The sequence below is a fragment of the Truepera radiovictrix DSM 17093 genome, from assembly GCF_000092425.1.
In the GTDB taxonomy this organism is placed as follows: domain Bacteria; phylum Deinococcota; class Deinococci; order Deinococcales; family Trueperaceae; genus Truepera; species Truepera radiovictrix.
Genome location: NC_014221.1, coordinates 146,437 through 203,509 on the forward strand (window position 1 = coordinate 146,437; position 57,073 = coordinate 203,509).

50 protein-coding genes, 1 tRNA gene and 1 pseudogene (1 of these 52 cut by a window edge) are annotated in these 57,073 nt (G+C 67.7%); 29 read left to right on the forward strand and 23 right to left on the reverse strand.

Annotation, left to right across the window (positions count from 1 at the left end):
* Window positions 1-201, forward strand: the 3' portion of a protein-coding gene (locus tag TRAD_RS00660) for a tripartite tricarboxylate transporter permease (protein ID WP_013176650.1). Its footprint begins 1,320 nt before the window's first position; only the last 201 of its 1,521 coding nucleotides appear in the window; the start codon falls outside the window, past its left edge; the stop codon is at window positions 199-201.
* 3 nt (window positions 202-204) lie between these two features.
* Here TRAD_RS00660 and TRAD_RS00665 read toward each other — a convergent pair whose 3' ends face one another.
* Window positions 205-1,128: a diacylglycerol/lipid kinase family protein gene (locus tag TRAD_RS00665; protein ID WP_013176651.1), complete on the reverse strand. Its 924-nt coding sequence runs from the start codon at window positions 1,126-1,128 to the stop codon at window positions 205-207.
* A gap of 176 nt (window positions 1,129-1,304) precedes the next feature.
* Here TRAD_RS00665 and glyA point away from each other — a divergent pair, with 176 nt between their 5' ends.
* From glyA to TRAD_RS00690, 5 genes are all read left to right on the forward strand, one after another.
* Window positions 1,305-2,549 (forward strand): serine hydroxymethyltransferase, encoded by a 1,245-nt coding sequence (gene glyA, locus TRAD_RS00670; RefSeq protein WP_013176652.1) that lies wholly within the window; start codon window positions 1,305-1,307, stop codon window positions 2,547-2,549.
* Between the two features lie 68 nt (window positions 2,550-2,617).
* Window positions 2,618-2,694: transfer RNA gene (locus tag TRAD_RS00675), tRNA-Met, on the forward strand.
* 146 nt (window positions 2,695-2,840) lie between these two features.
* The gene (locus tag TRAD_RS00680; RefSeq protein WP_013176653.1) at window positions 2,841-3,137 is read left to right on the forward strand and encodes a hypothetical protein; all 297 of its coding nucleotides are present in this window, start codon (window positions 2,841-2,843) and stop codon (window positions 3,135-3,137) included.
* 332 nt (window positions 3,138-3,469) lie between these two features.
* Complete coding sequence (locus TRAD_RS00685) at window positions 3,470-6,781, forward strand: alpha-amylase family glycosyl hydrolase (protein ID WP_013176654.1); 3,312 nt, start codon at window positions 3,470-3,472, stop codon at window positions 6,779-6,781.
* Between the two features lie 55 nt (window positions 6,782-6,836).
* Entirely contained in the window at window positions 6,837-8,288 is a 1,452-nt protein-coding gene (locus TRAD_RS00690) for a TrkH family potassium uptake protein (protein WP_013176655.1), read from the forward strand.
* A gap of 99 nt (window positions 8,289-8,387) precedes the next feature.
* On the opposite strand, the gene lysA is transcribed toward TRAD_RS00690, so the two are convergent.
* The gene (gene lysA / locus TRAD_RS00695) at window positions 8,388-9,545 is read right to left on the reverse strand and encodes a diaminopimelate decarboxylase (RefSeq protein ID WP_013176656.1); all 1,158 of its coding nucleotides are present in this window, start codon (window positions 9,543-9,545) and stop codon (window positions 8,388-8,390) included.
* A 39-nt stretch (window positions 9,546-9,584) separates the two neighbouring features.
* On the opposite strand from lysA, the gene TRAD_RS00700 reads away from it, so the two are divergent.
* From TRAD_RS00700 to TRAD_RS14920, 4 genes are all read left to right on the forward strand, one after another.
* Entirely contained in the window at window positions 9,585-10,922 is a 1,338-nt protein-coding gene (locus TRAD_RS00700; RefSeq protein ID WP_013176657.1) for an FAD-dependent oxidoreductase, read from the forward strand.
* Between the two features lie 50 nt (window positions 10,923-10,972).
* Window positions 10,973-11,479, forward strand: a complete 507-nt coding sequence (locus TRAD_RS00705; protein ID WP_013176658.1) for a hypothetical protein — start codon at window positions 10,973-10,975, stop codon at window positions 11,477-11,479.
* Between the two features lie 227 nt (window positions 11,480-11,706).
* Window positions 11,707-13,074, forward strand: coding sequence for an NAD-dependent succinate-semialdehyde dehydrogenase (locus TRAD_RS00710; RefSeq protein ID WP_013176659.1), 1,368 nt, complete (start codon window positions 11,707-11,709; stop codon window positions 13,072-13,074).
* A gap of 289 nt (window positions 13,075-13,363) precedes the next feature.
* A complete protein-coding gene (locus TRAD_RS14920) occupies window positions 13,364-14,068 on the forward strand; it encodes an SRPBCC family protein (protein ID WP_221401623.1) in 705 nt (234 codons plus the stop codon).
* A gap of 74 nt (window positions 14,069-14,142) precedes the next feature.
* On the opposite strand, the gene mfd is transcribed toward TRAD_RS14920, so the two are convergent.
* The 6 genes from mfd to TRAD_RS00745 all read right to left on the reverse strand — a co-directional run bounded on the left by mfd (window position 14,143) and on the right by TRAD_RS00745 (window position 20,421).
* Window positions 14,143-17,163: a transcription-repair coupling factor gene (gene mfd / locus TRAD_RS00720; RefSeq protein WP_013176661.1), complete on the reverse strand. Its 3,021-nt coding sequence runs from the start codon at window positions 17,161-17,163 to the stop codon at window positions 14,143-14,145.
* Window positions 17,164-17,286: 123 nt separating this feature from the next.
* Complete coding sequence (locus tag TRAD_RS00725) at window positions 17,287-17,976, reverse strand: HAD family hydrolase (protein ID WP_013176662.1); 690 nt, start codon at window positions 17,974-17,976, stop codon at window positions 17,287-17,289.
* A gap of 564 nt (window positions 17,977-18,540) precedes the next feature.
* Window positions 18,541-19,368, reverse strand: a complete 828-nt coding sequence (gene rsmI / locus TRAD_RS00730; RefSeq protein ID WP_013176663.1) for a 16S rRNA (cytidine(1402)-2'-O)-methyltransferase — start codon at window positions 19,366-19,368, stop codon at window positions 18,541-18,543.
* Between the two features lie 13 nt (window positions 19,369-19,381).
* Window positions 19,382-19,579 carry a hypothetical protein gene (locus TRAD_RS00735; RefSeq protein WP_013176664.1) on the reverse strand — a complete coding sequence of 66 codons (198 nt, stop codon included), beginning with the start codon at window positions 19,577-19,579 and terminating at the stop codon, window positions 19,382-19,384.
* Window positions 19,566-20,012, reverse strand: a complete 447-nt coding sequence (locus tag TRAD_RS00740) for a hypothetical protein (protein ID WP_013176665.1) — start codon at window positions 20,010-20,012, stop codon at window positions 19,566-19,568. Before TRAD_RS00740 ends, TRAD_RS00735 begins: the two co-directional genes overlap by 14 nt.
* Window positions 20,013-20,172: 160 nt before the next feature.
* Window positions 20,173-20,421: a hypothetical protein gene (locus TRAD_RS00745; RefSeq protein WP_013176666.1), complete on the reverse strand. Its 249-nt coding sequence runs from the start codon at window positions 20,419-20,421 to the stop codon at window positions 20,173-20,175.
* Between the two features lie 260 nt (window positions 20,422-20,681).
* On the opposite strand from TRAD_RS00745, the gene TRAD_RS00750 reads away from it, so the two are divergent.
* Complete coding sequence (locus TRAD_RS00750) at window positions 20,682-21,566, forward strand: SDR family oxidoreductase (RefSeq protein ID WP_013176667.1); 885 nt, start codon at window positions 20,682-20,684, stop codon at window positions 21,564-21,566.
* Here TRAD_RS00750 and TRAD_RS14925 read toward each other — a convergent pair.
* Together TRAD_RS14925 and acnA are read right to left on the reverse strand one after the other, a co-directional pair.
* Entirely contained in the window at window positions 21,563-23,350 is a 1,788-nt protein-coding gene (locus TRAD_RS14925; RefSeq protein WP_013176668.1) for a nucleoside hydrolase, read from the reverse strand. The genes TRAD_RS00750 and TRAD_RS14925 overlap by 4 nt on opposite strands.
* Window positions 23,351-23,559: 209 nt before the next feature.
* Entirely contained in the window at window positions 23,560-26,292 is a 2,733-nt protein-coding gene (acnA, locus tag TRAD_RS00760; RefSeq protein ID WP_013176669.1) for an aconitate hydratase AcnA, read from the reverse strand.
* A 155-nt stretch (window positions 26,293-26,447) separates the two neighbouring features.
* On the opposite strand from acnA, the gene TRAD_RS00765 reads away from it, so the two are divergent.
* Both TRAD_RS00765 and TRAD_RS00770 read left to right on the forward strand, forming a co-directional pair.
* Window positions 26,448-27,128 (forward strand): ArsR family transcriptional regulator, encoded by a 681-nt coding sequence (locus TRAD_RS00765; RefSeq protein WP_148221147.1) that lies wholly within the window; start codon window positions 26,448-26,450, stop codon window positions 27,126-27,128.
* 76 nt (window positions 27,129-27,204) lie between these two features.
* Complete coding sequence (locus TRAD_RS00770; protein ID WP_013176671.1) at window positions 27,205-27,657, forward strand: hypothetical protein; 453 nt, start codon at window positions 27,205-27,207, stop codon at window positions 27,655-27,657.
* Between the two features lie 324 nt (window positions 27,658-27,981).
* On the opposite strand, the gene trxA is transcribed toward TRAD_RS00770, so the two are convergent.
* The 6 genes from trxA to mqnC all read right to left on the reverse strand — a co-directional run bounded on the left by trxA (window position 27,982) and on the right by mqnC (window position 31,870).
* Window positions 27,982-28,314 carry a thioredoxin gene (trxA, locus tag TRAD_RS00775; protein WP_013176672.1) on the reverse strand — a complete coding sequence of 111 codons (333 nt, stop codon included), beginning with the start codon at window positions 28,312-28,314 and terminating at the stop codon, window positions 27,982-27,984.
* Window positions 28,315-28,379: 65 nt separating this feature from the next.
* Entirely contained in the window at window positions 28,380-29,516 is a 1,137-nt protein-coding gene (locus TRAD_RS00780) for an amidohydrolase family protein (RefSeq protein WP_013176673.1), read from the reverse strand.
* 18 nt (window positions 29,517-29,534) lie between these two features.
* Window positions 29,535-29,804 carry a hypothetical protein gene (locus TRAD_RS00785; protein ID WP_013176674.1) on the reverse strand — a complete coding sequence of 90 codons (270 nt, stop codon included), beginning with the start codon at window positions 29,802-29,804 and terminating at the stop codon, window positions 29,535-29,537.
* A 20-nt stretch (window positions 29,805-29,824) separates the two neighbouring features.
* Entirely contained in the window at window positions 29,825-30,130 is a 306-nt protein-coding gene (locus tag TRAD_RS00790; RefSeq protein ID WP_013176675.1) for a hypothetical protein, read from the reverse strand.
* Window positions 30,131-30,139: 9 nt separating this feature from the next.
* A complete protein-coding gene (locus TRAD_RS00795) occupies window positions 30,140-30,706 on the reverse strand; it encodes a Uma2 family endonuclease (RefSeq protein WP_013176676.1) in 567 nt (188 codons plus the stop codon).
* Window positions 30,707-30,721: 15 nt separating this feature from the next.
* Window positions 30,722-31,870 carry a cyclic dehypoxanthinyl futalosine synthase gene (gene mqnC, locus TRAD_RS00800; RefSeq protein ID WP_013176677.1) on the reverse strand — a complete coding sequence of 383 codons (1,149 nt, stop codon included), beginning with the start codon at window positions 31,868-31,870 and terminating at the stop codon, window positions 30,722-30,724.
* 386 nt (window positions 31,871-32,256) lie between these two features.
* Between mqnC and TRAD_RS00805 the strand changes: the two genes are divergently transcribed.
* The 9 genes from TRAD_RS00805 (at window position 32,257) to TRAD_RS00845 (ending at window position 42,970) form a co-directional block, all read left to right on the forward strand.
* Window positions 32,257-34,158: an ABC transporter substrate-binding protein gene (locus TRAD_RS00805; RefSeq protein WP_013176678.1), complete on the forward strand. Its 1,902-nt coding sequence runs from the start codon at window positions 32,257-32,259 to the stop codon at window positions 34,156-34,158.
* A gap of 216 nt (window positions 34,159-34,374) precedes the next feature.
* Window positions 34,375-35,379 carry an ABC transporter permease gene (locus tag TRAD_RS00810; RefSeq protein WP_013176679.1) on the forward strand — a complete coding sequence of 335 codons (1,005 nt, stop codon included), beginning with the start codon at window positions 34,375-34,377 and terminating at the stop codon, window positions 35,377-35,379.
* A gap of 5 nt (window positions 35,380-35,384) precedes the next feature.
* Complete coding sequence (locus TRAD_RS00815; RefSeq protein ID WP_013176680.1) at window positions 35,385-36,245, forward strand: ABC transporter permease; 861 nt, start codon at window positions 35,385-35,387, stop codon at window positions 36,243-36,245.
* 1 nt (window position 36,246) lies between these two features.
* Window positions 36,247-37,278 carry an ABC transporter ATP-binding protein gene (locus TRAD_RS00820; protein ID WP_013176681.1) on the forward strand — a complete coding sequence of 344 codons (1,032 nt, stop codon included), beginning with the start codon at window positions 36,247-36,249 and terminating at the stop codon, window positions 37,276-37,278.
* Window positions 37,279-37,319: 41 nt separating this feature from the next.
* A complete protein-coding gene (locus TRAD_RS00825; RefSeq protein WP_049772890.1) occupies window positions 37,320-38,189 on the forward strand; it encodes an ABC transporter ATP-binding protein in 870 nt (289 codons plus the stop codon).
* Window positions 38,190-38,223: 34 nt separating this feature from the next.
* The gene (locus tag TRAD_RS00830) at window positions 38,224-39,696 is read left to right on the forward strand and encodes an alpha-N-arabinofuranosidase (RefSeq protein ID WP_013176683.1); all 1,473 of its coding nucleotides are present in this window, start codon (window positions 38,224-38,226) and stop codon (window positions 39,694-39,696) included.
* Window positions 39,697-39,786: 90 nt separating this feature from the next.
* Window positions 39,787-41,475, forward strand: coding sequence for a ribulokinase (locus tag TRAD_RS00835; RefSeq protein ID WP_013176684.1), 1,689 nt, complete (start codon window positions 39,787-39,789; stop codon window positions 41,473-41,475).
* Entirely contained in the window at window positions 41,472-42,338 is an 867-nt protein-coding gene (locus tag TRAD_RS00840) for an NAD-dependent epimerase/dehydratase family protein (RefSeq protein ID WP_013176685.1), read from the forward strand. The genes TRAD_RS00835 and TRAD_RS00840 overlap by 4 nt, the downstream gene beginning before the upstream one ends.
* The gene (locus TRAD_RS00845; RefSeq protein ID WP_013176686.1) at window positions 42,338-42,970 is read left to right on the forward strand and encodes a GNAT family N-acetyltransferase; all 633 of its coding nucleotides are present in this window, start codon (window positions 42,338-42,340) and stop codon (window positions 42,968-42,970) included. The genes TRAD_RS00840 and TRAD_RS00845 overlap by 1 nt, the downstream gene beginning before the upstream one ends.
* Window positions 42,971-43,060: 90 nt before the next feature.
* Here the strand turns inward: TRAD_RS00845 and gpmI are convergent, their stop codons facing one another.
* The 4 genes from gpmI to recF form a co-directional block, all read right to left on the reverse strand.
* On the reverse strand, window positions 43,061-44,593 hold the full coding sequence (gpmI, locus tag TRAD_RS00850; protein ID WP_013176687.1) for a 2,3-bisphosphoglycerate-independent phosphoglycerate mutase: 1,533 nt from the start codon (window positions 44,591-44,593) through the stop codon (window positions 43,061-43,063).
* Between the two features lie 113 nt (window positions 44,594-44,706).
* Window positions 44,707-45,204 carry a hypothetical protein gene (locus tag TRAD_RS00855; protein ID WP_013176688.1) on the reverse strand — a complete coding sequence of 166 codons (498 nt, stop codon included), beginning with the start codon at window positions 45,202-45,204 and terminating at the stop codon, window positions 44,707-44,709.
* A 65-nt stretch (window positions 45,205-45,269) separates the two neighbouring features.
* Window positions 45,270-46,118 (reverse strand): DciA family protein, encoded by an 849-nt coding sequence (locus TRAD_RS14930; protein WP_013176689.1) that lies wholly within the window; start codon window positions 46,116-46,118, stop codon window positions 45,270-45,272.
* Between the two features lie 12 nt (window positions 46,119-46,130).
* The gene (recF, locus tag TRAD_RS00865; protein ID WP_013176690.1) at window positions 46,131-47,189 is read right to left on the reverse strand and encodes a DNA replication/repair protein RecF; all 1,059 of its coding nucleotides are present in this window, start codon (window positions 47,187-47,189) and stop codon (window positions 46,131-46,133) included.
* Window positions 47,190-47,381: 192 nt separating this feature from the next.
* Between recF and TRAD_RS00870 the strand changes: the two genes are divergently transcribed.
* The 5 genes and pseudogenes from TRAD_RS00870 (at window position 47,382) to TRAD_RS00885 (ending at window position 50,505) form a co-directional block, all read left to right on the forward strand.
* A complete protein-coding gene (locus TRAD_RS00870; RefSeq protein ID WP_013176691.1) occupies window positions 47,382-47,615 on the forward strand; it encodes a hypothetical protein in 234 nt (77 codons plus the stop codon).
* Window positions 47,616-47,638: 23 nt separating this feature from the next.
* The gene (locus TRAD_RS00875; RefSeq protein ID WP_013176692.1) at window positions 47,639-48,838 is read left to right on the forward strand and encodes an RNA-guided endonuclease InsQ/TnpB family protein; all 1,200 of its coding nucleotides are present in this window, start codon (window positions 47,639-47,641) and stop codon (window positions 48,836-48,838) included.
* Window positions 48,839-48,840: 2 nt separating this feature from the next.
* Window positions 48,841-49,365 carry a bacteriorhodopsin gene (locus TRAD_RS00880; protein WP_013176693.1) on the forward strand — a complete coding sequence of 175 codons (525 nt, stop codon included), beginning with the start codon at window positions 48,841-48,843 and terminating at the stop codon, window positions 49,363-49,365.
* A gap of 320 nt (window positions 49,366-49,685) precedes the next feature.
* A pseudogene (locus TRAD_RS16755) lies at window positions 49,686-49,754 on the forward strand (hypothetical protein); the annotation flags it as partial.
* Window positions 49,755-49,803: 49 nt separating this feature from the next.
* The gene (locus tag TRAD_RS00885) at window positions 49,804-50,505 is read left to right on the forward strand and encodes a beta-carotene 15,15'-dioxygenase, Brp/Blh family (protein ID WP_049772893.1); all 702 of its coding nucleotides are present in this window, start codon (window positions 49,804-49,806) and stop codon (window positions 50,503-50,505) included.
* 117 nt (window positions 50,506-50,622) lie between these two features.
* Here TRAD_RS00885 and acpS read toward each other — a convergent pair whose 3' ends face one another.
* Complete coding sequence (gene acpS, locus TRAD_RS00890; RefSeq protein WP_013176694.1) at window positions 50,623-50,994, reverse strand: holo-ACP synthase; 372 nt, start codon at window positions 50,992-50,994, stop codon at window positions 50,623-50,625.
* An 8-nt stretch (window positions 50,995-51,002) separates the two neighbouring features.
* Window positions 51,003-51,686 (reverse strand): ribose-5-phosphate isomerase RpiA, encoded by a 684-nt coding sequence (gene rpiA / locus TRAD_RS00895; protein ID WP_013176695.1) that lies wholly within the window; start codon window positions 51,684-51,686, stop codon window positions 51,003-51,005.
* Window positions 51,687-51,821: 135 nt separating this feature from the next.
* On the opposite strand from rpiA, the gene TRAD_RS00900 reads away from it, so the two are divergent.
* Both TRAD_RS00900 and clpB read left to right on the forward strand, forming a co-directional pair.
* Complete coding sequence (locus tag TRAD_RS00900) at window positions 51,822-52,295, forward strand: peroxiredoxin (RefSeq protein ID WP_013176696.1); 474 nt, start codon at window positions 51,822-51,824, stop codon at window positions 52,293-52,295.
* A gap of 105 nt (window positions 52,296-52,400) precedes the next feature.
* Window positions 52,401-54,980, forward strand: a complete 2,580-nt coding sequence (gene clpB / locus TRAD_RS00905; RefSeq protein ID WP_041947083.1) for an ATP-dependent chaperone ClpB — start codon at window positions 52,401-52,403, stop codon at window positions 54,978-54,980.
* 84 nt (window positions 54,981-55,064) lie between these two features.
* Here the strand turns inward: clpB and TRAD_RS00910 are convergent, their stop codons facing one another.
* Complete coding sequence (locus TRAD_RS00910) at window positions 55,065-56,738, reverse strand: glycerol-3-phosphate dehydrogenase/oxidase (protein ID WP_013176698.1); 1,674 nt, start codon at window positions 56,736-56,738, stop codon at window positions 55,065-55,067.
* Between the last annotated feature and the right edge of the window lie 335 nt (window positions 56,739-57,073).

Below are 57,073 nucleotides of genomic sequence, written 5' to 3' on the forward strand. Positions count from 1 at the left end.
GCACTCGTCTTAGGGCCGCTGATGGAAGTTAATTTGCGCCGCGCGCTGTCGCTCTCGGGCGGCGATTGGGGAGCGCTCTTCGGGACACCTTTGGCCGTCGGGCTGTGGGTGTTGGTCGCACTGTCACTCGTGCTGCCACTCGTCACCAACCGTCGTCGCGCTGTTGGGCTCGAGGCAGGCGTCGACGCCAGCAAGGAGTAACGTCTACGCCCCGAGCACCCGGACGCTCTTCGGCACCACCTCGACCTGCACGTCGCCGGTAGCCGGGTGGAGGTCGCCGTCTAGGTGCAGCTTGACGGGGACCGCCCAGTGCAGTGAGGCGCGCTGCCCCCGCGCGTAGACGACCCGCGGATGCTTGAGGTGCTGCCCGAAGAGGAGCCGCGCGATCAGCGGGACGAGGCCGGCGCGCCCAACCGCCCGGCCGACGATGAGTTCAAGCCGGCCGTCGGTGAGCTCCCCTTCGGGCGAGATGTGAAAACCGCCGCCGTAGCGCCGACCGTTCATCACCGCGCCTAAAAAGCTGAGGCCAGAGAACACCTCGGCGCCGTCGACCGTGACCGTCAGCGCCTGCTGGCGCAGGTCGCGAAAGGCGAGCACCACGCCGGCCGCGTAGCTGCCAAACCCCCCCAACGAGCGCGGCATCTCGGCGGCGTAGGCGGCGACCTGCGCGTCAAAGCCCATGCCGAAGCCGTTCAAGCTGTAACGGGTGCGGCCCCCTAGGGTGACGCGCAGCACGTCGAGCGCCCTCGTCTCCCGCTGGAGCCGTTCGGCGATCCTCTCGGGTGTCCACCTGCGCCAGCCGAGCGCGTAGGCGAAGTCGTTGCCCCGACCTGCGGGGACGAGGCCGAAGGGGCGCCCCGTACAGACGGCCGCCGGTAAGAGCGCGCTCACGGTGCCGTCGCCGCCGACCGGGACGATGGCGGTGCCCTGAGGGAGCGTTTGGGCGTGGGCGAGCGCCGCCTCGGGGCTCGGGTGCAGGGCGACGTCGCAGTGGCGTCCGGCGGCCCGTAAAACGCGGGCCACAGCCTCGGCGAGGCGAGGGGCGCCGCCGCGACCCGCGCGCGGGTTGACGAAGAGGGTGTAGTCGGTCGTGGTCTGGCCTGTAGCGGTATTGTTCGTAGCGGTCACGTTCTGAAGAGCATACGCCGCGCCGCGCTCGGCGTGGAATAGTCAGCGCTGTTAGACCCGGTTTGAGTCCCTGACACGTGCGTACGGGCTAGGTTGTGTCGGCCTCGTCGCCGGTAGCTTAGGCCACACCTCGCCGCCAAAACCCTCTGCGCGGCGCGGGGTGGGTATACTTCGGCATGACGACGAGCACCCCCCCCAAGATGAACACCGACCGGCGCGACGAGGCGCTCTTTGCGCTTCTCGAGCGCGAGTTCGAGCGGCAGCGGGACGGTCTGGAGCTGATCGCCTCGGAGAACTTTACCTCCCAAGCGGTGATGGCCGCGGTCGGCAGCGTGTTGACCAACAAGTACGCCGAAGGCTACCCCGGCAAACGCTACTACGGCGGCTGCGAGGTCGTCGACGAGGTCGAGCAGCTCGCCATCGCGCGCGCCAAGGAGCTCTTCGGCGCGGCTTGGGCGAACGTGCAGCCGCACTCGGGGAGCAGCGCCAATTTGGCCGTCTACTACGCGCTCCTCGAGCCCGGTGACACCGTCTTGGGGATGGACCTCGCCCACGGCGGGCACCTGACGCACGGTTCACCCGTGAACTTCTCGGGGATGAACTACCGCGTCGTCGGGTACCCCGTCGACCGGGAAACCGAGCGGATCGACCTAGGGACTGTGCGGCAACTCGCCCTCGAGCACCGCCCGAAACTCATCATCGCGGGCGCTTCGGCGTACAGCCGCGTGATCGACTTTGCGGGCTTTCGCGCCGTCGCCGACGAGGTGGGCGCGTACCTGATGGCGGACATCGCCCACATCGCGGGGCTGGTTGCCGCCGGCGTGCACCCCAGCCCCGTCCCGCACGCGCACGTGGTGACGACCACGACGCACAAGACGCTCCGCGGGCCGCGCGGCGGCCTCATCCTGAGCCGCGACCCGGAGCTCGGCAAACGCTTTGACAAGATGATCTTCCCGGGCACCCAAGGGGGGCCCTTGGAGCACGTCATCGCCGGTAAGGCGGTCGCCTTTTTCGAGGCGCTGCAACCCGAATTCAAGACCTACAGCGAGCAGATCGTCCGCAACGCTAGGGCTCTCGCGGGGGCGCTCGCCGGGCGCGGCTACCGCATCGTCTCGGGGGGGACCGACAACCACTGCTTCGTCGTCGACCTGCGCCCACAGGGGCTGACGGGGAACAAGGCGAGCAAGCTGCTCGACGAGGCGCGCATCACGGTCAGCAAGAGCATGATCCCCTTCGACCCGGAAAAACCGTGGGTCACCTCCGGCATCCGCCTGGGCACCCCCGCCCTGACGACGCGGGGCTTTACGGAAAGGGAGATGGTGGCGGTTGCCGACGCTATCGACCGCACGCTGCGGGGCGAAGACCCCCGCGTAGTCGGCGCCGAGGTGGCCGCGCTGGCGCAGCGCTTCCCCATGCCGTGACCCCGAGCCGCCGGTGACAAGGGCTTGACATAGCGCAGCCGGGGAGGCTATACTTACTTTTGCTGCGCCGCGGGGTGGAGCAGTCTGGTAGCTCGTCGGGCTCATAACCCGAAGGTCATTGGTTCAAATCCAATCCCCGCAACCAAACCGCCCACTGGGCCAAGGGATCCTCGAACGTTCGGGGATCCCTCTTTTTGTCCCCTCTAGGAGCGCGGCCTGTCGGTGCTATTTGTGGGATCTGCTGTGCTCTTCTCGGTGCCCCCCTCTGTAGACTCTGGGGAGGGAGGGTCTATGCATCAGCTCATCGCACGCCTGCTGCTAAGTGTCGCGCTCCTCTTGCCGCTGAGTCAGGCGCAGCTCGCTCTAGCGGGGTCGCCCGCACCGCAAGGGGCGACGGCCCCCGCCGCACCGGCGCCCGCCGACCCGGCTGCGAGCCCGGCTTTGGAGGCGACGCCGGAACCGGTCATCGAACCGGCCGGCGACGCGGAGGCGACGACCGCCATCGGCCTCGGCGTCATTCTGCTCGCGGCCTTCGTCTTTATCGCCGCTATCGTCGTCGTCGTGAACCTGTTGAGGCGGCGCAGGTAACGCCTCTCGCGCCGCTACCCGCGCGCCCTGTGCACGGCCGGAGCTGGGTTGGTCCCAAGCTCCGGCTTTTGCAGTTCACGGCGGCTGACTGCACGCAAGGGCCCTGGGACCGGCAGCGCCACGAGCCTCGCCCTCAAGCGCGCTGTTACGGGCAACTCGTAGGGCTCGAGCGAGGACGCGCCAAGACGCCGCTGCCCAGCGCTCGGGCACGGGGTGTTTACGCACCGCATGAGATTTGTTAAGCTGCCCTGGCAACAACGATGTAACCCGAACGGCAGCCTTCCGCAGCGCTCTTAAGAGCGCCTCGGTCGGGCCGTGCAAGGAGGGGGAGTATGGGGAAGCTTAGGCGATTGGTCCTGGGTGCGCTGCTCGCGGCGCTGCTGGGCGCGTGCGCGCAGCAGGAGGCGCCGCAGGTCGAACCGGCTCGGCAGCCGCTGGGGGCGCTCGAGCTGAGCGTGACGGGGCTGCCCGAGGGGACGCCCGCAGCGGTCACCGTTACGGGGCCCGCGCGCTACCGTCAGGTGCTCACGCGCAGCACGACGCTGCGGGACCTGCAGCCGGGGGCCTACACGACGCGCGCCGAGGGCGTCAGCTTTTTGGGGGTGACCTACACCCCGACGGTCGACCCGCAGCGCGCGGTCGTCACCAAAGGGCAGACCGCCAGGGTGGGGGTTCGCTACGCGCGCCCGGCGCCGCAGAGCGCGGAGCTCGTCGTGAGCGTCACGGGGTTGCCCGACGGGGTCGCCAGCGACGTGACGGTGCTCGGTCCGGAGGGTTTCGAGGTCACCCTGACCGAGAGCGCGCGTCTACGCGACCTGACGCCCGGCAGCTACACGGTCACGCGCCTCAGCGTCTGGACCGGCAGCGAGGTCTTCGTCCCCGACGCCCCCGCCGAGACGGTGACGGTCGCGGCCGCCGCCGAGACGGTCGCCGCGGTGACGTACGGCCGACCGGAGCCCGTGGCGCGCCCCGAGCCCACCGATTGGCGGCGCGAGGTCATCTACTTCGCCATGACCGACCGGTTTAGAAACGGCGACCCCACCAACGACAGCGGCGCGCGGCGCCCCGGCGCTGCCGACGAGGTCACCACCGAGGCCGAGAACCCGCTCGGTTGGCACGGCGGCGACTTCGCGGGGCTCACCCAAGCGATCCGCAGCGGCTACTTCCAGGAGATGGGTTTTACCGCCCTCTGGCTCACCCCGGTCTACCTGCAGGTGCCGGCGATCACCGTCACCGACGGGGGTAGCCCGAACGACGGCAAGCGCTTCGCGGGCTATCACGGCTACTGGGCCGAGGACTTTTTCCAGGTCGACCCGCACCTAGGGACCAAAGAGGAGTACCGCGAGCTCGTCGCGACGGCGCAAGCGCACGGTATCCGGGTGATCCAGGACATGGTCGTCAACCACACCGGTTACGGGGCGACGCTGACCGAAACCCGCCCCGAGTGGTTCCACGATGAGGCCGACTGCGCCGCCGGCGACCCCGTGGTCGCCTGCCCGCTCGCGGGGCTCCCCGACTTCGACCAGCGCCGCGCCGACGTCACGGCCTTCTTAAACGCCACCGTCGACTACTGGGTCGAGCACTTCGGCATCGACGGCATCCGCATGGACACCGTCAAGCACGTCTACGACGACTACTGGCGGCAGTTCTTCGCGCCCGGCGGGGTGGGCGACCCCGCGCGCGTGTGGACCGTGGGCGAGCTCTTCGACGGCAACCCCGGCTTTATCGCGCGCTACTTAGACGACTTGGGGCTCCCCGCCGCCTTCGACTTCCCGCTCTACTTCCGCATCAAAGACCACCTCTCAAGCCCCGCGGGCAACTTAGACGACGTCGCGGTCATCTTCGACCAAGACGGCGCGTACGAGGACCCGACGCGGCTCGTGACCTTCGTCGACAACCACGACGTACCGCGCTTTATGTCCGAGGCGCTGAGCCGCGGCGTCAGCGAAGCGCACGCGCGCGAACGCCTCGACGCGGCGCTGTCACTTATCTACACCGTGCGCGGCACCCCGTCGGTCTACTACGGCACCGAAAACGCCGCGACCGGCCGCGGCGACCCCTACAGCTACGGGCCTTTCGAGGGCAACCGCGTGAAGCTCGCGCCGGACGCCCCCGCGCCGCTCGCCCCGCGCCTCCGCGCGCTCGCCGCTGCCCGCGCGGCCTACCCCGCCCTGACCCACGGCGCGCAGCGCGAGCTGTGGCGCCCCAACGGGCGCGAACCCGTGATGGCCTTCCGCCGCACCTTGGCGGGCGAGAGGACGGTCGTCGCGGTGCTCAACAACGGCGACGCGCCCATCGACCTCACCACCCTCTCGGCGGGCGGGATCCCGCTGCGCGGCACCTTCGCGCTCTCTACCACGCTCACCGAGGTGACGGGTCGGGCGCATAACCTCTCGATCACCGATACCGGGCTCCTGGTCGGCACCGTCCCGCCGCGCACGCTGCTCGCCGTCGCGGGCGACCCCGGCGAGGACGAGGAGACGGGTACGACGACGGTGACCCTGACGGTCGACGCGCGCTCGCAGGGGGAGGCGCAGATCGAGCTCCGCCGCTTCGACACGGGCCGTGAGGAGCGGCTGCCGATGACGCCCGTAGCGGGGCAGCCCGGTTTCTGGACGATCACCCTCTCCGACCTCGAGCGCTTCCGCTCGCTCGCGTTCAAGTTCGGCAACGCCGCGCCGGGGGCGAAGAACGCGGGGTACGAGGGCTTCGGTCAAGGTGACCGCACCCTCTACCTAGACGCCGCCGAGATGACCTACGAAGGGGTCTACAACTTCATCAGCGTCCCGGCTCCCGAAACGGCGTTTACGGGTACGGTGACCCTCGACGGCGCCCCGGCGACGCGCGCCCTCGTCGAGGCGAGCGACACGCCGGCGCGCTTTTACGCCTTTACCTTCGCCGACGGGTCGTTCTACCTGCCCTACAGCGGGACGACGGACCTCACGGCGAGTAAAGACGGCCAGTCGCAGACCTTGAGCGGTGTGAGCGCGCCCGCTTCGGGGCTCACCTTCACCCTGGGCGGCAGCGGGCTGCGCTACGCCATCGACGGCGACCTCGGCGACTGGACGCAGCCCCGCGCGCGGCTCATCAACCCGCCCTATGACGGCGGGTTCGGCCCCGACAACCTCTTTTCGGAGCTTTTAGTCGACTGGGACGCGACCTACCTCTACCTGGGCTACCGCTACCGCGCGGCGGGCAACTCGGCCATCATCCACCTCGACGTGCGTGACGGCGGGGTGACGAGCGTGGCGAACCTCAACGCTTGGCCGCGCTTAGCGAGCTTCGCGAACCCCATCGACGCCTTTGTCGCGCAGTACCAGGGGGACCCGGCGCAGCTCTGGGAGGTGCGCTCGAGCACCCAAGCCGCCCGTATCGACGACGGGGTGATCACCGCGACCGCGGGCAGCGGCCCGGCGTACACCATCGAGGTAGCGCTGCCGTGGCGCGCTCTTGGTTTCGCGAGCCGCCCCACGGCGACGCTCAACCTCCACGCCGGCATCTACGGCGGTGACGGCTACGGCGCCGGCGACATCGCGCCGCACGCGGGTTCGACGCCCCCGGCGAGCGGCAACACGGTCGCGGGGTTTGACGCGAGCCGCCGCGTCGACTTCCAGACGCCCTTCTCGGTGCCGCTCGGCGACTAGCGCGGCGGCCAGGATGAAAGGCGTGAGGGCGGTGTAAAGCGGTAGAGTGGGCGGCGTGCGCGGCCGCTTTACGATCTACGTTCAGGGGGTTGGGCTCCTCGGGCTCGCTGGCCTCGGCCTCGTCTTCGCGACGTACGCGTGGCTGAGCGCCGAACCCACCGACGGGTTTCTCGCCATGGCCCTCCTCAGCGGCGCGCTGGGGGGGGCGCTTCTTGGCTTGGGGCGCTCGGACGCCGACCCCGGGCGCCGCGAGTCGCTCATCGGCGTGCTCTTGCTGTGGCTTTTGCTGCCGCTTTTGGGCGGCGTGCCGTTCGCCGTGACGCTCGAGCTGAGCGTGCTCGACGCGGTCTTCGAGTCGATGAGCGGCTTTACGACGACCGGCGCGACGATGCTGGTGTCGTTCGCCGAGGTCCCCGCGAGCCTCTTTATGTGGCGCGCGCTGACGCAGTGGTTGGGCGGCGTCGGCATCATCGTGATCTTTATCGCGGTGTTTCCGCCTTTTGGCGTGGCCGGACGGCAGCTCTTCTTCGCGGAGGTGCCGGGGCCGACCGAAGAGCGCCTGACCCCGCGCCTACGCAACACGGCCGCCGCCGTGCTGCTCGTCTACCTCCTGCTGACGCTCCTCTGCGGCCTCTCGTATGCGGTCGCGGGGATGAGCCGCTACGACGCCCTCTTGCACGCCCTGACCACGATCGCCTCGGGGGGCTTTAGCTCGCACCCGCTCTCGTTTGAGGGCTTCTCCCCCGCGCAGAACTGGGTGGCGGTGCTCTTCATGGTCTTCGCGGGGGCCAACTTCGCCCTGCAGTATCAGCTCGTGGTGGGGCGTCCCCTAGCGCTCCTACGCGACCGGGAGTTTCAGACCTACCTGGCGATCGTCGGGGTGGGGGGGCTTCTGCTCACGCTGACGTTGTGGGAGCTCTACACCCCCATCGAGGCGCTGCGCCACGGGATGTTTCAGTCGCTCACGATGGTCACCACGACGGGCTACGCCTCGGCGGATTTCGTGCGTTGGCCCCTGCCGGCGCAGGCGACCTTGGTGCTCTTGATGTTCGTGGGGGGTAGCGCGGGGTCGGCGGCGGGGGGGATCAAGGTGATCCGCTGGCTGATTCTGGTCAAGGCCACGGCGGTCGAGCTGCGCCGCACACTGCACCCGCGCGTGGTCAAACCGGTGATGGTCGGCCGCCGCGTGGTGCGCGAGGAGGTCATCCGGGCGGTCGCCGCCTTTATCACCCTCTACCTCCTCCTGTTTGCCGCCACGACCTGGACCGTGACGGTCCTGGGTGAGGACTTTACGACGGCACTCACCGCCGCGGTGGCGTGCATCGGCAACATCGGGCCGGGTCTGGGGGCGGTGGGGCCGATGGCCAACTTTGCCGAGCTGCACCCCGTGAGCAAGGGCCTCTTGACTTTCGGGATGTACGCGGGGCGGCTCGAGGTCGTGACGGTGTTCGTGCTCTTAAACCGCGACTTCTGGTACTTGCCGCGGAAAAAAGGAGCGCGCTACTAGCGCGGCGCTGGTCTCGCAGGTGGTGTGTGGCTCGTGGCGTGTGGGACACGCACCCCGGCGAAAACGCGCGGGGCCAAAGCGAGGTCAGCGAACCCGGGGTCAAAGCTCGAGCTGCACGAGGTCGTCGGGCGTCTCGCGGCGCCGCGCGAGGCGCACCTCACCGCCAGCGACGACCACCTCGGCGGGGCGGAGCGACGAGGCGTAGTTCGACGCCATCGCAAACCCGTACGCCCCCGCCTGTTCGACCGCTAGGAGCGTTCCCGGTGTGAGCGCGGGGAGCGCGACGCCCCGCGCGAGGCGGTCGGCGTTTTCGCAGAGCGGGCCGTCGAGGTCGGCGCTGCCGCTCGCCCCATCGGCCGCGCCGAGCACGCGCACGGGGTGCTGCGCGCCGTAGAGGGCGGGGCGGAGCAGGTCCGCCATGCCCGCGTCGGCGATCACGTGGCGCACCGGCCCCTCTTTGACGTGGAGCACGCGCGTCAGCAGCACGCCGCTCTCGGCGACCAAGAAGCGGCCGGGCTCGAGCAGCAGGCGCCTAAAGGGCACCTGCGCCAGAAACGCGCGCACCCGCGCGGAGAACTCGGGCAGCGCAAACCCCGGCACCGCGAAGCCGCCGCCTAAGTCGAGCGTGTCGGCGTGTGGGAAGCGCGTGAGCAGCGCCCCTAGCTGCGCGAACACCGGCTCGTAGGCGCCCAGCTCGGTGATCTGCGAACCGATGTGGACGTGAAACCCCGCGAGGTGCTCACCGAGCGCCGCGCCGAGCGCGGCGAGTTCGCCAAAGGGCATCCCGAACTTTGACCGAGCGGCGCCCGTGGCGAGGTGCTCGTGCGTGCGCGGGTCCAGACCGGGGTTGAGGCGCAGCAGAAAGCGCGGCGCCCCCTCGCGAGCAGCGAACCGTTGCCACCCCCGCCACTGCGACGGGTTGTCGAGGCTCACCCAACCGACCCCCCACGCCGCCGCGACGAGGGGGGGGTCCTGGCGCGGCCCCCCGAGCAGGATGCGCCCCTCCGGGAAGCCCGCGCGGCGCGCCCGCGCGAGCTCGCCCACGCTGATCACCTCGGCGCCGAGCCCCGCCGCCGCGAGGTGCCGCAGCACCGCGCCGCAGGGGTTGGCCTTGACGGCGTAGAGGAGCTCGGCCGTCGGCAAGGCCGCGCGCAGGCGCGCGACCCTGTCGCCGATGGCGTCAAGGTCGTAGACGTAGGTCGGGGTGCTGTAGCGTTCGGCGATGCGGTGCAGCAGCGCGGCGCGGCCCGGGTCCATGACGGGAGCCTAGCACGCCGTGTGGGCTAGACTGGGCGGGTGAGACCGCAGCGGTTAGTCGTCGTCGGCGGCGTCGCGGGTGGGATGAGCGCGGCGGCGAAGGCCAAACGCCAAAACCCCGCGCTCGAGGTCACCGTCTTCGAGCGGAACGCCTACATCTCCTACGGGGCGTGCGGGCTCCCCTATGCGACCTCCGGCGTCGTCCCCAACCTTCAGCGCCTCATCGCCCGGACGCCGGCGGCGATGCGCGCGCGCGGCGTCGACGTGCGCGTGCGCCACGAGGTCACCGAGGTCGACGGTGAAAGGCGCTGCGTCAAGGGGCGCAACCTCGAGACGGGCGAGGCTTTCTGCGCCCCCTATGACGCGCTGGTGCTCGCGACGGGGGCGCTGCCGGTGTGCCCGCAGGTGCCGGGGCGGGCGCTACCGGGGGTGCACGTGATGCGGCGCCTCGAGGACGCCGCGGCGCTGCGTGAGGCGATCGCCGCGGGGGCGACGCGCGCGGTGGTGGTGGGCGGCGGGTATATCGGCCTCGAGATGGTCGAGGCGCTCGTCACCGCGGGGCTCGACGTGCGGGTGCTCGAGCGCCAGGCGGGGTTGCTGCTGCCGTTTGGCCCCAAACCCGCGGAGCTGGCCCTAGAGGAGGTCACCGCGCGCGCCGAGGTGGTGTTGGCGGCGGAGCTGCTGGGCTTCGAGGGGCGCGGCCGGCTCGAGCGCGTGGTGACGAGCGCGGGCACCTTTCCGGCGGACGTGGCGCTCGTCGCGGTGGGGGTGCGCCCCAACAACGCCTTGGCGCGCGCGCTCGGGTTGCGCCTCGGCCCCGCCGAAGCGGTGTTGACCGACGCGCAGCTGCGCACCGACCGCGACGGCGTGTTCGCCGTGGGCGACCTGACCGCCGCGCATCACCGCGTCACGGGGCGCCCCGCTTGGATCCCGCTCGGCGACACCGCCAACCGCCAGGGCCGCGTCGCCGGCACCGTCATCGGCGGCGGCGACGCGCGCTTTCGGGGGATCGTCGGCACCGCCATCACCAAGGTCTTTGAGCGGGCGTTCGCGACCACCGGGCTGACCCTCGCCGAGGCGCAGCGGCACGGCTTGAGCGCCCGGGAGACCCAGATCACCACCACCGACCACGCGAGCTACTACCCGGGCCACCGCCCGCTCCACGTCACGCTCGTCTGGGAGGAGGGCACGGGGCGGCTTTTGGGGGGGCAGCTCGTCGGTTACGGCGACGCGGTCAAGCGCATCGACGTCCTCGCCGCCCTGCTCTTTCGCCAAGGTACGCTCCAGGACCTCGCCGACCTCGACTTCGCCTACGCCCCGCCCTTTAGCAACGTGTGGGACCCCTTGGCGGTGGCGGCCAACGCGGCGCTCGGTTAGCGCCGGGGCGCCCGACCCCTCGTCAAGGCAAAAGGGTATAAGGTAGAGGGGTGAATAGGCAACTCCGCAGAGCCAACGAACGCTCCGACAAGCGCCGCGAGCGCGAGCAGGAGCGCCGCAAAGAGGCGCGCCGCGCCGCGCGGGTCGTCCCCGCCCCCCGCAAAAACGCCGCCACGCCGGAAGCGGCGCCCAAAACCCGCCCCGCCCCCGGCACCCTCCGCCAAGGGCTCAGCCTGGCGTACCTGGTGCTGGTCGTCGGCATCCTCCTGGCGCAAGCCTTCGTGCCGCAGCGGACCGACCCCTTTTCGCTCTTTGTCCACGCGCTCTTTTACGTGATCTTCGGCTACTTCCTCGCCCTGCAGCTCTTCCGGCGCGGTGTCGCGCGCGCGGGGCCCGTGACGGTCGTCGCGGGGCTGCTGCTCGCAGCGCTCGTCGAGGCGGCGAAGCTCTTAACGGGCGCGGGGGCGCCCGAAGCGGTTCTCGTCGCCCTCGCGCTGCCAGGGCTGCTGCTCGGCGCGTGGTTGGGCGGGTTCGTCCACCGTCAGGAGGGCCGTTAGCCGCGTTTGGGGCCCCTTGCGGGCGTTTTGGGCGCCGCCGAGGCGTCCTATCGTGCATCCCCTTGACGAATGCCGCATACGGGTGTAAGATGATTTTATCAGCGCTCGAAAGAGCGCCTTTTTTCTTTCCCCAGAGCAACCCAACCCTGGTGACCGAGGGTGCTACGGCGGCGCGCCGCTGGGGCCGACGCGCCACCGCCGCTTACAATGGGCGGCGGAGGTTACCGATGGCGCTCGTTTCAACAAATCCGGCGACGGGGGAGACCCTGGCGCACTACCCGGTGATGTCGGCAGCGGAGGTGCAAGAGGCGATCGCGGAGGCGCACGCGGCCTTCGAGGTGTGGCGGACGTGGCCCGTGAGGCGCCGCGCCGAGCCGATGCGCCGTGCCGCCCTCCTGCTGCGAGACGAGGTCGCGGCGCAGGCGCGCCTTATCAGCGAGGAGATGGGCAAACCCATCAAGCAGGCTCGAGCCGAGGTCGAGAAGTGCGCCTGGGTGTGCGACTACTACGCGGAGCACGCCGAGGCGCTGCTCGCCCCGCAGCGCGTCCAGACGGACGCCTACAAGAGCTTCGTCAGCTACCGGCCGCTCGGGGTGGTGCTCGCGGTGATGCCGTGGAACTTCCCGCTGTGGCAGACCTTTCGCTTCGCCGCGCCCAGCCTCATGGCGGGCAACGGGGCGCTCCTCAAACACGCCCCCAACGTGACCGGCTGCGCGCTCGCGACCGAGGCGCTGCTGCGCCGCGCGGGCTTCCCCGAGGGGCTCTTTCGCGCCCTGCGGATCGAGGTCGATCAGGTCGAAGGGGTGCTCGACCACCCGCACGTCGTCGCCGCGACGCTCACAGGTAGCACCCGCGCGGGGGCGGCGGTCGCCGCGCTCGCGGGGGCGCGCCTTAAAAAGACGGTGCTCGAGCTCGGCGGCTCCGACCCCTACGTGATTTTAGAGGACGCCGAGCTCGAGCTCGCGGTCGAGGCGTGCGCGGTGGGCCGGTTGCAAAACAGCGGTCAGAGCTGCATCGCGGCAAAGCGCTTTATCGTCGTCGCACCCCTCGTCGAACGCTTTACCGAGCGCTTGGTGGCGCGCTTTCGCGCCTGCTGCATGGGCGACCCGCGCGACGAGGCGACCGAGCTCGGCCCGCAGGCGCGCGAGGACCTGCGCGAGGCGCTGCACCGCCAGGTCACGAGGAGCGTCGAGGCGGGGGCAGAGCTGCTCTTGGGGGGAACGCTGCCCGAGGGGCCGGGCTACTTCTACCCGGCGACGGTGCTCGGGGGTGTGAGGCCCGGGATGCCCGCTTTCGACGAGGAGACCTTCGGGCCGGTCGCCGCCATCGTCCGCGCCGAGGACGAGGAGGAGGCGATCGCGCTGGCCAACAGGAGCCCCTACGGCCTCGGCGCCGCGGTCTTTACCCGCGACCGGTCGCGCGGCGAGCGGATCGCCGAGGAGCGGCTCGAGGCCGGGAGCTGCTTCGTCAACGCCTTTGTCCGCTCCGACCCGCGGCTGCCCTTTGGGGGGATCAAGCGCTCCGGTTACGGGCGCGAGCTCGCGGCTTTCGGGATTCACGAGTTTGTCAACGTCAAGACGGTGTACGTGGCGTAACGCGCCGGGAAACAAAAAAGCGCTCTTGCGAGCGCCCATAAAACTATCCTACACCCGTATGCGGCATTCGTCAAGGAGATGCAGCGCGGCGGCGCTCGGGTGGGTCGAAACGAACCGCTACGGGACCCGCAACGCTTCGCAGGGCAAGCTAACGGGCAACTGTGAGATGCACCGAAAAACGCTCCCCCCGGGACGCCTAAGATGCAAACATCCGGGTTTGTGCACGCCGTCACGGAGACGGGGGGTGTGCAGCCCGCTGGAGACCTCGACCTACCAAAGGGGGTTACACGTGAGCTACGAAGACTACAAACGCACCTATGGGCAAGACTACGGCCAAACCTACGGCCAGAGCTACGGGCAGAGCTATGGCCAGTACGGCTCGTACAACCGCTACGACGACGACGACGGCGACACCAACTGGACGTACGTCGTTACCGGCACGCTCTTTATCGCCGCGGGCGCCTACCTCATCTATAAAGGGCTCAGCAGCGACGACGAGGACCACACCTACACGTATGACACCCGCTCCGAAAAGCAGAGCCGCGGCAAGGGTGTCCAGGTGCGCGAGAGCATCGTGGTCAACAAACCGGTGTCGGAGCTCTACGCCTACTGGCGCAAGCTCGAAAACCTGCCGCGCATCATGAGCCACCTCGAGTCGGTGACGGAGATGGGGACCCGCTCGCACTGGAAGGCCAAAGGCCCCCTGGGGATGAGCCCCGAGTGGGACGCGACGATCACCGACGAGCGCAAGGACGAGACCATCTCGTGGCGCTCGCTCGAAGGCTCCGAGGTGCCCAACGAGGGGACGGTGCGTTTTATTAAGCGCGGCGACTCGAGCACGGAGATCCTGGTGTCGTTGACCTACCACCCGCCGCTCGGGCCGGTCGGGGCGGCGGTCGCCAAGCTCTTCGGTGAGGAGCCCTCGCAGCAGATCCGCGACGACCTGCAAAACTTCAAGCAGAGCGTCGAGAGCGGTTCGCTGTCGCTGGTTTAAGGGTTTAAAGGGGCGCGGGGGGCGCCGCGAGAGGGCGGGACCTCAGGGTCTCGCCCTCTCTGTTGTTCGCGGGGCTACGCGTAGAGGTAGAGCGTGTCGGTGAGCGCCCCCAAGACCTCGCTGCCCCGAAGTCCGCGCTTTTTGAGGCTAAACCCCGGTGGATAGCGGGTCGGTTCGACGCCAAAGGGCAGCGTTTTAAGCTTGCGCGCGTCGTAGTCGAGGTTTTCGTGCGCGAACGAGACCTGAATGTCGGTCATGTGCTCGGTGATGGTCACCACGCCCTTTTGCGCGGCCAAGAGGCGCAGCTTGACGAGCTCGGTAAAGGTGCGCACCTCGTCGGGGAGCGGCCCGTAGCGCTCGCGCATCTCGCGCTGCACCCGCGCGACCTCGGCCAAGCTGGTCGTCTCGGCGAGGCGGCCGTAAAAGGCGATGCGCGCGTCGTCGTCGGCGATGTAAGAGGGGCTCAAACGGGCGTCGAGGTTGAGGTCAATAGCGACCGCTTGGGGCGCCTCTTGGGTTTCGCCTTTGAGTTTGGCGATCTCTTCGGCGAGCATCTCGGTGTAGACCTCTAACGACACGGCGCTGATGTGGCCGTGCTGCTCGGGCCCCAGGAGGTTGCCGACGCCCCGGATCTCCATGTCTTTCTCCGCCAAGAGGTGCCCGGAGCCGAGGTCGTTGAGCTCAGCCAGGGCGAACAGGCGGCGCTGCGCCCCCTCGGTCAACCGCCCCGGGTAGAGCAGGTACGCCCACGCCTCGGTGCTGCGGCGGCCGACGCGGCCGCGGAGCTGGTAGAGCTGCGCCAACCCGAGCTTGTCGGCGCGCTCGATGAGCAGCGTGTTGGCGCCGGCGACGTCGAGGCCCGACTCGACGATGGTGGTCGCCAAGAGGACGTCGTACGCCCCCCCCTGAAAGTTGAGCATCACCTCCTCGAGCTCGTCGCCCGACATCTGGCCGTGCGCCACGCCGATGCGCGCTTCGGGGACGAGCTTCTGCAGCCAGAGCGCCTTGGCGCCCATCGAGCCGACGCGGTCGTGGATGTAGAAGACCTTGCCGCCACGCTCTAACTCGAACATCACGGCCTCGCGCGCGACCATCGGGTCAAAGGGCTGCAACACGGTCTGGATCGGTTTGCGCCCCGCCGGCGGGGTCATGATCTGCGAGACGTCGCGCAGCCCCACGAGGCTCATGTAGAGCGTGCGCGGGATCGGCGTAGCGGACAGCGAGAGCACGTCCAAGTTGGCCTTCATCGCCTTCATCCGCTCCTTCTGCCCGACGCCGAAGCGGTGCTCCTCGTCGACGATGAGTAGCCCCAAGTCTTTGAAGGCGACCTCTTCGGACAAGAGGCGGTGCGTGCCGATCACGACGTCGATGGTGCCGGCTTTCAGACCCGCGAGGATGTCGCGCGCCTCTTTGTCGGTCGAGAAGCGCGAGAGCAGCTCGACGACGACCGGCAGCCCGGCGAAGCGTTCGGCGAAGGTCTCGAAGTGCTGTTTGGCGAGCACGGTAGTCGGCACCAGCATGGCGACCTGTTTGCCGTGACCGACCGCGCGGTGGGCTGCGCGGATGGCGACCTCTGTCTTGCCGAAACCGACGTCGCCCGAGATCAAGCGGTCCATCGGGACGGGCCGCGCCATGTCGTGCAGCACCGCCTGGGTGGCGCTCTTCTGGTCGGGGGTCAGCTCGAAGGGGCAGTTCTCGTCGATCAACGGGTCCCATTCGGGGTTTGCGGGCATGGCCAGCCCCTGCTGCAGCTGCCTCTCGGCGTAGGTGCGGATGAGTTTAAGCGCCAGCTCCTGCGCCCCGACGCGGGCCCTTTCGCGGGCGCGCGCCCACTCGTTGGTACCCAGGGTGCTGAGGCGCGGCGGGTCGTCGGTGGTGCCCGGGTGGCGCCGCAAGAGCGGCAGCTGCTCGACGGGGAGGTAGAGCTTGCCGGCCCCGGCGTACTGCAAGATGAGGTAGTCGCGGGTGACGCCCAAGACCTGCCGCGGCTCTAACCCCATAAACCGCCCGATGCCGTGGTCGGGGTGGATCAGGTAGTCGCCCGCCGAGAGCTGCACGGCGTCCTGCACCCGCCGACCGGCGAGCTTTTTACCGCCCCCCGCGCGCGCCCCCTGGTAACCGTACAACAGGTCCTCGGTCAGGACGATCTCTCTAGCCTCGGGGTCGCGAAAGCCGCCGCGCGTCTCGGCGCCTACGGTGAGGCCCAAGCGACCGGGGTGCGCGCGCACGGAGGGTTCCCAACCGGCGTCGAGGTCCCCTAACACCTTTTCAAGCAGGTACCTGCCGGTGCGCTCGAAGCGCAGCAGCAGGGTGACGCTGTAGCCGCCCTCGAGCCAGAGCTGGGCGTCTTTGGCAAACGCCCTGAGTTTGCCCCGGTAGTAGCCGAGCGGCTCGAGCGCGCGCTCACCTTCGGGCAGCTCGAGGGGGTCGCGCCCGAAGGTGACCACGGTGCGCGCCCCGAGGTGCGCCCAGAGCCACTTAAGCTCGGCCGCCTCCGCTTCGCCCGCGAAGAGCTCCGACGAGTCCAAGAAGACGACGCCCGGCAGCTGCTCTAGAAGCCGGCTCGTCCACGCCTCCTCGCCGAGTTCGGCGTGCGGCAGCGGGGCGAGCGTGTAGCTGCCGAGCCCTTCTTCACCGAGCGTCAGGCGCTCGAGCTCGTCGCCGAAAAACTCGAGGCGCAGGGTCTTCGCCTCGTCCTCGGCGTCTAAGTAGAGCGTCAGGGTGTCGCCGCGCACGACGAAGCCGGGCATAGCGTCGCGCTCAAAACCGAACGCGACGAGCCGCTCTAGGAGCGTTTCGCGGGGGTAGTCGCGGCCGAGCGTCAGCGCGAGGGTGTAGCGCGCGGGGTCGGCGGGGAAGGGGCGGAGCGCCGCCGGGAGGGTGAGCACCACCTTGTCGCGCCGCTCGTGCCAGCTGCTGAGGTCGGGGTCGCGGCTAACGGGTGCGCCGAAGACGCCCGCCCCCTCAAAGAGGGGGGCGCGCTCCGTGGTGGTGAGCAAGACGGCGGGCCCCTCGTGGCGAGCGAAGAGCATAAGGCGAGCCACGGCGGGGAGCCCGAGCAGGCGTGTGGAGGTGAGGGTGAGCGTTTGGGACATAGGGGGCGCCTCCGAAGGGGCAGACGCTCCATTGTACCGGCCCCGCCTATGGCCGCGCTGCGCGCGCGAAACAGCGCTGCGCCGGTTCTGCGCGGTCACTTTGTATTTGTTGTATTTGTAGCCCTACACGTCCCCCGGCGCCGAAGCGGGCTCCGGTGCCAGCGGCGACGCGTCGTACCCCGCCAGCAGCGCCTGCGGGTCGTCGTAGACGGCGAGCGCCCCCAAGAGGTCCTCGTCGCGCCAGCCGCCGCAGCGCAGCGCGACGACCCCGAGCCCGAGCGGTGCGGCCGCCTGGAGGTCGTAGGGCGTGTCGCCTAGAAGCAGCGCCTCCTGGGCGCTGACGCCCGCGCGCTCGAGGGCCGCTTGCAGGATGTCCGGGTCGGGTTTGGAGTTTTCGGCGTCGTCCGAAGAGGTGCGCGCGTCGATGAGGTCGGCGACGCCGGCGCGCTCTAGCAGGGCGTCGGCCTCGTCCTCCTTGGCCGAGCTGGCCGCGACGAGGGTCAGGCCGTCTCGCCGCAGGCGCTCGAGCAGTTCGCGGACGCCGGGAAAGGGTTTGATGTCGGGCAGGTAACGGCTTTTAAAGATCTCGCCGCGGCGCGCGTCGATCTCCTCGCGTAGCGGCGCGTCGCTCTCAACGTCGATCACCTGCGGCAAGAGCTTGTCGCCGCCCATCCCGATAAGCGGCCGAACCTTCTCGAAGGGTACGTCGTACCCGTAGGCTTTAAGCGCGTCGACGTAGGCGCGCGCGTGGGCGTCGTTGCTGTCGACGAGGGTGCCGTCGACATCGAGCAGCACCGCTTTGGGGTGTCCCATCGGCTTTGTCCTCCTAGAGGCGTGAGCGGGCCGCAAAAGGGTGCGGGCGGACCCCGCGCGTCTGCGCGGAGGCCAACGGGTGCTCCAAGTTGCCTGTGGGTGCCGCTTTGGCGCCCCCCGCGCCGGCTTCTGCGGCGCGCCCCGAGAGGACTATGCCACGGCGCGCGCGCCGCGACTGTAGCGAAGTGACCCGACGACGCTGCGGGGCCGCGGTGCACCCTTGCCCTCGCCGATGCGACCAGGCCCTGCCTCCTGAGATAATCCCTCTCACCCTCTGGTTGGCATCGCCGACGCGGCGCTTGCTAGGCTACGCCACGTCGGGCGGCGGTAGAGGGCCTCGGCGTTTTCGGCCGCCCCCGTCTGGAGGCGTCGGGAGCCATCGCCCGCCATGCCGAACATCAAGAGCGCCTCGGGGCCGAGCGGCCACGCAGCACCGTACTGCTCGCACCCCCGCTGCTCGTCACTCGTATGTCTGTGTATCCCATATGTCCGTGTATCTGGTGCGCACATCCTGCTTCTAGCGAGCGCGCCGGAAAGGGCGCTGCGTCCCCCCACGCGCTAAGCTTACCCGCTTTCGTTAGCGCGCTCGAGCGTCAGCGCGTAGGCCACGTTGCGCGGCGCGCCGGCGGCCTCGAGCGCCGCGCGCAGCGCGCGGCCCGACAGCCCCGAAGCGGCGAGCCGCGCGGCAGCCGCGGCAAAGTCGACGTGAGGGCTCTCGGCACCCCGTTCGCGCGGCCCCACGACCACCACGCACTCCCCCCGAACCTCGCCGAGCGCCGCCAGCTGCGCCGCGACCGCCCCCAGGGTGCCGCGGTAGGTCGCCTCGAAGCGTTTGGTGAGTTCGCGCGAGACGCTGACCGCGCGCGCCTCGCCGCAGACCGCCGCGAGATCGTTGAGCGTGGCGAGGAGGCGTTTGGGCGACTCGTAGAGGGCGACCGTCCGGTCGCTCGCGGCGATAGCGGCGAGGCGTTCACGGCGAGCGGCGCCCTTGCGCGGCAAAAAGCCCTCGAAGGCGAAGCTGCCGAGCGGCAGACCGGAGAGCACGAGCGCGGGGATGAGCGCGGTCGGCCCCGGCAGCACCTCGACCTCGTGGCCCGCGGCGAGCGCGAGCCGCACGAGCTCGGCGCCGGGGTCGGACAAGCCGGGGGTGCCGGCGTCGGTGACGAACGCGAGGTGCGCGTAGCGCCCCAAGAGGGCGGGGGCGCGCGCGGGGATGGTGTGCGCGTCGAGGCGCTCCAAGGGTTTGGAAATACCGAAGTGCGCGAGCAGCTTGCCGCTATGCCGGGTGTCCTCGGCGGCGACGGCGTCGGCTTCGCGGAGCACCCGGAGGGCGCGCAGGGTGACGTCCTCGAGGTTGCCGATGGGCGTCGGGACCAGCGTCAGCTTGGCCACGTCCCCAAACGCCCTAGACCCCGACGACGTCGGGGTTGGTCACGCGGCCGCGGCTGCGGCGTTTGGCGTTGCGGATGAGCGCGGCGCGCATGCGGGCGCGGATCATCTCCACCTCGCCCACCGTAACGGTGACGATCGTCCCCTCGGGTAGGTCGGCGCCTTCGGGCAGAACCACCACGCCGCGCTCGACGCGCCCCTTAAACGCTCGCACCGTGCTCCTCCTCCCGCTCGGCGAGCTCGCGCCGGAGCTTGGCGATCACCGCTTCTGTCACCGCGCGCTCCCCCTCCCGTTCGGGGAGCGTCTGCAAAAGTCGCGCGTAGGCCTCAAAGACGCGGAGCGCCTCTCGTGGGCGGCCCGCTTCGGTCAAGAGGTCGCCGAGGTGTTCGCCCTCCGAAAAGTACCCGCGCGGGTCGTGCGGAGCGGTGCGGCGGCGCGCCTGGAGGAGCGCGATGCGCGCCTCGAGGCGTTGGTGCCGTTCGACGCGCTGACGCACGACAGCCCACGCGACGATAAACACCCCGACGGTGAGCGTCGTGACGATGCCGAAGCCGCGCGGCACCCCGACCTGCGTCGCCAGGTTGACCAAAAACGGCGACACGAACGCGAGCGCCGCGAGCAGTGCGAGCAGCGCGGCGTAATTCATGTTGGTCTTCCCCAGTCGGCCCACACACCCCTCACAATCCGTATGGTAGCGCATCCACGGGGCGCCGCGTGCCGTTTGGCGGTAGCCCAGCTGTCGTCTGGGTGTGGACGCGGGTTGTCGACGGTGCTGCGCGCTGCGGCCGTGGGGGTTTCCGGCGCGGCTAGCGCAGCTCTGTGGGCACCGCACCGAGCTCGCGGTAGCGCTCCGCTTTGTGCGGCATCCCGATCGTGCGATAGGCGTGGGCGAGCCGCAGGGCGAAAAAGCGGATCGCTCGCACGTCCTGGGCGCATTCGGCCGCCTCGAGGCAGAACAGATACTCTTTGATGACCAGGTGCCACTCCGCCGAGCGTTCGGCAAACCGCGCGCGCAGGTGCGCGTGACGAACTTCGGTTAAAGAAGGCCAAGGCATGGTGTACCCCCGTGTGACAGTAGCATAGCCTACACAACCCCGAAGGGGTGACATCTCACCAAGGTCGGTGTGCCTAGATCGGCACGCGCGGCCGCGTCTTGGCGGCTGGAGCGCTGTGCGGCGCGTCTGCGGCAGCCTACCGGAGCGGCGCGGTACGATGCAAGTAGTGTAGCCTTGGCAGCGCCACGAGCCACCCTAGACGGGTTTGGCGCGCATGGCTTGGCGAGCGGTGTGTGGGCGAACCGCTATAAGGAGGCACGATGACAGGTAACGAAGCGAGCAGCGAGCCGCGCGAGGTGTTTAGCCGCGACCTCTTGCGGGACAAGGTCGTGCTGATCACGGGGGGCGGTACGGGTTTGGGCCGCGCCATGGGGGAGCGCTTTTTGGCGCTGGGGGCGTCGCTGGTCATCACGGGGCGGCGCGAAGGGGTGCTGCGCGAGGCGGCCGAGGCGATGGCGGCGGCGACCGGCGGCGCTGTCCTCCCCGTGAGCGGCGACGTGCGCGACCCCGAGCGGGTCGCCGCGACGCTCGACGCCGCTTACGAGCGCTTCGGTCGCGTCGACGCGCTCGTGAATAACGCCGCCGGCAACTTTATCTCCCCGACCGAGCGCCTTTCGCACCGCGCCGTGGACGCCGTGCTCGGTATCGTGCTGCACGGGACCTTTTACTACACGCTCGAGCTCGGCAAACGCTGGATCGGCGCCGGGCGCGGCGGGGTGGTGCTCAACATCGCCACCACCTACGCGACCTCCGGCTCGGGGTACGTGGTGCCGTCGGCGGCGGCCAAGGCGGGGGTGGTCGCGATGACCAAGTCGCTCGCCGCCGAGTGGGGCAAGTACGGCATCCGGCTCAACGCCATTGCGCCGGGCCCCTTTCCCACCGAAGGGGCCTGGAGCCGCCTCATGCCCACCCCCCAGATCCAGGCGCTCTTTGAAAAGCGCGTCCCGCTGCGGCGCGTCGGTGAGCACCTCGAGCTCGCCAACCTAGCCGCCTATCTGCTCTCGGACGCCGCGGCCTTTATCACGGGCGACCTCATCGCCATCGACGGCGGCGAGAGCGCGTGGAATGGCGGCGAGTTCAACATCCTAGATGAGCTCACGCCGGAGCAGTGGGACGCTCTGGCGGCGGCGCGCAGCCGAAGCTAGGTATCTTTTGGTGGCGCTTTAGCCCAACTCGAGCGGCTTGCGCCGCACGAGGGCGCGTCAGGAAGAAAGTACGTCTCGGCGGTAATGGAGAGAGCGAAGAACGCTGAAGCTCGAAAGGGCAGCCGGGAGGTACTTAGCGGCCTCTGGGCGGCGCGGTGAGCAGCGCCTCGAGCTGGCGCTGCAGCTCGGTCTGCGCGATCACGCGGTAGAGCCGCCGGTGGCGGCCGTTGCCGGGGGCGCGCCAGGCGCTGACGCCGTCGGGGCTCAGGTGCAGCGCTTCGTGGTCGGCGAGCCCGAAGTAGGTGCCGCCCTCCGGGTGCACCGTGCCGCGCACGGCGTAGAGGACCGTGCACAGGTCCCACGAGTTGCGGCCGACGCCCTCCCGGCCGAAAAACAGGGTGTAGGCGGCGCGCACGGGGTTTTCCGGCGGGGTGCTGCGAGCGAGCGTGTGTCCGGTGACGAAGCCCCCGCAGACGCTCCCCGGGGTGAAGACGACCGGGGTGGGCCACGTTTCCAGCACCCTCATGGCCGGCTCCGGCGTCATCTCCCGCCCCCCCCCGTAAGTAGAGGTCGCGGCTGCTACCGGGGTGCGTGCCGGCCATCACCACGAGCTGTCTGACCTTGCGCCGCACGAGCGCCTCGCCGCTCAGGCCGCTGTAGCGGTCGGGGCTCGAGGCGAGCAGGTCGGCGAGGTTTTGCAAAAACCCCACCGCGATGAGCGTCACGCTGCTGTCGGGTTGCGCGGCCAACACCCGCCGGTAGACCGCGACCGCCGCCTCGGGGTTGGGCGCGGTGTTGTGCGGAAAGCGCTCGGCGAGATCCTTGACAAACCGCGGGGCAAAGGTGCGCCAGTAGGGGGTGGCGACCGCGTACTGCGGCCTGGGGTTGCGGCCGACGGGGACGTCTGGGCGCCCGTAAAAGGTGTTGATGGCGCCCAGTGCAGCGGCCGCGTAGGGGTCGTTGACGTTGGCGATGGTCGCCAGGAGGCGCGCTTCACCGCGGTCGGCGAGCGCGTGCAGCACCGCCAGGGCGCCCGCGTCGTCGACGTCGATGCCGAGGTCGGTGTCGAAAATCACCGGCACCCCGCGCGCCGCGACGCTCTGGCTGCCACCCCCAAGCTCGATGACGAGGCGCGGGGCGGCGTTCGGGTGGCGGTCGAAGGCCCGCGCGACGCGCAGGCCGCTGTGCCCCTGAAAGAGCAGCGCGACGCTCCCCCCGCTCCGCCAGTCGGGGCGGTCGACAACCTCTTGCAGCACGGCGGCGAGGTCGGGGGTGCGCTGCGCCGCGCCCGCCTCGCCCGCGCGCGTCCACGGCAGCGGGGTCCAGACGACTCGAGCGCGGGTCTTGGCGCGGTAGGCGAGGTTGTGGTGGGCCGCCCGAAAGGGTTTGGCGCTGCCCGTCGCCTCCGCCCGGATGGTCACGCGCGCGGGGGCGCTATGCGCCTCGTCGGCGGTGAACTGCACGTAGGCGCGGCGAATCTTCGCCCCTCGCGGCAGCTGCACCCCGGTAAAGCGCAACCCGACGGTCTGCGGTTGCCCCCGTTTGAGGCCGAGCTCGAGGTCGGGGCTGATGAAGGTGATGGTGCCGTCCGCGCGGTTCTCGGCGTCGTCGCCGCTCGAGCTGACCACGACGCTCAGGGTGCGCGTGGCGGTGACCTCCAAGGGCGGCGCGGTTTGCGGCCCCGCACCGGCGCACGCCGCGAGGCTCGCGATCATCCCCAAGCTGAGACAAGCCGCGGCGAGGCGGCGACCGACCCGGACCCGGTTGGCGTTGCTGACGTGCATGGTTCCCCCCTACGGGTGAAGCGGTACGAAAGGCGCCTCACCCCCGCTCTGGTATGGTGGGGAAGTGTATCATTTTTCACATCCCGCGTAGATGTGAAGTTTTGTATAGCGCCAGCTTGAGAGAAACCCTGTAGATGCCCCCTCGGGGAGTGCTAAAAAAGGGCGCCCGTGGGCGCCCTGCAACGCTGGCTCGACGCTGCGCTAGCTGTTTAGGCCTGAGCCCCCGCCTTCTGGCGCTGCAATATTCCCCGCAGCACCGTCTGCAAGATGCCGCCGTTGCGGTAGTAGTCGACCTCAACGGGGGTGTCTAGGCGGCACACGACCTCGAAGCGAACCTCGCTGCCGTCGTCGCGCCGCGCCGTCACCGTGAGCCGCTCTTTGGGTTTGACCGCGTCGGTGACGTGGATCGTAAAGACTTCGTGGCCGCTGAGCCCGAGCGTCTCGGCGCTCTGACCCTCCACGTACTGCAGCGGCAGCACGCCCATCCCGACCAAGTTGGAGCGGTGGATGCGCTCGAACGACTCGGCGATCACCGCTTTGACGCCCAGGAGAAAGGTCCCCTTGGCCGCCCAGTCGCGCGAGGAGCCCATCCCGTAGTCGCTCCCCGCCAGCACGATGGTGGGGGTTTTCGTCTCGCCGTAGCGCAGCGAGGCGTCGTAGATGCTCATCACCTCGCCGGTGGGCAAGTAGGTGGTGTAACCCCCCTCGGTGCCGGGGGCCATCTGGTTTTTAAGGCGGATGTTGGCGAACGTCCCGCGCGTCATCACGCGGTCGTTGCCGCGCCGTGAGCCGTACGAGTTGAAGTCCTTGGGGTCGACCCCACGTTCGATGAGGTACTTGCCCGCCGGGGTGTCGCGGCCGATGGCGCCCGCCGGTGAGATGTGGTCGGTGGTGACCGAGTCACCGACTTTGACCAGCACCCGCGCGCCCTCGATAGGCGCGATCGGCGTGAGCTCCATCGTCATCTCCTCGAAAAAGGGCGGCTCTTGGATGTAGGTGCTCTCGCGGTCCCACTCGAAGAGGTCGCCCCCCTTGACGGGGATCTGGTTCCACATCTCGTTGGAGCGCTCGATCCCCTCGTACATGCGTTTAAAGACCTCGGGGGTGATCGCGCGGTTCATACCCTCGGTGATGTCTTTAAAGCTCGGCCAGATGTCGCGCAGGTACACGTCGCGGCCGTCTTTGCCCTTGCCGAGCGGTTCGGTGGTGAGGTCGATGTCGACCGTGCCGGCGATCGCGTAGGCGACCACCAGAGGCGGCGAGGCGAGGTAGTTGGCGCGCACGTGCGGGTTGATGCGCCCCTCGAAGTTGCGGTTGCCCGAGAGCACCGAAGCGGCGACCAGGTCGCCCTCGTGAATGGCTTCGACCACGGGCTCAGGGAGCGGCCCCGAGTTGCCGATGCAGGTGGTGCAGCCGTAGCCGACGGTGTAGAAGCCGAGCTGCTCCAAGTAGGGGGTCAACCCGGTGTCGTCGAGGTACTCGGTGACGACCTTGGAGCCGGGCGCGAGCGAGGTCTTGACGTAGGGTTTGACCTCGAGCCCCGCCTCGACCGCCTTTTTCGCCAGCAAGCCGGCGGCCAGCATCACCGAAGGGTTGGAGGTGTTCGTGCAGCTCGTGATGGCGGCGATCACCACGTCGCCGTGCTTGAGCCTGAGCTCCTGGCCCTTCATGCGCAGCGTCGCCGTCTTGGTGAGCTGCGCGTCACGGAGGCCAAACCCGCGCTTTTCGGGCGGCGCCTGCAGCCCCTCGCGCCACGCGCGCTTCATGTCGCTTAAGAGCACCCGGTCCTGCGGGCGTTTGGGGCCCGCGAGCGAGGGCTGCACCGTGCCGAGGTCGAGCTCCAGGGTCTCCTGGAACACGGGGTCGGGGGTGTCGTCGGTGCGGAAGAGCCCCTGGGCTTTGCAGTAGCGTTCGACCGCCTCGACCTCGTCGTCTAGCCGGCCGGTCTGGCGCAAGTAGCGCAAGGTCTCGTCGTCAACCGGAAAGAAGCCCATGGTAGCGCCGTACTCGGGGGCCATGTTGGCGATCGTGGCGCGGTCGGGGAGGCTCATCGAGGAGAGGCCGGAGCCGTAGAACTCGACGAACTTGCCCACCACCCCGTGCCGGCGCAGCATCTGCGTCACGACCAGCGCGAGGTCGGTCGCGGTCGAGCCTTCGGGGAGCTTGCCGGTCAGCTTAAAACCGATCACCTCGGGGGTGAGCATGTAGATGGGCTGCCCGAGCATGACCGCTTCGGCCTCGATCCCGCCGACCCCCCAGCCGACCACGCCGAGGCCGTTGATCATGGTGGTGTGCGAGTCGGTACCGACCAAGGAGTCGGGGTAGATGACCTCGTCGTCCCCCTGCTTGCCGACCTGCACGCCTTTGGCGAGGTACTCGAGGTTGACCTGGTGCACGATGCCCGAAGCGGGCGGCACCACGCTGAAGTTGCGAAACGCCTGCTGCCCCCAACGCAGAAACTCGTAGCGCTCGCGGTTGCGTTCAAACTCGATGGCGGCGTTGTTGGCGAGCGCAAAGGGGGAGTCGTACTCGTCGACCTGCACGGAGTGGTCGATGACCAAATCGACGGGGATCTGGGGGTTGATCGCCTGCGGGTCGCCGCCCATGCGCTGCATTGCGCTGCGCAGCGCGGCCAGGTCCACCACCGCCGGCACCCCCGTAAAGTCTTGCAGGATGACGCGCGCGGGTTTAAAGGGGATCTCGACCTCGGCGGGCCGCTTGGCGTCGTAAGCGGCGAGCCGTTTGACGTCCTCTTCGGTGACGTCGTAACCGTTTTCGTTGCGCAGCAGCGACTCCAAAAGCACCTTGATGGAAAACGGCAGCTTGGCGACGTCGCCGAGCCCCAGCTCCTGGAGCTTGTCCAAGCGGTAGTAGGCCAAGCGGCTCGAGCCGAGCTCGAGGGTGGCCTTGGCGCCGAACGTGTTTTTGGGGGTGAGTGCCATCGTCCTCTCCTTTACGCGAAAGAGCGGGTGGGGCTGCCGACGTGAACCGAGCGCGGTGGGCTTTGGGCTCATCTTAGCCCCTCTAGGTGCCGCTAAGAGGTCGGTACAGCACCATCGGACCGCTTTATCCCCATTGTGCGGATACACTAGGTGATATGGAAGCCGGAAAATCACCTAGAACCCCCCCGGAGCGGGCGCGCGTGCGGTGGGTCTCGGGGCGCGAGGCGGCGGCGGCGCTCACCGACCCGCGCACGCTGCGGCAGCTCGAGCCCTTTTTGGCGCGCGAGTGCAGCGTGTCGCAAGCGGCCAAAGAGACCCACACAAAGCCCAACACCATGCTCGCACGCGTGCGGCGCTTTTTGGCGTTAGGGCTTTTGGAGGTCGCGCGCGAGGTGCCGCGCAAGGGGCGGCCGGTGAGGCTCTACCGCACGGTCGCCGACGCCTTTTTCGTCCCCTACGAAGCCACCAGCGCCGAATCGCTCGAGGCCGCCATGCGCGAGCGCGACGCCTACTGGGAGGAGCTGTTGCGCGCAAACGTGGTGCGCGCGCGGCTCGAGGACGCCCCGCGTAACGGCGGCAACTGGGGGACGCGTATCTACCGCGACGCGCGCGGCCGGTTGCAGGTGCAAGCGGCGGTGACGCCGGACGAGAACTATACCCTCTTGGGGCCGGAGCGCCCTGCGGCCCTCTCGTCGTGGCGCGACTCGGTCTACCTCGACTTCGAGGACGCCAAGGCGCTGCAGCGCGAGCTGTTCTTTCTCCTCAAGCGCTACCAGCAAAAGCGCGGGGCGCAGCGCTACATCCTGCGCGTGGCGATGGCGCCCATTTTGGAGTGACGCTGATACCGAAGGGTGCGGGGGAGCGCGCCGGACCCCTCACCCGTCCGCGCCGGGGAGCCGCTATCATAAATCTATGACCCCCGCTGCTCTTCGCCCCATCCGCCTGGGGCTCGCCGCCCTCTGCGCGGCGCTCGCTCTAGCGGCCTGCGCGCCGCGCGCGGGCGCACCCGCCCCTACCCAAACCCCAGCGCCGCGGCCCGCCCCCGAGACCCCTACCGCCCCCCCCGAGCGGGAGGCGCCGGGGGAGACGATCGTCCTCACCGACCCCGTGGCGCTCGAGACGGACCGCGCCGCGCGCGAGGCGTTTCACCTCATGGAGCTCGCCTACCTCGAGACGGGCGCCTACAGCGCCAACATCCTGCTCGCCGAGCTGACGCTGCCGAGCGGCGTGCGCTGGATGCTCGAAGACCTCTCGGAGACCTCCTACACGCTGCGCATCACCGCCGACGCGCTGCCGACGGTGGCGTGGTTCGTCACCCCCGAGGGCGTCGTGGCGCGCCAGGTCGAGGATAACCGCATTCGCTAGCGCCCCTAACGGATAACCGCATTCGCTAGCGCCCCTAGCCAAGCCCGCCGCACCCTGCTGCTCTCCCCTCGCCGCGGTCTCGCGTCGCGGAAACCGTGCCTGACGCATCCTACGCGTCCCGATGCGCAGCGCTGCAGGTGTCGTGGCTAGCCGTGGTGGCAGGTGCAGGTTCTCGGCTGCAGAACCCGATGCGTAGCGCTCACCGGGCGCGGCGCTGACCGGACGACGCCTACCCCAAGACGATGCCTGCCCAAAGACGCCCGCTCAAAAAACGCAAAGAGCTAGGCGCCAAAGCCTAGCTCTTCGTGTGCGCGCCGAGGCGCGTTAGCTGACGAGGCTCGTGACGTGCTTTTCGAGCCGCGCCTGATAGGCGCTCTTGGGTTGCGCGCCGATCATCGTCTCGACGGGTTCGCCGTCTTTAAAGAGGATCACCGTGGGGATGCTCATCACGCGAAACTGCATGGCGGTCTGCTGGTTGTCGTCGACGTTGAGTTTGCCGACCTTGACCTTGCCCGCGTAGTCGCTCGCGAGCTCCTCGATCACGGGGCCGACCATGCGGCAGGGGCCGCACCAGGGCGCCCAAAAGTCGACGAGCACGAGGCCCGTTTGGGTTTCGTCGCGAAAGTTGCTGTCGGTAAATTCAACGGTTTCAGCCATAACGCCTCCCTGAAGTAGCCGTCCCTCAATCTAGTGGAGCCGGCCCTGGAGCAATGTCTTGTGGTCTACACGCGCGGCTCTGCTGACGGCGTTTGCCACACGTAGAGGGCGCGCGCCGGGCTGCCACGGCCGAAGCGCGGCGGGGTGAGCCCGAGCGCCCTCGAGCCCCCTTTGACGGCCGCGCGCACCAAAGCGATCGGGCTCGCTTTCGCACCGTGCAGCGCGCGCGCCGCCGCGACCTCGCGGGTCACGTCGAGGTCGGGTGCCGACCCCTTGGAGTCGGTGCCGAAGGCGACCTCGACGCTGTGCTTGGCGAGCAGCTCCCAGGGGAGGCGGCCGCACCGAAGGGCCTCGTTCGAGCGCGGGCAGTGCACCACGGTGCAGCCCGCTTTGGCGACGGTTCTAACGTCCTCCTCGCCCACGTGCACCATGTGCACGAGCGTCGGGCGGGCCTCTAACACCCCCAAGCGGGCGAGGTACTGCACCGGGCTGAGGCCGCTCGGCCGCCAGTCCCCCAAAAAGGGCCGCATCAGCTCGAAGAGCGGGCCGCTGCCGTCACGGTGCAGCGCCGCCTCGGCGGGGCTCTCGGCGACGTGGATTTGCAGGGGCAAGCGCTCGGCGATGGCCAGCCGGGTGAGCCGTTGCAGCAAGGGGGCGCTGACGGTGTGCGGGGTGTGCGGCGAGAGGCCGAGTTTGAGGCCGTCAGGGCGCTCGAGGCGCCTAAACGCGCGTAGCCGCGCGACCGTCTCCGAGAACGCCGCCTCAGCCTCTGCCGGGTCGGGCGCGAAGACCTCCCAGTAGGCGACGCCGCGTAGACCGGGGGTTTGGAGCAGCTTGCGCATCGCCGCCTCATCGGCGACGATATCGCCAAACGCGAGCGGGGCGGCGCGCTGCAGCTCGGCGAGCCCGGCGTCTGCCGCGGCGACGCCGCGCGCGCGTTTGTGCCGGATGACGTGCCGGACAAAGTCCTCGTAGGGGCCGCGGAAGGGGGGCAGGCTCGAGAGGTCGAGGTGGGTGTGGGCGTTGACCGGCGGCGGCGAGATCGCGAAGCCGACGTCCGTCACGGGGGCCTCGGGGTAGAAGCGGCGCGCGTCCTCGCGGGACAAAATCGCCGCGACGCGCTCCCCTTGGAGCACGACGGCGCCCCCTCGTATCGGCGTGCCGAGACCTGTATAGACGACCTCTGCGCTCAGGATGCGCACCGCTACCCGCCAGGTGCTCTAGGGCGTGAGCGGCACGGCGGTGCCGGTAAAGAGCAACAGGAGGTAGAACGACGCGCTGATCACGGTGAGGATCAGCCCCGCTTGGGCGAAGGTGCGTTTGCTCGGATGGACGGCGCCGGCGAACGCCCAGTAGAGCAGCGCCACGAGGTTGACGAGCGGGATGGCGAGGAGCACCAACGTGAGCAGCCAGTTGCCGACTGAGATGACGTCAAAGCCACCTCGCGCGCCTCTGGGCGCGTCGCTTACGTAGGGGTCGCGGTGGTCCATCGGGACTCCTTAGTGTCGGGTTAGGGTCGTGTCCGTGTCGTGCAGCGCGCTAAGCGGTGCTGCGTATCGGTGAGGGCTCGAGCCGCGCCCTGCAAGCTCCGCCGCTCCGCTTCAGAGCGCGTGACGCGGGCGGCTTGGGCGTTCTCCTCGAGCTGCGCCACGGCGGGGTGTGCCAAAAGGTAGCGTAGCGCGAGCTGCGCGGTGGTGCGCGACCTCGAGCCGCGCGTTTGTAGCGCCTCCCGGGCGTGGTCGAGCGAGAGCGACATGCAGCCGAAGCCGAGTTCACTCACCCACAGGTCGCCCTGGCCGAGACGGTTGCGCTTCACGGGCGGAACCTAGAGGACGCCCTCGTAGACGTCGTCTAGCGTCAGGGTGAGGTTGAGGTAGGGGAGCGTTAGCGTCGCCTGTTCGCGGTACTCGTGGTACCACCAACCTTCCTCGGGGTCGCGGCGGTAGCGCTCGACGAGGCGCTCCTCGGCGCTCACGATGAGGTAGTCGCGTAGCTCGGGGAGGCGCTGATAGGCCATCAACTTCTCGCGGTGGTCGGTCGCGGCGGTGCTCGGCGAGGTCACCTCGGCGAGCAAACAGGGGGCGACCTTGTAGAGGTCGTGGGTGTCGCTCTCGCTGCACGTGACCATCACATCGGGGTAGTAGAAGCGTTCGCTCGGCCCCGTAGCGATGCGCAATTTCATGTCGCTCGAGTACACCCGGCAAGGACCCCGGCGGGTCGCCAGCCACAGGTGCCCGGTGAGGTTGGTGACGATGCGGTTGTGCCGGTCCGTCGCCCCTGCAAGCGCATACACCTGGCCGTCTACAAACTCGTGCTTGACGGCGCTCGCAGCCTCGAGCTCGAGATAGTCCTCGCTCGAGAGCGGTTTGAGTTTCAGTGCGGCCTCACCCATGCCGCATTATAGGTTTTAGAAGGCCGCCTCGAGCGCCCCGAAGTCCACCTCGGGCTTTTGCGCCAAGATGGCCGCCGCGTCGGGGACGCGGACGACGTTGTAGAGCGAGTCGCGCTGCACCGGCCGAAAGCCCGCCTCGGTGATCTGCCGGATGATCTCGCGCTCGTTCACCCGCCTGTGCTTGGCGCCCGCCTGCGAGACCACGTTCTCCTCCAACATGGTCGAGCCGTAGTCGTTGGCGCCGAAAAAGAGCGCCGTCTGCGCGACCTTGTGGCCCATCGTCGGCCAGGAGGCCTGGAAGTTGGGGATGTTGTCCAAAAACAGCCGCGAGACGGCCAGGTTCTGCAGGTATTCGTGCGCGCCCGCCCCCGGCACCTTGCCGTGAACGCGCACCCCTTCGGTCTGCAGCGTCCAGGAGATAAAGGCCGAAAAGCCGTTGCCGTAGCTTGCGAGCGCCTTGTCCTGCTGGTCGCGGACGCGCTGCATGCTCGCTACGCGCTGGGCGTGCGTCTCGCCGAAACCGATGACCATCGTCGCGGTGGTGTAGAGCCCGAGCGACTGCGCTTCGTCCATGATGCGGATCCAGTCACCCGCGGAGATGCGCGCGGGCGAGATGTGGCGCGCGTGGCGCACCTCGTCGACGAGCATCTCGCCGCCCCCGCCCGGCAGCCCGTCAAGGCCGGCTGCCTGGAGCGCTTTGAGGACCTCCAGGCTCGGCATCCCCGTGAGTTTGGCCATCCCCCTAATCTCCTCGGGGGAAAAGGCCTCGAGCCGGATCCTCGGGTGACGTTGTTTGAGGTGCTCTAAAAGCCCCGTGTACCACGAAAAGGGCAAGGTCGGGTGCACCCCCCCCTGCATGAGGATGCGGGTCCCGCCGACGGCCTCGAGCTCGAGCACCTTGGCGCTCACCTCCTCGTACGAGAGCACGTAGGCGTCCGCTTGGCGCCGCGTGCGGTAAAAGCCGCAGAAGGCGCAGCCCACCGTGCAGACGTTCGAGTAGTTGATGTTGCGGTCGATGAGGTAGCTCACCACCTCGGGGTCGGTGCGCTGTGAGCGCACCGCGTGCGCGGCGGCGGCGAGCTCAAAGAGCGGCAGGTGGTAGAGCGCCGTCGCCTCGTCCGCGCTGAGGCGCGCCCCGGAAGCGGCTTTGGCGAGGAGGTTCATGGCTCGAGTCTAGCACTGGGGTGGCGTAGGCGCCGTCAGATGCGCGCTTACCAGAGCTTTTTCGGCCTCGCTTGACAAACAAGGCTATGTATCCTATGATGTGAGCGTTCACAAAAGGTTCTCGAACCCCTACTTCGGCTTTCGGAGCTCGAAAGGAGGAGAGATATTAAGGTCAGTGCTCTAGCTGTTAGCGGCTAGCCGCATAGGGTATTTGGGCATAAGCGCTTTGCTTTGAACCCCCAGCGGGAGGCGCAGCGTTATGGCTTATATCATCTGAGCAAGCAGCAACTTTCACGCGGATACCAGTAGGGGCAACGCAGCATTCGCAAGCCTTACAGAAGAGTGTCAAGGCTGCTGACGACAGCCCCCTTTGGAGAGGAGAAGACGTGGCAAAGCTGAAAGCCTGTTTACTAGCTATCTCTTTGGTCGTAGCGTGCCAAATCGCGCTTGCTCAAGACGAAGAGCCAGAAGCGCCCCCCCTTCAGGAGCTTCCGAGAGAGCAAACGCTGATCTTGCAGAATCCGGAAGGTACAATTCGCAACCCGGGTTGGTTCAATCTGTGGGTTTCGGGTGCAGGTGGGGGGTTGTCGACCGGCCTACAGCAGCTCATGATGGACACGTTTTGGTATATCGATCCCAACCAAGGCATCGATGGTCCTAACTACAACTCACTGGCGACGGGTCCCGCTGAATACAACGACGATTATACCGAGATGACTGTTCGTCTGCGCGAGGGCGTCTACTGGAGCGATGGGGTTGAGTTCACCGCCGACGACGTCGTGTATACAGTCGAGACGCAGATGAACACGCCTGGGATGGGTTGGAGCGGCGCTTTTTCGCAGCAGGTTGAACGCGTCGAAGCTCTTGACGACTACACGGTACGCTTTACCCTGAACGCTCCGAACTCGCGCTTCCACTCGATCTTCTCGGTGCGGTGGAATGGCGCTTGGATCATGCCCAAACACATCTTTGAAGAGGTCGATAACGTCCTTGAGTATGACTTCAACCCACCCGTAGGGCTTGGCCCTTACACCCTACACAGCTTTGATCCCAACGGGGACTGGTACATCTGGGAAAAGCGCGAGGACTGGGACCGCACGGCTATGGCTGAGTTCGGCGAGCCAGCCCCTCAATACGTCATCTACCGTAACGGTGGGCCGACCGACCGCCGCCTCATTGAGATGCGTAACGGCAACCTCGATGTGGTGCACGACCTGACGCCGGAAGGTATGTTCGCGATCGTCCAACAAGACCCGACGGCGCGTGGCTGGTTTTCGGGCTTCCCTTACGCACACCCCGACCCCACCCTACCGATGGTGATCTTTAACCATCAAAACGAAAAGTTCCAAGACCGCAGAGTTCGTTGGGCGCTCACGCTCATGCTCGATGCGAGAGCCCTCTCGATGGCTAGCTACCGCGGCGCTGCAACCCTCACGGCGATCGCGATACCGCCGACCGGGACGCATCCGGACGACTATCACATCCCCATGCAGGAATGGGTCTCTAACTTCACGCTCGAGGCGGGTGGACAGGCGTTTCAACCCTATAACCCGGATCTGACCTTGCAGATTGCCGATATGGTGCGCGGCCAGTTTGGCGATCAGGTGCCGACGGATGAGGATGAGATTCGTCGCGCCTTCGGTTACGGCTGGTGGGAGCAGAATCTAGAAGCGGCTGCGGCTCTCCTTGAAGAGGCGGGTTTCACACGCCGGGGCAATGACTGGTACATGCCTAACGGTGAACGCTTCAGTATCCGCGTCATGATTCCGCCAGACGGCGTGATCAACCGGCTTGGGACGATGATCGCCCAGAACTGGAGCCAAGCCGGTGTGGCGGCTCAGGTCGAGGCTGCCCCCGACAGTTGGGACCGCCAATCGGTCGGTGACTTTGAGGTCAACATCGCCTGGTCGATTGAGACCTGGGGTGGCCATCCCGACCTGTCTTTCTTCCTCGACAGCTGGCACTCTCAGTACCTCGCCGAGCCAGGCGAGCTGCAACCAGCACGCAACTGGCAGCGTTGGAGCCACCCCGAACTCGACCGCATCATCGAAGAGGTTCGGCGGACGGACTTCTACGACCTCGAGGCGAACATCGAGTTGGGCAAGCAGTTTATCCAGCTGATGGTGGAAGAGATGCCGGTCATCCCGATCATGAGCTATAACGTCTTCTCGGTCGTCTCCGAGCGGTACTGGACCGGCTACCCGACAGCCGAAAACCCCTACGCCAATCCGGTCAACAATTGGGCCAACTCACGCTACATCTTGACGCAGCTCGAGTCTACGCAGTAGCGCGGTTGCCGTTGGAAGCCCTGCTTGACCAAGATGACTGGTCTGTTGCAAGACCAGTCATCTTGGTCGCAGCGCTACCGGCCTCGTCGTGGCGCCGGTGAGCCGAGTGAGCGTGGCGTAACCGCCTTTGGCTCGAGCAGTGCCCTCGACACAAGCCACGTCGTCAGCGCGCTTCCCTTGACGCGCCAACCTAACCACGGAAAGGAGTTGTGACGGGTGCGAGCCTATCTCTGGTTTGTTGCCAAGCGTGCGCTGCAGCTGCTGGCCATCGTTTTTGTCGGCATTTCGGCGTCGTTTTTTATCTCTCACTTGTCCCCCATTAACCCCGTCGAGCAGACCTTGGGTCGCATCACGACGCGGTCTAATATCAGCCCCGAAGCGATCGCCTCGTTGCGGGCAGCGCTCACGGACATGTACGGGGTCGATGAGCCCCTGTGGAACCGCTTCGTCAACTTTTGGGTGCGGTTCGTACAAGGGGATATGGGTCCCTCATTGATCGCGTTTCCAACGCCTGCCATGACGCTGATTCAACGCGCTCTGCCCTGGACGGTCGGTCTTTTAAGCGTGACCGTCGTCATAACGTGGCTGGTGGGCAACCTTTTGGGTGGGCTCGCTGGCTACTACCAAAACAACCGCTTGCTCAAGGCTTTCGGCGTGCTCGCGATGGGCGTGCAACCTATTCCGTACTATATCGTCGCTTTCATCCTACTCATCGTGTTCGGTTTTGTGTGGCCGGTGCTGCCCATTTCCGGTGGTTTTGCTATGAACGTACGTCCTGGCTGGACACCCGAATTTGTAGCGTCGGTCATTAGGCACGCCATTCTACCGGCAACGTCGATTGTCTTGGTCGGTATGGGGCTCTGGTTCCTCGGGATGAGGGCGCTCGTCTCTAACATCATCACGGAGGACTACGTGACCTACGCTGAGCTTGCCGGTGTCAAGCGCTCGCGCATCGTGGGTTCCTACGTTATCCGTAACGCGATGATCCCGCAGCTCACAGCTTTGGCGATGACGCTGGGGGGGGTGTTCTCGGGCACCGTCATCACTGAGCAGGTGTTTTCTTATCCGGGGCTCGGAACGCTTCTGGTAGACGCGGTCAACGGCGGCGATTATGGGCTCGTTGTTGCAGTCACGTCGGTGGCGATCATCGCCGTTGCCGTTGCTATCTTCGTCGTCGACCTCATCTATCCGATTCTCGACCCCCGGATCAGGGTTGAGTGAGATCGATGTTCTCGGTTTTTAAAGATCTGCTGCGCTACAATACCGAGTTTGCAATCGGCGTCGTGCTGGTCGGGGTCGTCGTGGTCTACGCAGGTTTAAGCTTTTTTTCGTCGGTCGATCCGACCTTGATGTATACCGTCATGCCCGACATGGCGCCGTCAGCTGAACACTGGTTCGGTACCAACTCGCGTGGCCAAGACATGTTCTGGCAGCTGAGCTTCGCTTTTCGTAACACGCTGGTCTTTGGCTTGCTCGTCGTGGTTCTAAGCCGCATCATCTCCATTACCGTCGGGCTGGTGTCGGGTTACTTGGGCGGAGCTACTGACCGGGCGCTCATGTTCGTCAACGACATCTTCGTTGCGCTCCCCATCTTTCCGATCCTGGTGCTTTTCTATTTCACCATGCGCTCTGATCTCAACACGGTCAACCTAGCGTTTCTCATGGCGTGCCTCGGATGGCCCTTTGACGCTCGTTTGATCCGTTCCGTTGCCCTGGGTTTGAGGCACCGTGAATTTACGAGGCATGCCGTCTTTTCCGGGATGAGCGCGCGAAAAATTATGTTCGAAGAACACTTGCCCTACGTTATGCCCATCATCTTCTCTACGGCCATGGCCAACCTGATCTGGGCGATTGGGCTCGAGGTGACCTTGGCCGTCCTTGGCTTTACCAATATCAACATCCCGACAGTCGGGACGACCATCTACTGGGCGAATAACCATTCGGCCTTGGTGGTAGGGGTGTGGTGGTGGGTCGTCATTCCCGTCGTGCTGATCGTCATGTTGTTTATCGGGCTCTTTCTACTCGCCGTGTCGATCAACGAATACATCGACCCGCGTTCACGCCTGCGTCGGATGGAGAGAGCCTGACATGGTCGACGACGTCCTGACCGTGCAAAACCTCAAAGCCTACTATCAGATGGCTTACTTCGGGGTCAAGCGTGAGGTGCGCGCTGTCGATGACATCACACTCACCGTGCGCAAAAACGAGATCTACGGCATCGCTGGCGAAAGCTCATCGGGCAAAACCACGCTGATCAAGACCTTTGCCGCTGCCATCCGGCCGCCCTTGCGAATCGTAGGTGGCTCAGTGACCTACAACTTCGGTGGCCAACTCATCGAGCCGAACACCGCCAAAAAAGAGGAGGTCGACAAAATTCGCTGGAAGCACCTCGCTTACATCATGCAAGGCTCGATGAGTGTCCTTAACCCGGTCCGCAGGATCCGGCACAGCTTTGAAGACTTTGCCCTGCGGCCCATGGGGGTAGCTAAAAAGGAGTTCTGGCAGAGGGTCGAGGCACACCTCAAGCGTTTAAACCTCTCGCCCGAGGTGTTAAACGCGTACCCACACGAGCTGTCGGGCGGTATGCGCCAGCGCGTGACGATCGCTCTGGCTACGGTGTGTCGGCCTCAGTTCATCATCGCCGATGAGCCAACGACAGCGCTCGACGTGGTGGTGCAGAAAGACGTCTTAGCCATGCTTCGGGACGTGCAAAAACAGATGGGCTCATCGGTGGTTTTCGTCACCCACGATATGAGCGTGCACGCCAACATGGCCGACCGTATCGGGATCATGTACGCCGGCCGCTTGGTGGAGGAGGGGCCGACGCGTGCCCTTTTCACCGCACCCAAGCACCCGTATACGGCTCACTTGGTGGCGAGCCTACCGCGTATAGGTGACACGACGCAGAAACCGGCTTTAGAGGGGCAGCCGCCCAACCTTGCGGACCCGCCTCAGGGCTGCCGCTTTCATCCACGGTGTCCACTCGCCATCGCCAGGTGCGAGACCGAAGTACCTCCTCTTGCGCTTATCGGGGCCGATCACCGCACCGCTTGCTGGCGCGCAGCCGACGTTCGTCCTCTGACGACCCTTCGCCCACAACGCGCCGAGGTGGTGTCGTGAGCACGTTGCTCGACGTGTCACACGTCTCTAAACGGTTTTCGATGGGGGGCATCTTATCGCGCAAATACACCGACGCCGTGGTCGACGTGAGCTTTTCGCTACAGGCCGATCACCCCGAGATCTTTACGATCATCGGGGAGTCGGGGTCGGGCAAGACCACGCTGGCCCGCATGATCTTAGGCCTCGAGACACCTTCGCATGGGACGATCACGTTCGCGGGTAAGAGCACCTCCGAGTGGAAGCGCCGAGCGGCGCGCAGCGACTTTATGCGCCGTGTGCAACCGGTTTTCCAGAACCCATTTGAAGCGTTTAATCCCCTTAAGCAGGTGGACCGCTACCTCGAGGCGACCGCTCGCCGCCTTCTGGGGGCGACCGAGCGCAAGGCGGTCGACGCGGCTATGGACGAGGCGTTGCAGAAGGTCGGCTTGAGCCTCAAGGAGATCAAGGGTCGCTTTGCGCACGAGCTGTCGGGGGGGCAGCTGCAGCGGGTGGCCATCGCTCGGGCGCTAATTCCAAACCCGTCGCTACTCATCGCCGACGAACCCGTTTCGATGGTGGACGCGTCGCTACGGATGTCGATCGTCAACCTTTTAAAGCGGTTACGTGATGACCTCAACGTGTCCGTGATCTATATCACCCACGACTTGGCCACGGCTTACTACATTTCGGACCGGATCATCATCATGCAAAAGGGGTACGTCGTCGAGATGGGCCCCGCTCGCGCGATCCTCGAGTCGCCGGAGCACGCGTATTCACAACTGCTCAAGTCTTCGGTCTTGTCGATCGACACGGCGGGGATGGGCGTGCTCGAGCCAGCTGACCGGAGGATGACAGAAGCTGCCTGGAGCACGATGGGTCGAGGTCGCCTCGAACCTCGTCCCGATGGCCGTATGGTCAGAGTTGCGGCCTGACGGCCTCTATCTTCCACACCCTCAAGGAGGCTTCGTGAGTAACACCATCGCCATCGACCCTTTACGCACCCTCGGTAGGCTCGAGCGCAACGTCTTCGGCGGCTTTGCCGAGCACCTAGGCCGCTGCATCTACGGCGGCCTCTACGACCCAAACTCGCCCCACGCGGACGCGTCGGGCCTTAGGACGGACGTGCTGGACGCCCTAAAGCGCCTCAACATGCCGGTCATGCGCTACCCCGGCGGCAACTTCGTCTCGGGCTACCGCTGGCGCGACGGTGTCGGTCCCAAGGCGGAGCGGCCCGCGCGCACCGAGCTGGCCTGGCACGACGTGGAGCCCAACACCTTCGGTACGAACGAGTTCGTGGACTTCTGCCGCCGCCTCGGCACCGAGCCCTACCTGGTGGTCAACGCCGGCGACGGCGACATGCGCGAGGCGCGCGACTGGCTCGAGTACTGTAACGGTACCCAGGACACCGCCCTGGTCAAGCTGCGCCGCGCCCACGGCTATGAGGCGCCGCACGGCGTCCGCTACTGGGGGATCGGCAACGAGGTCGACGGCCCCTGGCAGATCGGCTACAAGACCCCCGAGGAGTACGCCCGCACCTACACGGAGTTCGCCAAGGTCATGAAGTGGACCGATCCGAGCGTCAAGCTCGTCGCCTCGGGGATCTCCGCGTGGGACGCGAGCGCCGTTGAGCGCGTGAAGCTGCTGATGGAGCACGCGGCGGCGCACATCGACTACCTCGCTATCCACTGGTACGTCGGCAACGACGCCCAGAGGGGCTACCGCGACGACGACTTCGCGAGCTACATGGCCCTGTCCGAACGCATCGAGGACATGCTCGTCGCGACCGAAGGGGTGTTGAGGGCCATGAGCCGCGCGCTGCGGCTCGGGCGGGAGGTGGCCATCGCGGTCGACGAGTGGAACGTCTGGTACCGCACGGGCAACGAGGAGAAGCTCGAAGAGGTCTACAACCTCGAGGACGCCCTCATGACGGGGATTCAGCTCAACGCCCTGATCCGCCACGCTAGAAGCGTCAAGATGGCCAACCTCGCGCAGGTCGTCAACGTCATCGCCCCCATCCTGACGCGCCCGGACGGGCTCGTGTTGCAGAGCATCTTCTACCCCTTTGAGCTCTATAGCCGCTTCGCTAGAGGCGTGGCGCTCGACGTCTATTGGGCGGGGGACACCTTTTCGACGCCGGAGCACACGGGCTTGCGGGTGCTCGACGTGGCGGCCACGCTCGACGAGAGCGCCAAAGAGCTCGCCGTGTTCGTGGTCAACCGCAGCTTAGAGGCGCGCGAGGCGACGCTGTCGCTCGGCACGCGCGCTTCGGGCGCCAAGGCCTTCGTCGTCAACGGCCCCGACATCAAGGCCACCAACACCTTTGAGGCGCCTGACCGCGTCGGCGTCAGGGAGACGGGGCTCGAGGTGGACGGAGACACCCTCACCTACACTTTCGAGCCGCACTCGGTCACGGTGCTTTCCGTCGCGCTCGAGCCCTAGGGGGTGTGCGGGTCGGCGCAGGAGCTTGACCCCTGTGACGCGGTAAACGTTGTAGGCTGATCCGCAAACATCCCTGGCGAACCCTCTCACTTGCTAAAGGAGACGCTCATCGAAACCTACACCCTCGGCCTCGACTACGGCACCGAATCCGGGCGCGCGCTGTTGGTGCGCGTCTCAGACGGCGCGGAGGTCGCCACCGCCGTCTACCCTTACAAGGACGGCGTCCTCGACCGCGCCCTACCGGACGGCACGCCGCTGCCGCCCGACTGGGCGTTGCAGAACCCGGACGACTACCTAGACGTTCTCAAAAACGCGGTGCCCGCCGTCCTTAAGGAGAGCGGCGTTGCCCCCGACGCGGTGGTGGGCGTCGGCATCGACTTTACGAGCTGCACGATGCTGCCGACGTTGCGCGATGGCACGCCGCTCTGCCGGCTGGGTGACCTCAGGGGTAACCCCCACGCCTGGGTCAAACTCTGGAAGCACCACGCCGCGCAGCCCCAAGCCGACCGGATCAACGAGGTCGCGCGCGCGCGCGGCGAGCCGTGGCTCGGCCGTTACGGTGGCAAGATCAGCAGCGAGTGGTTTTTCAGCAAGGCGCTGCAGATCTTGGAGGAGGCCCCCGAGGTCTACGCGCGCGCCGAGCGGCTCATCGAGGCGGCGGACTGGCTCGTGTGGCAGCTGACGGGCGTGGAGACCAGGAGCGCCTGCACCGCCGGTTACAAGGCGATGGTGCAAGACGGGAGCTTCCCGAGCCCCGAGTACTTCGCGGCCTTGCACCCGGACTTTCGAGACGTCGTCGACGAGAAGATGTCGCGCGAGCTGCTGCCCCTTGGGGCCAAGGCGGGGGGCTTAAGCGAGGCGGCGGCCGCTTGGACGGGCCTCAAACCGGGTACGCCCGTGGCGGTCGCCAACGTCGACGCGCACGTCACGGTGCCCGCGACGGGGCACGTCGCGCCCGGCACCTTGGTGATGATCATGGGCACCTCGACCTGTCACGTGCTGGTCGGCGAGAGCCTCCACGAGGTCGAGGGGATGTGCGGCGTGGTCGAAGGCGGCGTGGTGCCCGGGGCCTACGGCTACGAAGCGGGGCAGTCGGGGGTCGGCGACCTGTTCGCCTGGCTCGTCAAGCGCCTCGCCCCCCCCGAGGTGCACGACGCGGCGCGCGCCGAGGGCGTGAGCGTCCACGAGGTGCTGACGCGGGAGGCGGCGCGTCAGCGGCCGGGCGAGAGTGGGCTGTTGGCGCTCGACTGGCTTAACGGTAACCGCAGCGTGCTGGTCGACGCGGAGCTCTCGGGGCTCATCGTCGGGCTGACGCTGGCGACGACCCCCGCCGAGCTCTACCGGGCGCTCCTAGAAGCCACCGCCTACGGCACCCGGATGATCGTCGAGGCGTTTAGGGGGGCGCAGGTCCCCGTGACGCGGCTCGTGGCGGCGGGTGGGCTGCCCAGCAAAAACCCCTTGCTGATGCAGATCTACGCCGACGTGCTCAACCAGGAGGTCTACCTCATCCGCAGCGAGCAGGGGCCGGCGCTGGGGGCGGCGATGCACGCGGCGGTGGCAGCGGGGGTGTACCCCGACATCGCGGCGGCGGCGGCGAAGATGGGGGGGCTTAGCGAGACGGTCTACCGGCCCGTGCCGGAGAACGCGGCGGTGTACGAACGGCTCTACGCCGACTACCGGGTGCTGCACGACCTCTTCGGCCGGAGCGGTGCGGACGAACCCGGCGGCGTGATGAAGCGCCTGCGCTCGCTGCGGCGTGAGGCGAGGCGGGCCGGATGACGCTGGCTGAGCTCAAGGTGGTCGTGACCGGCTCGAGCGGCCGCGCCGGCCGCGCGGTGGTCAGGGGCCTCAAAGAGCAGGGGCTCGAGGTGCTGGGGGTCGACCGGGTCAAACCCCTCGAAGACCCCGGCGTGCCGACGCTTCAGGCCGACCTCACCGACCTGGGCGAGACCCTTGAAGTCCTCAAGGGTGCGGACGCGGTGGTGCACCTCGCCAACATCCCCGCGCCAGGCATCTTCCCGCCGGGCCGGACGTTTGTGGAAAACACCGTCATGAACTACAACGTCTTCTCGGCGGCGGTGGACGTGGGGCTGGGGCGGGTGGTGTGGGCCTCGAGCGAGACCACCCTCGGCCTGCCCTTCGACACGCCGCCCCGCTACGCCCCGGTGGACGAAGCGCACTACCCCGTCCCGGAGTCGTCCTACGCCCTCTCCAAGGTGGCGAGCGAGACCCTGGCCGAGCAGTTCGCCCGCTGGAGCGGCGTGCCCTTTATCGGCCTGCGCTTTTCAAACATCTTAAGTGAGCGCGAGTACCGCACCTTTCCGGAGACGTGCTGGCGCGACCCGGCCGCGCGCAAGTGGAACCTCTGGGGGTACGTGGACGAGCGCGACGTGGCGCTCGCGTGCCGCTTGAGCCTCACCGCCCACGTGACGGGCGCGGACGCGTTGATCATCGCCGCTAACGACACGGTGATGAACCGGCCCTCGCGCGAGCTGATGGCCGAGGTCTTCCCGGGCGTCCCCGTGGCGGACGACCTGCCCGAGTACGGCACCCTGCTCTCAGTCGAGCGGGCGCGCCGTACCCTCGGCTATGAGCCCGCGCACTCCTGGCGCGAGGTCTTGGAGGGCGAACGGGTAGGCTGATGGACGCCAAGCCCCAGCCCGCCCCCGGCTTTTCGCTCCGCTCCTACCATCCCGAAGACCTAGGGGCGGTCTACCGCATCTGCCTCGAGACGGGCGACACCGGTGAGGACGCCACCCACCTCTACCGCGACCCGGAGCTCCTGGGGCACCTCTACGCGGGGCCCTACGTGACCCTGGAGCCCGAGCTGGCGTTTGTCTTGGAGGACGCAGCGGGGGTGTGCGGCTACGTCCTCGGGGCGCGCGACTCGAGCGCCTTTTACGCCCGCCTCGAGGCCGAGTGGTTCCCGCCGCTGCGCGCGCGCTACCCGGAGCCCGAGGGCGACCCCGACACCTGGACGCGCGACGAGCACCTGATCACGCACCTTTACACGGCGCCGCCTCAAGACGAGGCGCTCTTTGGCCGCTACCCCTCGCACCTCCACATCGACCTCCTAAAGCGCGCGCAGGGCCGCGGCAACGGGCGCGCGCTCATGGCGGCCCTGTTTGCGGCGCTGCGCGCGCAGGGTTCGCCGGGCGTGCACCTCGGCACCTCGCCGCAGAACGTGCGGGCGGAGCGCTTCTACCGCAAGCTGGGTTTTCGTGAGCTGAAGCGGGAGCCTCCCTACACGCTGGTGATGGGTAGAGGGTTATAGGGGGCCTTGTCGCTGGTCTTCGCGCGCTTTGTTCTGAAACGCGCCTGCTGCCGATGAGCGCTAAAACCACGTCACAGCACCCACTTGTGGTCACTCGAGCAGCGACCGCCCCGTCATCTCCGCTGGTTTCTCCAGACCCATGAGCTCTAAAATCGTCGGCGCGACGTCGCCCAGCACGCCGCCGGAGCGCAGTTTGGCGTCGCCCGCGCCCACCAAGATAAAGGGCACTGGGTTGGTCGTGTGGGCGGTGTGCGGGCCGCCATCGTCGGCGATCATCACCTCGGCGTTGCCGTGGTCGGCGAGGATGATAGCCACCCCGCCCTTTTGCTGCACCGCGCCTATGATCCGGCCGAGCCCCTCGTCGACGGCCTCGCAGGCTTTGATGGCGGCCCCCAACACACCCGTGTGCCCCACCATATCGGGGTTGGCGTAGTTAATCAGGATAAAGTCGTCGTCGTGCTCTTTGATGCGTTTGACGGTCGCGTCGGTGAGTTCGGGCGCGCTCATCTCCGGTTTGAGGTCGTAGGTCGCTACCTTGGGGGAGGGGACGAGGTGACGCGTCTCGCCCTCGAAGGGCTTTTCGATCTTGGCGTCGAAGAAGTAGGTCACGTGCGGGTACTTTTCGGTTTCGGCGGTGTGGTACTGCGTCTTGCCGGCGCGGCTTAAAACCTCGGCGAGCGGGTTTTTGAGCTCGGGCAGCTCGAGCGCAAAGGGCGCGCGGAGCTCCTTGTCGTACTCCATCAAAGAGGCGTAGGTGAGTCTGTGCAGCACGCGGCAGCGCCTAAACTTGTCCCAACTGTCGTCGCCCAAGAGCGCGTAGGTGAGCTGGCGGGCGCGGTCGGCGCGGAAGTTAAAAAAGACCACCGAGTCGTTGTCGTGGATCTCGACGGGCGCGCCGTCACGTAACACGAGCGTCGGTTGGATAAACTCGTCCGTCTCGCCGCGCGCGTAGGCCTGCTCGACCGCTTCGATCGCGTTTTCGGCGCGGTAGTCGGCCCTGCCGCAGACGATCGCTTCGTAGGCGCGTTGGGTGCGCTCCCAGCGGTTGTCGCGGTCCATGGCGTAGTAGCGGCCGGTGACCGAAGCGATGTGGATGTCGTGGCCCAACTCGTCGATCTTGTACTGCAGCTCGCGGACGTAACCTAGACCGCTCTGGGGCGGGGTGTCGCGGCCGTCGGTAAACGCGTGGACGTAGACGGGGGCGGCGTTGCGGCGTTTGGCGAGCTCGAGGAGCGCGAAGAGGTGCTCGAGGTCGCTATGGACCCCGCCGCGGCTGACGAGCCCCATGAGGTGCAGCGCGGCGCCCGCGGGCAGGTCGTAGGCGCGGTTGGAGACCTCGTTCTGGAAAAAGGTGCCGTCGTCGATGAGGCTCTGGATATAGGTGAGGCTCTGCATCACCACGCGGCCTGCGCCCAGGTTGAGGTGCCCGACCTCGGAGTTGCCGATCTGCCCTTCGGGGAGCCCGACCGCCTTGCCCGAAGCCTGCAGCGTCGTGTGCGGGTAGTCGCGCCACAGACGGTCGAAGTTCGGGGTGTGGGCGAGGCTCACGGCGTTGCCCGGGCCGTCGGGGGCGAGGCCGAAACCATCTAGAACCACGAGCATGATGGGGTTAAACGTCGTCATGTCAGCGTCTCCCTGGGGCTTGGCTGCCAAGCCCGTTGTATCACGTCACACGTATCACGTCACACGTATCACGTCGCACGCCGGCCGCACCGCGCCGGTGAGTGCGCCGCGCCTCACGCGGGCGGGCGGCGGACGTTGTCGATGCGCGCGACCATCACGACGTCGCCGTCATGCAAGTAGAGCTCGGTGAGCGTCACGCCCGAGAGCTGCCGGTTGAGGAGCGCCTGAACGTCGACACGCAGCTCCGGCGCGGCGGCGCCCTTGTGGACGCTGACGCCGGGGGGGAGGGGGATGGCGGCGGTGAGCAGGTTGAGGAGGCGGTGGATGGGGAGCGCGAGCACGCTCGAGACGAGCGAGAACGACACCACCCCCGCGGCGAAGCCGAGGTAGTGCAGCTCGAGCCGCACCCGCGGGGCGAGGGCGCGCAGGGGGCGCGGCAACAACGCCTCCGGGTTGAGCGTGACGTGCACGGTCGACCCGCTACAGCTCACCCGCTCGACGGGGGGCGGCAGCGGCTTGTCGGCGGTAGCGAGCGCGAGCGCTTCGGGGAAGGGGAGGACGAGCTGCGCGATGGGAACCTCCAAGGGGCCACAGGGCTCAGGCGTCAGCATAACAGCCCTCACGGGGTCACCGATATCGCTGCTGATCCCTGACGGCTGTCTTCTGTCTCCTGCCCTTACCCCCACCGCCCCAGGGCTCGAGCGACCCGCGCGTCGAGGTAGCCGAAGTCGTCCTCGCCCACGTCCTCCAGACGTTTGCCGAGCTGGTGCGCGAGGTAGCAGCGGGCGGCGCGCTCGAGGTGCGGCCGAAAGGTGGGGTCGGCGAGCGTCTGGGGCAGGAGCTCCTGCAGTCTGCGCTCCAAGTACCCCTTGGCGAGCTCGGCGGCGACGGCGCGTTCGTCGTCGCTCAGCAAAGGGGTAGCGCTCCCGGGGGCGACGGCGAGCGTGCGGCTCGCGCGGAGCACCTTGGGGGCCGCGGCGTAGCGCGCGCAGGTGCTGCAGAGCGTCCCCTTGAGTTGCGGCGGGGAGAGCGCGCCGCAGACCGTACACGGCGCCCACCCCTCCGCTTGGCGCTGCGCGCGCCACACGAGCATCGCTTTGGCGGCGCGCATGGCGCTCTGGGTGAGTGGGTCGGGGAGCGCGGCGGCGGAGAGGTATCGCGACAGCTCGGCGAGCGCCTTGGGGTCGGGGTGCGCTTCGGGCGGGGGGGCTTTGGGCGCTTCCGGCGAGGCGCGCCGGCCCGTCCGGAAGCGCACGTCGCGGATGTCGCGCACGCCGAACTTGGCCCTGTAGACGTGCAGAAACTTCTGGCGCTGAAAGCTGAGGTGCATGGCCGTTTCGGAGTCGGGCACCTCGACGATGAGGACGCCGTCTTGGAGGGTTTTGGCCTCGGTGAACTTGGCGACCTCGGGGCCGACGACCTGCGGCCAGAGCAAGACCGCCTCGGCGCGGCGCACGCCGCGCCTCAGCCCCCCCTTTTTAAAGACCTCGGCCAAGAGGTCGGCGACGCTCCGAGCGTCTTTCACCCCGACCTCCGGTTACGCGGGCCGCTCGAGGCGGACGTCGCCGCCGGCGATAAAGAGCTGCGCCGCGGCGTGCGGCGGCGCCTCGGTGCCGCTCACGAGCGCCTGCGGGGCGCGCGCGGCGAGCTGCAGCAAAAACTCGCGCCGGCTGGCGTCGAGCTCGGCGGTAAAGTCGTCGATTAAAAGCACCGGCGCCTCGCGCAGCTTTTCTTGCAGCAGCGTGTACTCGGCGACCCGCAGCGCCAGGGCCACCGTGCGCGCCTCGCCGCGCGAACCGTACGCCTGCACGCTGTGGCCCGCTAGCGTGAGCTCGAGGTCGTCGCGGTGCGGCCCGACGACCGTGACGCCGCGCGCGCGCTCCTCGTGTTGGGTGGCCGCGAGCGCCGCGCGCAACCCCACCCCCTGTGCAGCGGCGCGGTGCGACACCCCCAAGGGTTTGTCGTCCCCCGAGATCTCGGCGTAGCTCGCGCGCGCGACCTCGCCGACGCGCGCGAGCGCCCGCTCGCGCAGCGCGGTGATCTCGTCACCGAGCGCGACGAAGCGCTCCGTCCACACCTCCAACGTCGGGTCGCCATACGGAAGGCTTTTGAGGGCGGCGTTGCGCTGCTCCACGACCCGAGTATACTCGCGCTGCAAAAGCGCGTAGCGGAGCGACAGACGGCTTAAGAGCGTGTCGAGGTAGCCGCGCCGCAGCGCGGGGGGGCCGTGGACCAGCTCGGCGTCTTCGGGGGTGATCAGCACCGCCGCCGAGACCCGGGCGAGCTCAAAGGCGCGGACCGACTGGCCGTCGAGTCGCACCGTTTTGCGCCCCGGCGCGAGCCCGACTTGCACCGTGCTGAGGCCGCCCCCGTGCTCGAGCTTGACGCTGACAAACCCCTCGCTCTCGCCTAAGCGCACGGCCTCGGCGATCTTGCCGTGGGGCAGCTCGCCCGTCAGGCCGAGGTAGACCGCTTCCAAGAGGTTCGACTTGCCCGCCGCGTTGCGCCCGACGATCGCCGTCACCCCGCCGCCAAAGGTCACGCGCGGGGTGTTGAGGTTGCGGTAATTGAGCTGTTGGAGCGAGAGCAGGCGCACCCCTTTAGTCTACCGACTCCCGTCTGCCGGTTTCTCGAGCTTTGGGCCCCCCATCTTGCGAGCTGGGACGTAACCGTAGGGCACGCTTAAGTCGGCCCTTTACCGCGTTGCCTAGGCTAAACGTGGAGGCGTGCGGGGGGCCTCCGCACCCGCCCATAGCAGGGGGCGCTATCCCCCGCGGGAAGGAGCAGCATGGACACGCAAACCTTGCTGATCTGGCTCTACGTGGGTTTGATGGCTGCAGGGATGCTCGTTTTCTGGGCGATGAGCCGCTCGCCCAAGGGGGTACCGGCGCTCGAATACATGGTCGCGCTCCTTATAAAAAAGGGTCTGGGTGGAAAACCCACCCATTTATGGGTGGGATGTAGAACCCAGGCCGCCCAACGGGCGGCGGTGCCAGAGCTTATGCTTGACGCCTCAGCATAAAGTGGGCTAGACTGCGGGCAGTCATGGTCATCCTTGAGTTCAAAGCCTACGGGAGAGCGGAGCAATTCGTCGCCATAGACGAAGCCATCCGCGTCACCCAGTTCATCAGGAACAAGGCTTTGCGCTACTGGATGGACAACCGTGGCGTCAGCAAGTACGACCTCAACAAGCTGTGTGCAGTCCTTGCAGCTGAATACGACTTTGCAGACCGCCTCAACTCTCAGGCTCGCCAAGCGGCAGCCGAGAGAGCGTGGAGCGCGATTGCTCGGTTCTACGACAACTGCAAGAAGAAGGTGAAGGGCAAGAAGGGCTACCCACAGTTCAAGAAGAACGTCCGGTCTGTCGAGTACAAAACGACGGGCTGGAAGCTCTCGGAAGACCGTAAGTCCATCACCTTCACTGACAAATGCGGTATCGGCAAACTGAAGATGAAAGGTACCCGTGACCTGCTCTTTTACCACCCCTCGCTCATCAAGCGGGTGCGGCTGGTCAGGAAGGCAGACGGCTACTACATCCAGTTTGCCGTGGATGCTGACCGCAAAGAACCACTGGAAGCCACCGGAAAGACCCTCGGTCTGGACGTAGGGCTACAGGACTTCTATACGGACAGCAACGGCCATAAGGAACCCAATCCCCGATTCTTGCGAAAGGCGGAAAAGCAGATCAAAAAGCTGCAACGCCGCGTGAGCAAGAAGGCCAAGGGGTCGAATAATCGGCGCAAGGCCGTGAAGCGTCTCGCCAGGAAGCATCTCCAAATCCAACGGCAGCGTAAAGACCACGCCATCAAACTGGCGCGGTGCGTCATCCAGTCGGCAGACTTGGTTGCCTATGAAGATTTGAGAATCCGCAACATGGTGAAGAATCACGGCCTTGCAAAATCCATCAGTGATGCCTCTTGGTATCAATTCAGAACTTGGCTGGAATACTTCGGTAAGGTGTTTGGACGCATCACAGTCGCCGTCCCGCCTCAGTACACCAGTCAGGCTTGTAGCGAGTGTGGCTGCAAGGTCGAAAAGACACTATCTACTCGCACACACGTATGCCCTCACTGTGGATACGTCGCAGACCGCGATGAAAACGCGGCCCGCAATATCCTCACTTTGGGCATCGGTACGGTGGGGCACATCGGAACTTACGCTTGGGGAGATAGCGCCTCTACTGAGATGGGGGAAACCGCCAGCTCGGCAAGTGCTGTCGCTGAACCAAGAATCCCACGGCTTTAGCCGTGTGGAGTGTCAACCCCGTCTGGTCGGGGGCGGCGTACATGGCGATGGCGATGGGGCAGGCGACCACCGAGGTCGCGGGGCGCACCGTCTTCTACGGGCGCTACATCGACTGGGTGGTCACGACGCCGCTGCTGCTCTTGGCGCTCGCTTTAACGGCGATGTACCGCGGCCCAAAGAGCAAAACGCTGATCGCCGGGCTGATGGCCACGGACGTCATCATGATCCTGAGCGGCCTCGCCGCCGACCTCTCCGAGGAGCCCATGCGGTGGGTGTGGTTCGTCTTCGGTTGCGTGTCGTTCGGGGTGATCCTCTACATGATCTGGTGGCCCCTTTACGACATCGCTAAAAGCCGCGGTCCGCGCCACGCGGCGAGCTTTCGCAACGTCGCGCTCTTTTTGACCGTGCTCTGGTTCGTCTACCCCATCAGCTGGTATATCGGCCCGTCGGGGATCGGTTTGGTCGACACGACGACCGACTGGTTTCCTCTTTACCGTGACGCCGTTTTTCTCCAAGGTCGCCTTTAGCCTCTACGACCTCTCCGTGCTGCGCCGGTTGTCGAAAGAGGCGCCCTTGGAGGAGAAACGGCCGGCGACCGAGCCGTTCTGACCGGGTGCGTCGGGCTCAGGCGCTTGCAAGACGCCCTCGCCGGGGAGGTGCGTGTAGCGCGCCGGACCCCGGGGCGGCGCGGCTGTTGCCCTACGCCCTGGCCGTCTCCTGGTTCGCCGCCGCCGCCGCGCTAGGGCTCGCGCTGCTCGACCCCGCGCGGGCGCACGCGCACGCCTTTACGCCCCTGCTCCTAGGCGCTCTCTGCTTCGGGTTGCCGCACGGGGCGCTCGACCACCTCGTGCCGGCGCGTCTGGGTCTCCCCTGGAGCCGCCGGCCCCTACGCGTCGGCGCCTACGTGCTTTTCTACCTCGCCCTCGCGGGCGCGGTGCTGGCCCTCTGGTACGCCCTGCCGAGGGGTGCGTTCGCCTTTTTACCTGCTCCTCACGGTCGCGCACTGGGGGCACGGCGACCTGCGCTTCTGGGAGCGGTTTTGGGGGTACCGGCCGCCCCGTTGGGTGGCGTGGGTGATCGGCCTCGTGCGCGGCGCGTTGCCCATCGCCCTGCCCGTGCTCGCCTTTCCGGAGACGGCGGCGAGCCTCCTCCGTCACGCCGCGCTGGGCCTCGGCCTAGAGGCAGCCCCCCTCCCCCTGGCGGCGCCACAGGTGGTGTGGCCGCTTCGCGCCGCTCTAGGCGCGGCGCTCGCGCTTTACGGCGTCGCTGCGGTGCGCGCCGCGCCGCGCCGGGCAGCGCTGGCGGTCGACCTGTTCGAGGTCGCGCTGCTGCTCGCGCTCTTCAGCCTCGCCCCTGCCTACTTCGCGGTCGGCGTCTACTTCGTCTTCTGGCACGCGCCGCGGCACCTCGCGCGGCTCGCGCTCCTGCGCCGCGCCGACGCCGAAGCGGTCGCCGCGGGGCGCCTCTGGGGTCCCCTGCGCCGCCTCGCGCGGGACACGCTGCCGCTCACCCTCGCCGCGCTCGCCCTTTTAGGAGGGCTCTACGGTCTGGCTGCGGGGCGTGTGACGACCCTCGAGGGTTTCGTCGCGCTCTACCTCGTGTTGATCAGCGCGCTGACGCTGCCGCACGCCGTTGTGGTAGCGCTCATGGACCTCTGGGAGCGCTAGGTGCGCTACCCACGCTGAGGGGCTGGGCGGCGTCTGCGCGTAGACGCGCTACGAACGCCCCCCACGGCGGCGTCTGCGGGGTGCTACCCCTGCTTTACCAAAGAGGCTCGAGCCCCGCTAGCGCGCAGCCGACGCCTCGAGCACCACCACCGCCGCCGCGTGCTCTTTCGAGTGGCTGAGGCTGAGGTGCGCCCGCCACCCCCGCTGCGTGAGCGCGTCGGCGAGGGTGGGGGCGAAGGCAAAGCTCGGTTTGTCGCCGCGGCGCACCACCCACACGTCGCGCCAGCCGTGCGCCTCGGGCCAGGTCTTCTGAAACGCCTCTTTGGCGGCGAAGCGCGCGGCCAAAGAGGGGATGGGGTCCTTTTTGCGGAGGCAGTAGGCGAGCTCCTCGGGGTGGAAGTGCCGCTCCAAAAAGCGGTCGCGGTGACGGTTCCACACCCCCTGGATGCGGCTGAGCTCGACGATGTCAAGGCCGATGGCGACGATCACGGGAGCCCTTACGCGCGCTCGAGCACGTCGACCCCGTCGTCGCTCGCCAGGTAAGCGAGGTGCGCTAAGCCCAGAAAGAGGCCGTGGCCCAACACGCCCGGGATCTGGCTGATCGCCAGCGCCACCTCCTGCGGGTCGAAGGGGTGGCTGAAGTGGCAGTCGAGCAGGTGGTGGCCGTTGTCGGTGGTGACGGGGCGGCCCCCGCTAAGGCGCAGCACGGGGCGGCAGCCGAGCGCCTCGAGGTCGCGTGAGGCCGCCTCCAAGCCGAAGGGGAGCACCTCGACGGGGACCGGCGCGCGCTCGCCGAGGTAGCGCACGCGTTTGCTGGCGTCGCCGATGAGGATAAAGCGCGCCGCGCGCGCCTCGACGATCTTCTCGCGTAACAGCGCGCCGCCGAGCCCCTTGATGGCGTCGAGCGTACCGGTGACCTCGTCCATACCGTCGATGGCGAGGTCGACCCCGCCCCGCGGGAGGTCGATGACGGGGATGCCCAACGAGCGGGCGAGCGCCCCCGTTGCTTCAGACGTCACCGCCGCGCGGAGGTCGCGCAGCTCCCCTGCGGCGAGGCGCCGACCGATCTCGAGCGTCGCGTACTTCGCGGTGCTGCCCGTGCCGAGCCCGAGCACCATCTTGCTCTCGACGTGCGCGACCGCCGACATCGCGGCCTGCTCCTTTTGCGCCTCAGCGGACACGGCGCCACCCCCAACTCCTGCTAGGCTCTCTCATACGGGTCACTGTAACAGGTGGCCGCAGCGACGACGCCCGCGCTACACCCTTTTACTCGGTGATGGGCTCCCTTGGCGCGGGCGCCCGTGAGGAGGTCTTGCGTGGCAGCACCCCAGCGGCTGCGCGTCGGTGACGACGCGCCCCCCTTTGCGCTCCCCTCGAACAGAGGCGAGCAGCGCCTGAGCGACTACGCCGGTCAGTGGACGGTCCTCTACTTCTATCCCAAGGACAACACCCCCGGGTGCACGCAGGAGGCGTGCGACTTCCGCGACGCGCTGCCCGGCATGGGCGCGGCCGTGTTGGGGGTTTCAGCCGACGACGTGAGCTCGCACGAGGGCTTCGCCGCGGCGCACAACCTCCCCTTCCCGCTGCTCTCCGACCCGGACGGCGCGGTCGCCAAGCGCTACGGCGCCTACGGCACCAAGCAGCTCTACGGCAAGACCTACGAGGGCGTGTTGCGCTCGACCTTTATCATCAGTCCCGAGGGCAAGATCGCCGAGGCGATGTACAACGTCAAGGCCACGGGGCACGCGGAGCGGGTCGCCAAACGGCTCGAGGCGCTCCGCAGCGCCTAGCGCCGCCTGAAACGGCCGTGAGGACCGCCTCGCGGCCGTTTTCGCGCAGGGTACGGCGTCCTAAAACTTGACATAATCACGCTCAAGTTTCATAATATGAGCATTATGGATGCCGACCGTATGACCGATTCAACCTTGCAGGCGATGGCGAGCAGCCAACAGCTCGCGCGCGCTAGGGGGCACCAGACGATCACCCCCTCGCACGTAGTGCTGGCGCTGCTCGCCGACGCTGACGCCCCCGCGGCGCGCCTTATTGGGCGCGCGGGCGGGGACGTAGGGGCCATCAAGGGGGCGCTCGAGGCCAACCTCGCGCGTCTGCCCCAGGTTTCCGGGAGCGAAAACCAGTACGCCGCCCCCGCTCTGGGGCGCGCTTTTGACGAAGCGGACCGCCTCGCCAAGGGGTGGGGGGACGCCTTTATCGCCGCCGACGCGCTGCTCGTCGCGCTGCGGCGCACCGCCGGGGACGAGCTCAAAAGCCTGCCGGACGCGAGGGCGTTAGAGGCGGCCGCGCAGGAGATTCGGGGAGGGAGAACGGTGGACAGCAAATCGGCCGAGAGGACCTTCGAGGCGCTCGAGCGCTACGGGATCGACCTCACCCAGCGCGCGCGCGACGGCAAGCTCGACCCGGTGATCGGCCGCGACGAGGAGATCCGCCGCACGGTGCAGATCCTGCTGCGCCGCACGAAGAACAACCCGGTCTTAATCGGCGAACCCGGCGTCGGCAAGACGGCGATCGTCGAGGGGCTCGCCCAGCGCATCGTCAACAAAGACGTCCCCGAGGGGTTGCAGGGCAAACGCGTGATCAGCCTCGACATGGGCTCGCTGCTCGCCGGCGCGAAGTTTCGCGGCGAGTTCGAGGAGCGCCTCAAAGCCGTCATTAGCGAGACCGTGCAGTCTAAGGGCGAGGTCATCCTCTTTATGGACGAGCTGCACACGGTCGTGGGGGCGGGCAAGGCCGAAGGGGCGGTTGACGCGGGCAACATGCTTAAGCCCCCGCTGGCGCGCGGCGAGCTGCGTATGATCGGCGCGACCACCCTCAGCGAGTACCGCCAGATCGAAAAAGATGCTGCTCTAGAGCGCCGCTTTCAACCCATCGTGGTCGACGAACCGAGCGTCGAGGACACCATCTCCATCTTGCGCGGCATCAAGGAGAAGTACGAGGTGCACCACGGGGTGGAGATCGCCGACTCGGCGTTGGTCGCCGCCGCGACCCTGTCGCACCGCTACATCGCCGACCGGCAGCTGCCGGACAAAGCGATCGACCTCATCGACGAGGCCGCTAGCCGCCTGCGGGTGCAGCTCGACTCGCTCCCCGAGGAGATCGACGCGCTAAGCCGCCGCAAGCTGCAGCTCGAGATCGAGCAGCAGGCCTTAAAGCGCGAGCAGGACGCGGAGTCGGCCAACCGGCTGCTGCGCATCGAGGAGGAGCTGCGGGCGATCGAGGACCAGATCCACCAAGCCCGCTCCGAGTGGGAGGCCGAGCGCAAACTCTTAGAGGAGCTGCGCAACGCCCAGGAGGAGCGCGACGCGGTGCGCACGCAGATCGAGCTCGCCGAGCGCGAGTACGACCTCAACCGCGCCGCCGAACTCAAGTACGGCCGGCTGCCCAAGCTCGAGGCGCAGCTTAAAGAGCTCTCGGAAAGGCTCGCTCACGCCAAGTACGTCTCGCTCAAAGTCGACGCCGACGAGGTCGCCGAGGTCGTGAGCCGCTGGACGAACATCCCGCTCTCGCGCCTGCTTGAGAGCGAGCGCGAAAAGCTCCTGCGCTTAGAGGCGGAGCTGCATAAGCGCGTCGTCGGTCAGGACGAGGCGCTGACCGCCGTGGCCGACGCCATCCGGCGGGCCCGCGCGGGTTTAAGCGACCCGAACCGTCCCATTGGCTCGTTTATCTTCCTCGGCCCCACGGGGGTCGGTAAGACGGAGACCGCCAAGGCGCTCGCCGAGCTGCTGTTCGACACCGAGGAGAACCTCATCCGGCTCGACATGTCCGAGTACATGGAGCGCCACGCGACCGCGCGGCTTATCGGGGCGCCGCCGGGGTACATCGGTTACGACGAGGGGGGGCAGCTGACCGAGGCGGTGCGCCGCCGCCCCTACAGCGTCCTCTTGTTCGACGAGATCGAAAAAGCCCACCCGGACGTCTTCAACACGCTCCTGCAGCTCCTCGACGACGGGCGGCTGACCGACTCGCAGGGGCGCACGGTGGACTTTCGCAACACGGTCGTCATCATGACCTCGAACATCGGCTCCCCGCAGATTTTGGAGGCGAGCCGCAGCGGCGCCGACTACGAGAGCATCAAGCGCACCGTGTTCGGCCTTTTGCAGACGCACTTCCGCCCCGAGTTCCTGAACCGCGTCGACGACACCATCGTCTTCCACGCGCTCGACCGCGACCAGGTCGGGATGATCGCCGAGATTCAGCTGCAGCGCCTGCGCGAGCGCCTCGCCGAGCGCCGCATGACCCTGACGCTCTCCGCCGGGGCCAAAGAGCAGCTCGCGCGGGTCGGTTACGACCCGGTCTTCGGGGCGCGGCCGCTTAAGCGGGCGATCCAGCAGCTTATCGAGACGCCCCTGTCGCGCCTCATCATCGCGGGCGAACTCACCGAGGGCGACGACGTCCTCGTCGAACCGGGGGCGGCGGGCTTTACCTTCAAAAAGCAGCAGCACGCCGAAGTGCTGAATTAGGTGCGCCCCCTACGCCCCCGGCGTAGCACCGCCCGCTCAGCACCGCTTGTTCAGTACCGTTCAGTAGCACCCGTGCGGCAGCGCCTAGGCGCTGCCGCTGGCTTTGTCCGCAGGGAGGGTGAAGGGGGTGTCGGCGGTCGGGGGCGCGGGCGACTCAGCGCCCACCCCGAGGTAGGCCCTGGCCGCCTCCATCTCGGCTCGAGCACGCGCCTCGTCCCAAGCGAGCGCCTCGCCGAGCAGCTGCACCACCTGCGGCAGCGCCTCTAAAGCGGCGCGCTGATCGACGAAAGCGAGCCGCGTACGCCGCGCCAAAATGTCCGTGGCGGTCTGCGCCCCCTCGAAACGGGCGCCGTAGAGGACCTCGGCCGCGAGGTGTGGGTGCCCCGGGACGAGCCGCCCGGGGTGCTCGCGGGCGAGACCCGCGACCTCTGGCGCGCGGTCGCCGTAGGCGCGGTGGAGGTAGGCAGCCACGTCGGGCTCGAGCCCGAAGCCCCGCTCCAAGCTAGCGGCGCCGCCCGGCTGGAAGCTGTCGGCGCCGACGAGCTTCAGCGCCTCGGTGCGCGAGGGCCCGGCGCGCAACCCCCCGACGCGCACGGCCGCGTCGACGGTGTCGAGCGCCATCTTGCGGTACGTGGTCCATTTGCCCCCCGCGATGGTGACGAGCCCTGAAGGGGCGAGGTTGAGCACGTGGTCGCGCGACAAACGGGCGGTGTCGGCGGCTTTGGGGTTGGAGACGAGCGGCCGCAACCCCGACCAGGCGGCGCGCACGTCCGCGCGCGTCACCGGCAGGTCGAAGTACCGCTCCACGTGGCGGAGGATGTAGGCGATGTCGTCCTCGGTCGCCTGCGGATGGGCCTCGATGGGTGCGGGGTGGTCGGTGGTGCCGACCAGGGTGTAGCCGAGCCACGGCAGCAAGAAGAGCACCCGTCCGTCGTCGGTCTGGGGGATTAGCAGCCCCGTCTCGGGGGGCGAAAAGCGCCCGTCTAAGACGATGTGGCTCCCCGAACTCGCGCTCAGCATCGGCGGCGCGCTGGGGTCGTCGAGCTGGCGGATGGCGTCCGAAAAGGGGCCGGTGGCGTTGACGACGACCTTGGCCGCGACCTCCCAGGTTTCGCCGGTGAGCGCGTCGCGCACCGCCGCGCCCCGGAGCCGCCCCCCCGACTTGAGGAGGCCGGTCACCTCGACGTGGTTGGCGACCGCCGCCCCCTCGCGCGCCGCCGTGAGGGCCAGAGCGACGTTCATGCGGGCGTCGTCGAACTGCCCATCAAAGTAGAGCACGCCGCCGCGCAGCCCCGCGCGGCGCAGCATGGGAAAGCGCGTCAGGGCCTCGCTGCGCCCCACGAAGCGGCTCCCGGCGAGGTTGGTGCGGCCCGCCAGGAGGTCGTAGAGCTTAAGGCCGCTCATCATGTAAGGGATCTCCCACCAGTTGTATAGCGGCGTCAGGATGGGGAGCGGCCGAGCGAGGTGCGGCGCGAGTTTAAGCAGCGTGGCGCGCTCTTTGAGGGCGTCGCGGACCAGGTTGAGCTGCGTCTTGTCGAGCTTTTTAACGGCTTGCTCGAGGTAGCGCACGCCGCCGTGGATGAGCTTGGTCGAGCGGCTGCTGGTCCCCGCAGCGAAGTCGTTGCGTTCGACGAGGGCGGTTTTAAGCCCGCGGCTCGCCGCGTCTAGAGCGACGCCCGCGCCCGTCGCGCCGCCGCCGATGACGAGCACGTCGAAGGTCTCCGACTGTAGCCGTTGTAGCTGCGCGTGCCGGTTCACGGTGCGCGTCCTGCGCGTGTGGGGCGCTCTGCACTGCGTGTGGGGCGGGAGGCGTGGGTGGCGCCGTGGAGGGTGGCGCGGCGATGAGCGGCCTTCATGCGTTTCACGATAAAGCATGGCGCGAGGTGGCGGCCTCGCTCTGGAGCACGTTGTCGGGCGGGCGCGGGGGGCGACGCCGGAGCGGGGTGGCGCTGTGTCCTTTGGCGCCGCCGGTCTTAGAGCACCCCCCGCCCCTAGGGGTATGATGGGGCCGCCTACAGCTTTCCAAAGGGGTCTAGAGGCTCTAGACGCTCTAAGCCGCCCGCCACCAACCTCGGGGCCTACAGGCCTAGGCG

What these genes read in the sequence shown, in the direction of transcription:
- TRAD_RS00870 (WP_013176691.1), top strand. Translation starts at nt 47,382, where the DNA reads ATGGACACGCAAACCTTGCTGATCTGGCTCTACGTGGGTTTGATGGCT.
- lysA (WP_013176656.1), bottom strand. Translation starts at nt 9,545, where the DNA reads ATGGACCCGGGCCGCGCCGCGCTGCTGCACCGCATCGCCGAACGCTAC.
- TRAD_RS00815 (WP_013176680.1), top strand. Translation starts at nt 35,385, where the DNA reads ATGTTCTCGGTTTTTAAAGATCTGCTGCGCTACAATACCGAGTTTGCA.
- TRAD_RS00685 (WP_013176654.1), top strand. Translation starts at nt 3,470, where the DNA reads ATGGGGAAGCTTAGGCGATTGGTCCTGGGTGCGCTGCTCGCGGCGCTG.
- TRAD_RS00745 (WP_013176666.1), bottom strand. Translation starts at nt 20,421, where the DNA reads ATGCCTTGGCCTTCTTTAACCGAAGTTCGTCACGCGCACCTGCGCGCG.
- TRAD_RS00795 (WP_013176676.1), bottom strand. Translation starts at nt 30,706, where the DNA reads ATGGGTGAGGCCGCACTGAAACTCAAACCGCTCTCGAGCGAGGACTAT.
- clpB (WP_041947083.1), top strand. Translation starts at nt 52,401, where the DNA reads ATGGATGCCGACCGTATGACCGATTCAACCTTGCAGGCGATGGCGAGC.
- TRAD_RS00845 (WP_013176686.1), top strand. Translation starts at nt 42,338, where the DNA reads ATGGACGCCAAGCCCCAGCCCGCCCCCGGCTTTTCGCTCCGCTCCTAC.
- TRAD_RS00710 (WP_013176659.1), top strand. Translation starts at nt 11,707, where the DNA reads ATGGCGCTCGTTTCAACAAATCCGGCGACGGGGGAGACCCTGGCGCAC.
- gpmI (WP_013176687.1), bottom strand. Translation starts at nt 44,593, where the DNA reads ATGACGACGTTTAACCCCATCATGCTCGTGGTTCTAGATGGTTTCGGC.
- mfd (WP_013176661.1), bottom strand. Translation starts at nt 17,163, where the DNA reads ATGTCCCAAACGCTCACCCTCACCTCCACACGCCTGCTCGGGCTCCCC.
- TRAD_RS00725 (WP_013176662.1), bottom strand. Translation starts at nt 17,976, where the DNA reads ATGGGACACCCCAAAGCGGTGCTGCTCGATGTCGACGGCACCCTCGTC.
- TRAD_RS00740 (WP_013176665.1), bottom strand. Translation starts at nt 20,012, where the DNA reads ATGAATTACGCCGCGCTGCTCGCACTGCTCGCGGCGCTCGCGTTCGTG.
- TRAD_RS00825 (WP_049772890.1), top strand. Translation starts at nt 37,320, where the DNA reads ATGGGGGGCATCTTATCGCGCAAATACACCGACGCCGTGGTCGACGTG.
- acnA (WP_013176669.1), bottom strand. Translation starts at nt 26,292, where the DNA reads ATGGCACTCACCCCCAAAAACACGTTCGGCGCCAAGGCCACCCTCGAG.
- TRAD_RS00855 (WP_013176688.1), bottom strand. Translation starts at nt 45,204, where the DNA reads ATGCTGACGCCTGAGCCCTGTGGCCCCTTGGAGGTTCCCATCGCGCAG.
- TRAD_RS14925 (WP_013176668.1), bottom strand. Translation starts at nt 23,350, where the DNA reads ATGCACGTCAGCAACGCCAACCGGGTCCGGGTCGGTCGCCGCCTCGCC.
- TRAD_RS00765 (WP_148221147.1), top strand. Translation starts at nt 26,448, where the DNA reads ATGGAAGCCGGAAAATCACCTAGAACCCCCCCGGAGCGGGCGCGCGTG.
- TRAD_RS00770 (WP_013176671.1), top strand. Translation starts at nt 27,205, where the DNA reads ATGACCCCCGCTGCTCTTCGCCCCATCCGCCTGGGGCTCGCCGCCCTC.
- trxA (WP_013176672.1), bottom strand. Translation starts at nt 28,314, where the DNA reads ATGGCTGAAACCGTTGAATTTACCGACAGCAACTTTCGCGACGAAACC.
- glyA (WP_013176652.1), top strand. Translation starts at nt 1,305, where the DNA reads ATGACGACGAGCACCCCCCCCAAGATGAACACCGACCGGCGCGACGAG.
- TRAD_RS00820 (WP_013176681.1), top strand. Translation starts at nt 36,247, where the DNA reads ATGGTCGACGACGTCCTGACCGTGCAAAACCTCAAAGCCTACTATCAG.
- TRAD_RS00750 (WP_013176667.1), top strand. Translation starts at nt 20,682, where the DNA reads ATGACAGGTAACGAAGCGAGCAGCGAGCCGCGCGAGGTGTTTAGCCGC.
- TRAD_RS00680 (WP_013176653.1), top strand. Translation starts at nt 2,841, where the DNA reads ATGCATCAGCTCATCGCACGCCTGCTGCTAAGTGTCGCGCTCCTCTTG.
- TRAD_RS00785 (WP_013176674.1), bottom strand. Translation starts at nt 29,804, where the DNA reads ATGGACCACCGCGACCCCTACGTAAGCGACGCGCCCAGAGGCGCGCGA.
- TRAD_RS00840 (WP_013176685.1), top strand. Translation starts at nt 41,472, where the DNA reads ATGACGCTGGCTGAGCTCAAGGTGGTCGTGACCGGCTCGAGCGGCCGC.
- TRAD_RS00875 (WP_013176692.1), top strand. Translation starts at nt 47,639, where the DNA reads ATGGTCATCCTTGAGTTCAAAGCCTACGGGAGAGCGGAGCAATTCGTC.
- mqnC (WP_013176677.1), bottom strand. Translation starts at nt 31,870, where the DNA reads ATGAACCTCCTCGCCAAAGCCGCTTCCGGGGCGCGCCTCAGCGCGGAC.